This is a genomic window from Rhodococcus sp. DMF-1 (assembly GCF_021441945.1).
Taxonomy (GTDB): domain Bacteria; phylum Actinomycetota; class Actinomycetes; order Mycobacteriales; family Mycobacteriaceae; genus Rhodococcus; species Rhodococcus ruber.
This window is the reverse complement of the sequence record NZ_CP090442.1, coordinates 2,742,701-2,800,043: the sequence shown is the minus strand read 5'-3', so window position 1 is coordinate 2,800,043 and position 57,343 is coordinate 2,742,701. Positions and strand designations below refer to the sequence as shown.

At 68.3% G+C, this 57,343-nt stretch carries 49 protein-coding genes and 5 pseudogenes (2 of these 54 cut by a window edge); 28 read left to right on the top strand and 26 right to left on the bottom strand.

Annotated features, from left to right (window positions below; genetic code table 11):
* On the top strand, positions 1–97 hold the 3' end of the coding sequence (locus tag LZP97_RS12620) for a MadS family sensor histidine kinase (protein ID WP_010591961.1). It extends 1,343 nt beyond the left edge of the window; the window shows 97 of its 1,440 coding nt (coding positions 1,344–1,440); its start codon lies off the left edge, out of view; its stop codon occupies positions 95–97.
* The gene (locus LZP97_RS12615; protein ID WP_010591960.1) at positions 94–762 is read left to right on the top strand and encodes a MadR family response regulator transcription factor; all 669 of its coding nucleotides are present in this window, start codon (positions 94–96) and stop codon (positions 760–762) included. Before LZP97_RS12620 ends, LZP97_RS12615 begins: the two co-directional genes overlap by 4 nt.
* Before the next feature lie 25 nt (positions 763–787).
* Here the strand turns inward: LZP97_RS12615 and LZP97_RS12610 are convergent, their stop codons facing one another.
* Entirely contained in the window at positions 788–2,005 is a 1,218-nt protein-coding gene (locus LZP97_RS12610) for a lipase family protein (protein WP_412177619.1), read from the bottom strand.
* Positions 2,006–2,160: 155 nt separating this feature from the next.
* On the opposite strand from LZP97_RS12610, the gene LZP97_RS12605 reads away from it, so the two are divergent.
* Together LZP97_RS12605 and LZP97_RS12600 are read left to right on the top strand one after the other, a co-directional pair.
* The gene (locus LZP97_RS12605; RefSeq protein WP_010591957.1) at positions 2,161–3,123 is read left to right on the top strand and encodes an ABC transporter ATP-binding protein; all 963 of its coding nucleotides are present in this window, start codon (positions 2,161–2,163) and stop codon (positions 3,121–3,123) included.
* Complete coding sequence (locus LZP97_RS12600; protein ID WP_048773946.1) at positions 3,120–4,754, top strand: ABC transporter permease; 1,635 nt, start codon at positions 3,120–3,122, stop codon at positions 4,752–4,754. The genes LZP97_RS12605 and LZP97_RS12600 overlap by 4 nt, the downstream gene beginning before the upstream one ends.
* Before the next feature lie 127 nt (positions 4,755–4,881).
* Here LZP97_RS12600 and mftM read toward each other — a convergent pair whose 3' ends face one another.
* Both mftM and mftR read right to left on the bottom strand, forming a co-directional pair.
* A complete protein-coding gene (mftM, locus tag LZP97_RS12595) occupies positions 4,882–5,691 on the bottom strand; it encodes a mycofactocin oligosaccharide methyltransferase MftM (RefSeq protein WP_010591955.1) in 810 nt (269 codons plus the stop codon).
* Positions 5,688–6,347 carry a mycofactocin system transcriptional regulator gene (gene mftR / locus LZP97_RS12590; RefSeq protein ID WP_010591954.1) on the bottom strand — a complete coding sequence of 220 codons (660 nt, stop codon included), beginning with the start codon at positions 6,345–6,347 and terminating at the stop codon, positions 5,688–5,690. Before mftR ends, mftM begins: the two co-directional genes overlap by 4 nt.
* Positions 6,348–6,471: 124 nt before the next feature.
* On the opposite strand from mftR, the gene mftA reads away from it, so the two are divergent.
* Genes mftA through LZP97_RS12555 form a run of 7 tightly spaced genes read left to right on the top strand, consistent with a single transcriptional unit; the run spans position 6,472 to position 14,125 of the window.
* The gene (gene mftA, locus LZP97_RS12585) at positions 6,472–6,567 is read left to right on the top strand and encodes a mycofactocin precursor MftA (RefSeq protein WP_010591953.1); all 96 of its coding nucleotides are present in this window, start codon (positions 6,472–6,474) and stop codon (positions 6,565–6,567) included.
* Entirely contained in the window at positions 6,552–6,887 is a 336-nt protein-coding gene (gene mftB / locus LZP97_RS12580; RefSeq protein ID WP_010591952.1) for a mycofactocin biosynthesis chaperone MftB, read from the top strand. The genes mftA and mftB overlap by 16 nt, the downstream gene beginning before the upstream one ends.
* Positions 6,888–6,933: 46 nt before the next feature.
* Positions 6,934–8,181, top strand: a complete 1,248-nt coding sequence (gene mftC / locus LZP97_RS12575; RefSeq protein ID WP_010591951.1) for a mycofactocin radical SAM maturase — start codon at positions 6,934–6,936, stop codon at positions 8,179–8,181.
* Between the two features lie 37 nt (positions 8,182–8,218).
* Positions 8,219–9,394: a pre-mycofactocin synthase MftD gene (mftD, locus tag LZP97_RS12570; protein WP_010591950.1), complete on the top strand. Its 1,176-nt coding sequence runs from the start codon at positions 8,219–8,221 to the stop codon at positions 9,392–9,394.
* Positions 9,395–9,410: 16 nt separating this feature from the next.
* On the top strand, positions 9,411–11,309 hold the full coding sequence (locus LZP97_RS12565; protein WP_040272191.1) for a mycofactocin system FadH/OYE family oxidoreductase 1: 1,899 nt from the start codon (positions 9,411–9,413) through the stop codon (positions 11,307–11,309).
* A gap of 36 nt (positions 11,310–11,345) precedes the next feature.
* Positions 11,346–12,158: a mycofactocin-coupled SDR family oxidoreductase gene (locus LZP97_RS12560; protein WP_017679990.1), complete on the top strand. Its 813-nt coding sequence runs from the start codon at positions 11,346–11,348 to the stop codon at positions 12,156–12,158.
* A complete protein-coding gene (locus LZP97_RS12555; protein ID WP_048773944.1) occupies positions 12,155–14,125 on the top strand; it encodes a mycofactocin system FadH/OYE family oxidoreductase 2 in 1,971 nt (656 codons plus the stop codon). The genes LZP97_RS12560 and LZP97_RS12555 overlap by 4 nt, the downstream gene beginning before the upstream one ends.
* A gap of 57 nt (positions 14,126–14,182) precedes the next feature.
* On the opposite strand, the gene LZP97_RS12550 is transcribed toward LZP97_RS12555, so the two are convergent.
* The gene (locus LZP97_RS12550) at positions 14,183–14,590 is read right to left on the bottom strand and encodes a hypothetical protein (RefSeq protein WP_228287072.1); all 408 of its coding nucleotides are present in this window, start codon (positions 14,588–14,590) and stop codon (positions 14,183–14,185) included.
* Between the two features lie 75 nt (positions 14,591–14,665).
* The gene (locus tag LZP97_RS12545; protein ID WP_048773943.1) at positions 14,666–15,397 is read right to left on the bottom strand and encodes a hypothetical protein; all 732 of its coding nucleotides are present in this window, start codon (positions 15,395–15,397) and stop codon (positions 14,666–14,668) included.
* Positions 15,398–15,523: 126 nt separating this feature from the next.
* Between LZP97_RS12545 and LZP97_RS12540 the strand changes: the two genes are divergently transcribed.
* Complete coding sequence (locus tag LZP97_RS12540; protein ID WP_048773941.1) at positions 15,524–17,092, top strand: HD domain-containing phosphohydrolase; 1,569 nt, start codon at positions 15,524–15,526, stop codon at positions 17,090–17,092.
* A 67-nt stretch (positions 17,093–17,159) separates the two neighbouring features.
* On the opposite strand, the gene LZP97_RS12535 is transcribed toward LZP97_RS12540, so the two are convergent.
* From LZP97_RS12535 to LZP97_RS12510, 6 genes and pseudogenes are all read right to left on the bottom strand, one after another.
* Positions 17,160–18,173: a DUF1648 domain-containing protein gene (locus tag LZP97_RS12535; protein WP_017679987.1), complete on the bottom strand. Its 1,014-nt coding sequence runs from the start codon at positions 18,171–18,173 to the stop codon at positions 17,160–17,162.
* Positions 18,170–18,523 (bottom strand): GntR family transcriptional regulator, encoded by a 354-nt coding sequence (locus LZP97_RS12530; RefSeq protein WP_010591941.1) that lies wholly within the window; start codon positions 18,521–18,523, stop codon positions 18,170–18,172. The genes LZP97_RS12535 and LZP97_RS12530 overlap by 4 nt, the downstream gene beginning before the upstream one ends.
* A gap of 53 nt (positions 18,524–18,576) precedes the next feature.
* Positions 18,577–19,671 (bottom strand): annotated as a pseudogene (locus LZP97_RS12525) (IS1634 family transposase); the annotation flags it as partial.
* Positions 19,672–20,295: 624 nt separating this feature from the next.
* Positions 20,296–21,103 (bottom strand): annotated as a pseudogene (locus tag LZP97_RS12520) (IS5 family transposase).
* Between the two features lie 47 nt (positions 21,104–21,150).
* Positions 21,151–22,005, bottom strand: a pseudogene (locus tag LZP97_RS12515) (LLM class flavin-dependent oxidoreductase); the annotation flags it as partial.
* Positions 22,006–22,048: 43 nt separating this feature from the next.
* Positions 22,049–23,293 (bottom strand): SfnB family sulfur acquisition oxidoreductase, encoded by a 1,245-nt coding sequence (locus LZP97_RS12510; RefSeq protein ID WP_048773938.1) that lies wholly within the window; start codon positions 23,291–23,293, stop codon positions 22,049–22,051.
* Between the two features lie 412 nt (positions 23,294–23,705).
* Between LZP97_RS12510 and LZP97_RS12505 the strand changes: the two genes are divergently transcribed.
* From LZP97_RS12505 to LZP97_RS27275, 3 genes and pseudogenes are all read left to right on the top strand, one after another.
* On the top strand, positions 23,706–24,197 hold the full coding sequence (locus LZP97_RS12505) for a LysR family transcriptional regulator (RefSeq protein ID WP_234575046.1): 492 nt from the start codon (positions 23,706–23,708) through the stop codon (positions 24,195–24,197).
* A gap of 38 nt (positions 24,198–24,235) precedes the next feature.
* Positions 24,236–25,482, top strand: a pseudogene (locus LZP97_RS12500) (IS3 family transposase); the annotation flags it as partial.
* Between the two features lie 137 nt (positions 25,483–25,619).
* Entirely contained in the window at positions 25,620–25,754 is a 135-nt protein-coding gene (locus tag LZP97_RS27275) for a hypothetical protein (RefSeq protein WP_267966394.1), read from the top strand.
* 12 nt (positions 25,755–25,766) lie between these two features.
* On the opposite strand, the gene LZP97_RS12495 is transcribed toward LZP97_RS27275, so the two are convergent.
* The 5 genes from LZP97_RS12495 to LZP97_RS12475 form a co-directional block, all read right to left on the bottom strand.
* Positions 25,767–27,704: a hypothetical protein gene (locus tag LZP97_RS12495; RefSeq protein ID WP_234575044.1), complete on the bottom strand. Its 1,938-nt coding sequence runs from the start codon at positions 27,702–27,704 to the stop codon at positions 25,767–25,769.
* Between the two features lie 55 nt (positions 27,705–27,759).
* Positions 27,760–28,566, bottom strand: coding sequence for a hypothetical protein (locus LZP97_RS12490; protein ID WP_152693038.1), 807 nt, complete (start codon positions 28,564–28,566; stop codon positions 27,760–27,762).
* A gap of 415 nt (positions 28,567–28,981) precedes the next feature.
* Complete coding sequence (locus LZP97_RS12485; RefSeq protein ID WP_082170423.1) at positions 28,982–31,513, bottom strand: CHAT domain-containing protein; 2,532 nt, start codon at positions 31,511–31,513, stop codon at positions 28,982–28,984.
* A 430-nt stretch (positions 31,514–31,943) separates the two neighbouring features.
* Complete coding sequence (locus tag LZP97_RS12480; protein ID WP_162919259.1) at positions 31,944–32,207, bottom strand: hypothetical protein; 264 nt, start codon at positions 32,205–32,207, stop codon at positions 31,944–31,946.
* Positions 32,208–32,261: 54 nt separating this feature from the next.
* Positions 32,262–32,777: a GIY-YIG nuclease family protein gene (locus LZP97_RS12475; RefSeq protein WP_234575042.1), complete on the bottom strand. Its 516-nt coding sequence runs from the start codon at positions 32,775–32,777 to the stop codon at positions 32,262–32,264.
* Positions 32,778–33,278: 501 nt separating this feature from the next.
* Between LZP97_RS12475 and LZP97_RS12470 the strand changes: the two genes are divergently transcribed.
* Together LZP97_RS12470 and LZP97_RS12465 are read left to right on the top strand one after the other, a co-directional pair.
* Positions 33,279–33,824: a hypothetical protein gene (locus tag LZP97_RS12470; protein ID WP_234575040.1), complete on the top strand. Its 546-nt coding sequence runs from the start codon at positions 33,279–33,281 to the stop codon at positions 33,822–33,824.
* 9 nt (positions 33,825–33,833) lie between these two features.
* Complete coding sequence (locus LZP97_RS12465; protein ID WP_308072472.1) at positions 33,834–34,328, top strand: DUF4268 domain-containing protein; 495 nt, start codon at positions 33,834–33,836, stop codon at positions 34,326–34,328.
* A gap of 61 nt (positions 34,329–34,389) precedes the next feature.
* On the opposite strand, the gene LZP97_RS12460 is transcribed toward LZP97_RS12465, so the two are convergent.
* From LZP97_RS12460 to LZP97_RS12450, 4 genes are all read right to left on the bottom strand, one after another.
* Positions 34,390–38,220, bottom strand: coding sequence for a YobI family P-loop NTPase (locus LZP97_RS12460; protein ID WP_152693037.1), 3,831 nt, complete (start codon positions 38,218–38,220; stop codon positions 34,390–34,392).
* Entirely contained in the window at positions 38,190–38,312 is a 123-nt protein-coding gene (locus tag LZP97_RS27270; RefSeq protein ID WP_267966393.1) for a hypothetical protein, read from the bottom strand. Before LZP97_RS27270 ends, LZP97_RS12460 begins: the two co-directional genes overlap by 31 nt.
* A 238-nt stretch (positions 38,313–38,550) precedes the next feature.
* A complete protein-coding gene (locus LZP97_RS12455; protein WP_234575038.1) occupies positions 38,551–39,390 on the bottom strand; it encodes an ATP-dependent DNA ligase in 840 nt (279 codons plus the stop codon).
* 21 nt (positions 39,391–39,411) lie between these two features.
* Positions 39,412–40,380 carry a hypothetical protein gene (locus tag LZP97_RS12450; RefSeq protein ID WP_152693036.1) on the bottom strand — a complete coding sequence of 323 codons (969 nt, stop codon included), beginning with the start codon at positions 40,378–40,380 and terminating at the stop codon, positions 39,412–39,414.
* Between the two features lie 559 nt (positions 40,381–40,939).
* Here LZP97_RS12450 and LZP97_RS12445 point away from each other — a divergent pair.
* Positions 40,940–41,653, top strand: a complete 714-nt coding sequence (locus tag LZP97_RS12445) for a hypothetical protein (protein ID WP_048773922.1) — start codon at positions 40,940–40,942, stop codon at positions 41,651–41,653.
* A gap of 19 nt (positions 41,654–41,672) precedes the next feature.
* Here the strand turns inward: LZP97_RS12445 and LZP97_RS12440 are convergent.
* A pseudogene (locus LZP97_RS12440) lies at positions 41,673–42,188 on the bottom strand (IS1634 family transposase); the annotation flags it as partial.
* Between the two features lie 250 nt (positions 42,189–42,438).
* Positions 42,439–43,062: a TetR/AcrR family transcriptional regulator gene (locus LZP97_RS12435; RefSeq protein WP_234575036.1), complete on the bottom strand. Its 624-nt coding sequence runs from the start codon at positions 43,060–43,062 to the stop codon at positions 42,439–42,441.
* A 64-nt stretch (positions 43,063–43,126) separates the two neighbouring features.
* Here LZP97_RS12435 and LZP97_RS12430 point away from each other — a divergent pair, with 64 nt between their 5' ends.
* Positions 43,127–43,936, top strand: coding sequence for an alpha/beta fold hydrolase (locus tag LZP97_RS12430; RefSeq protein WP_234575035.1), 810 nt, complete (start codon positions 43,127–43,129; stop codon positions 43,934–43,936).
* A gap of 16 nt (positions 43,937–43,952) precedes the next feature.
* Here LZP97_RS12430 and LZP97_RS12425 read toward each other — a convergent pair whose 3' ends face one another.
* Positions 43,953–44,948 (bottom strand): GNAT family N-acetyltransferase, encoded by a 996-nt coding sequence (locus LZP97_RS12425; RefSeq protein WP_048773916.1) that lies wholly within the window; start codon positions 44,946–44,948, stop codon positions 43,953–43,955.
* Positions 44,949–44,980: 32 nt separating this feature from the next.
* On the opposite strand from LZP97_RS12425, the gene LZP97_RS12420 reads away from it, so the two are divergent.
* Complete coding sequence (locus tag LZP97_RS12420) at positions 44,981–45,769, top strand: hypothetical protein (protein WP_048773914.1); 789 nt, start codon at positions 44,981–44,983, stop codon at positions 45,767–45,769.
* 67 nt (positions 45,770–45,836) lie between these two features.
* Here LZP97_RS12420 and LZP97_RS12415 read toward each other — a convergent pair whose 3' ends face one another.
* Entirely contained in the window at positions 45,837–47,108 is a 1,272-nt protein-coding gene (locus LZP97_RS12415) for an RNA polymerase sigma factor (RefSeq protein WP_017679983.1), read from the bottom strand.
* Positions 47,105–47,449: a YciI family protein gene (locus tag LZP97_RS12410; RefSeq protein WP_010591935.1), complete on the bottom strand. Its 345-nt coding sequence runs from the start codon at positions 47,447–47,449 to the stop codon at positions 47,105–47,107. Before LZP97_RS12410 ends, LZP97_RS12415 begins: the two co-directional genes overlap by 4 nt.
* A 162-nt stretch (positions 47,450–47,611) precedes the next feature.
* On the opposite strand from LZP97_RS12410, the gene LZP97_RS12405 reads away from it, so the two are divergent.
* Positions 47,612–48,613, top strand: a complete 1,002-nt coding sequence (locus tag LZP97_RS12405; RefSeq protein ID WP_010591934.1) for an endonuclease/exonuclease/phosphatase family protein — start codon at positions 47,612–47,614, stop codon at positions 48,611–48,613.
* A gap of 5 nt (positions 48,614–48,618) precedes the next feature.
* Here the strand turns inward: LZP97_RS12405 and LZP97_RS12400 are convergent, their stop codons facing one another.
* On the bottom strand, positions 48,619–48,984 hold the full coding sequence (locus LZP97_RS12400; protein WP_010591933.1) for a dihydrofolate reductase family protein: 366 nt from the start codon (positions 48,982–48,984) through the stop codon (positions 48,619–48,621).
* A 220-nt stretch (positions 48,985–49,204) separates the two neighbouring features.
* Here LZP97_RS12400 and mftE point away from each other — a divergent pair, with 220 nt between their 5' ends.
* The 7 genes from mftE to eat form a co-directional block, all read left to right on the top strand.
* The gene (gene mftE / locus LZP97_RS12395; RefSeq protein WP_010591932.1) at positions 49,205–49,891 is read left to right on the top strand and encodes a mycofactocin biosynthesis peptidyl-dipeptidase MftE; all 687 of its coding nucleotides are present in this window, start codon (positions 49,205–49,207) and stop codon (positions 49,889–49,891) included.
* Positions 49,888–51,276 (top strand): mycofactocin biosynthesis glycosyltransferase MftF, encoded by a 1,389-nt coding sequence (gene mftF / locus LZP97_RS12390; protein WP_010591931.1) that lies wholly within the window; start codon positions 49,888–49,890, stop codon positions 51,274–51,276. Before mftE ends, mftF begins: the two co-directional genes overlap by 4 nt.
* Before the next feature lie 17 nt (positions 51,277–51,293).
* A complete protein-coding gene (gene mftG / locus LZP97_RS12385) occupies positions 51,294–52,769 on the top strand; it encodes a mycofactocin dehydrogenase MftG (protein WP_017679982.1) in 1,476 nt (491 codons plus the stop codon).
* Positions 52,770–52,818: 49 nt separating this feature from the next.
* Positions 52,819–54,120: a helix-turn-helix domain-containing protein gene (locus LZP97_RS12380; RefSeq protein WP_010591929.1), complete on the top strand. Its 1,302-nt coding sequence runs from the start codon at positions 52,819–52,821 to the stop codon at positions 54,118–54,120.
* A 100-nt stretch (positions 54,121–54,220) separates the two neighbouring features.
* A complete protein-coding gene (adh, locus tag LZP97_RS12375) occupies positions 54,221–55,744 on the top strand; it encodes an aldehyde dehydrogenase (RefSeq protein WP_010591928.1) in 1,524 nt (507 codons plus the stop codon).
* 92 nt (positions 55,745–55,836) lie between these two features.
* Complete coding sequence (locus LZP97_RS12370; protein ID WP_010591927.1) at positions 55,837–56,373, top strand: DUF779 domain-containing protein; 537 nt, start codon at positions 55,837–55,839, stop codon at positions 56,371–56,373.
* Positions 56,374–56,489: 116 nt separating this feature from the next.
* Positions 56,490–57,343: the 5' portion of an ethanolamine permease gene (eat, locus tag LZP97_RS12365; RefSeq protein ID WP_010591926.1), read on the top strand. The gene runs 601 nt beyond the window's last position; only the first 854 of its 1,455 coding nucleotides appear in the window; it begins with the start codon at positions 56,490–56,492; its stop codon lies off the right edge, out of view.

Below are 57,343 nucleotides of genomic sequence, written 5' to 3'. Positions count from 1 at the left end.
GGCGGTCGACGCGGAGCGGGACGCCGACGAGACGACCGGAACCAGCGGGAACAGTGCGGCGCCGGCACCCGCGGCGCGGACAGGAGATCAGCGATGAACGTGGCAACCCCGGCCGGGACGGTGAATCGCACGGTCCGCATCGTCCTCGTCGACGACCACGCGATCCTGCGCCAGGGGCTGCGCTCGATACTCGAGCGGGAGCCGGACCTCGAGGTGGTCGGCGAGGCCTCGCACGAGGCCGAGGCGCTCACCCTCGTGGGCCGGGTCCGGCCCGACATCGTCCTGATGGACCTGAAGCTCTCCGCCGGGTCGGACTACGAGGGGCTGACGTTGTGCGGGCAGCTGTCGGCGGCCCACCCGGGGCTGGGTCTGCTGGTGCTCACCACGTTCCTCGACGAGCAGCTGGTCGTGCGTGCCGTGCACGCCGGGGCACGCGGGTACGTCGTGAAGGACGTCGACACGACCGAGCTGGTGCGTGCGATCCGCGCGGTGTCGCGCGGCGAGAGTGCCTTCGACTCGCGCAGCGCCGCGGCGGTGGTGCGTTCCCTCAACGGGCAGACCACGCCGCAGGAACAACTCACCGAGCGCGAACTCGAGGTGCTGCGGCTGCTCGCTGCGGGCCTGTCCAATTCCAAGATCGGTGAGCGCCTTTTCATCTCGGGCACCACGGTGAAGTTCCACGTGAGCAACATCATGCGCAAACTGAGCGTGAGCCGCCGCGCCGAGGCCGTGTACGCCGCCAGCAAGCGCGGCCTGATCTGACGCGCAGTGCGGTGACAGGCCAGACTCAGCAGGTTCCGGTGACCGGTGCTCCGTCGAACCGCTCGCCCAGGAACTCGAACGCGTCCGGCAGACCGAGCACCGCCGCCGACATGTGGTCGGGACTGGGGGTCTCGACGCGGCGCACCGGCGCGCCCGCGGCGCAGTAGCGGTCGAGCGTCGCGTCGATGGAGTCCACCGGGACGAGTGCGTCGGTGGGGCTGTGCCATTCGAACACGGGCACCGTCGGCACGCCCGGGTACAGCTCGAGGCTGTTCTCCTCCGCGACGGCGACCGCGTCGGCATCGTCGGCCAGGTGGGCATTGGTGCTCACCTGCCGCAGGCTGCCACCGGCACCGCGCGCGAGGATGTCGTTGGTGCAGGCGTCGGCCAGGGCGTCGCGCATCGCCACACCCGCAGGGGTCAGGTCGGCGCTGATCCGCATCCGTTCGGGGTACTCGCGTTCGAGACCCAGCGCGGCCGCGAACGCCAGACCGAAGGCGGGGTGCGGGTTCTCGCCGAGCGCCTCGGCCATCTTGCGGATGTTCATCGGCACCCCGCCCATCGCCGCACCCACCAGGTTCAGGTCGGGGGCGTAGGTCGGAGCCAGTGCCGCGGCCCACCCGGTGGCCATCCCGCCGCCGGAGTACCCCGCCAGCGCGACCGGGCTGTGGGCGAGCTGCAGCTCGGGTACCTGCTGCACCGCGCGGATGCCGTCGAGGGTGATCTGCCCGCCGAGGCGAGCCGCGCCGTAGGCGCTGTTCGGTCCGAGATGGTCCGGGATCGCGACCGTCCAGCCCCGCCGGAGCACCACGTTGAGGGCCGGAGCCTCCCGGACGGCGAGATCCGGGTCGCTCGTCCACAGCGTCTGCGACGGCGCGCAGTGCGTGCCGAGGGCGTTGATGACGTGCTGGAACGACAGCAGCGGACCGTCCGGAGCCTTGCCGACGGGGGCGAGGACCGTCGTCACCGCAGGGATCGGGTGGCCGGTCGAATCCGTCGACCGGAACCGCACCTGCCACGCCTCGACGTCGAGGATGCCGGGTGGTGCGGGCACGCGCCGCACCTCGAGCGCATCGCCGGCCGGTGCGTGGGTGATGTCGGCGGCCGCGCGGTAGAACGGATCGGCCGGCGGCACCGGATAGACGGGTGCGGCACCCGCGGTTCCGGTTCCGGCGACGATGGCGCACACCGCCGCCGCGCCGACCGACGCATTGCGGATTCCCCGACCGAACCGTGCGGCCACGTCCCCCACCTCTCCAGCGCACCGACCGGTGCCGTTCCTCGAAAATCAGCGATCCCGGCGAAGCCTAAACGACCGATTTGCGAGGGTTCACCCGACCCCGTGCGCTGTGCGGATCGTCGCCACACGGACCCCCGAATGGGCGTAGCCTCGGCAGCATGTCGACGGCGATCTCCGTGGAACAGCTCGTCAAGTCGTTCGGAACCACTCGGGCTCTCGACGGTCTCGACCTCGAGCTCCGCCGAGGCGAGGTGCACGGATTCCTCGGCCCGAACGGATCCGGCAAGTCCACCACGATCCGCATTCTGCTCGGGCTGCTGCGTGCGGATTCCGGCCGGGTCGAACTGCTCGGGGGCGACCCGTGGCGCAACGCGGTGGACCTGCACCGGCGGCTCGCGTACGTACCCGGCGAGGTCAACCTGTGGCCCAACCTCACCGGCGGGGAGGCGATCGACCTGCTCGCCGGCCTGCGCGGCGGCATCGACGAACGCCGCCGTGCCGAACTGCTCGAACGCTTCGAGCTCGATCCCACCAAGAAGGCCCGCACGTACTCCAAGGGCAACCGGCAGAAGGTCGCGATCGTCGCCGCGCTCGCCTCGGATGTGGAGTTGTTCCTGTTCGACGAGCCCACCTCGGGTCTGGACCCGCTCAAGGACGAGGTGTTCCGGGACTGCGTCCGCGAGGCCGTCGCCGACGGGTGCTCGGTGCTGCTGTCGAGCCACGTCCTCGCCGAGGTCGAGGCGCTGTGCGACCGGGTGACCATCATCCGGCAGGGCCGCACCGTCGAATCCGGCACGCTGACCGAACTGCGACACCTGACCCGCACGTCGGTGGTCGCCGACACCGTGCGCCCGGTGGCCGGGCTCGAAGCGGTCCCCGGGGTGCACGACCTGCAGGTCGACGGCCTGCGGGTGCGCTGCGAGGTCGACACGGCCCGGATGGACGCGGTGCTGCGCGAGCTGCTCGACTTCGGCATCACGTCGCTCACCAGTACCCCACCCACCCTCGAGGAACTGTTCCTGCGGCACTACGGGGACGACCTGCCCGGCGAGCACATCCACGTCCCCGGCGAGCACCTCGCACACGGCCGCCCGGCCGTCGGCGACGGGGACGGCGCATGAGTGCCGCATTCGTCGGCACCGGCCGGCTGGTGCGTCTGGCGGCCCGCCGCGACCGCGTGCAGCTGCCGGTGTGGCTGGTGACGATCACGATCGTGTACGCGATCTCGGTGTCGAGCTTGAAGGGGCTCTATCCGACCGAGGAGGACCTGCACCTCATCGCCGTCAGCTCCGCCGTGTCGCCGGTGGTGCTGGCCACCAACGGCCTGGTCTCCGGGGACAGCCTCGGCGCGGTCGTCGCGGCGCAGACCCTGCTGTTCCTGGCCCTGGGGGCGGGTCTGATGAGCACGATGGCCGTGGTCCGGCACACCCGGCAGAACGAGGAGACCGGCCGCGCGGAGCTCGTCGGCGCCAATGTGGTCGGTCGGCGTGCCCTGCTCACGGCGGCCCTGATCGTGGCCACGGCGGCGAATGTCGCGCTCGCGCTGCTGCTCGCGATCGTCTCCCTGGGTTTCGGACTGCCGCTGTCCGGATCCGTCGCACTCGGGGCGGCGACGGCGGCGGCCGGGATCGCGTTCGCGGCCGTCGCGGCGGTGAGCGCGCAGGTCGTCGAGGGGGCCCGGGCCGCGAACGGACTGGCCGGTGCCGCGCTGGGGTTCGCGTTCCTGCTCCGCGCCGTCGGTGACAGCGCCGGCACCGTCGATCCCGACGGGGTCAGCGTCACGAGCATGTGGCTGTCGTGGCTCTCGCCGATCGGGTGGGCGCAGCAGATCCGGCCGTTCGACGAGGACGCCTGGTGGATCCTGGTGTTGTTCGCGATGTTCACCGTCGCGGCGACGTGGTCCGCGTACGAGCTGACCGGACGGCGCGACCACGGTGCCGGGCTGGTGCAACCGCGCCCGGGACCGGACCGCGCGGCGGCATGGCTGCCCACCGCGTGGGGCTTCGCGTGGCGGGTGCAGCGCACGACCTTGATGTGGTGGGCGTTCGGCATCGTCGTTCTCGCCGCGACGTACGGCAGCGTCGCGAACGAGATGGACAACTTCCTCGACGAGGGCGGCGCCGTCGCCGACATGATGAAGCAGCTCGGCGGCGGGGCGCAAGCCCTCACCGACGCGTACTTCGCGATGATCTTCCTGATGATGGCGTTGTTCACCAGCGGGTACGCGGTGCAGGCCGTGCTGCGGACGCACAGCGAGGAGACATCCGGGCGGGTCGAGCCGCTGCTGTCGACGGCCCTCGGCCGGGTGCCGTGGATGCTCGCCCACATCGGCATGGTGACGATCGGGGTGATCGTGCTGCAGGTCGTCACGGGCGTCACGCTGGCGGTCTCGTACGGTCTGACGGTCGGCGACGTCACCGGATCGCTCGGCAACCTGCTGCCGGCGTCGTTGGCGTTCGTCCCGGCCGTTCTCCTGGTGGGGGCGATGGCGGTGCTGTGCGTGGGCGTGGTGCCGCGGCGCGCCTCGAGCGTCGCATGGGGTGTCTTCGCCGTGTGGTTGCTCCTCGGGCAGCTCGGCGTCCTGCTGGACCTGCCGCAGGCGGTGCTGGACCTGTCGCCGTTCGTCCACGTACCCCCGGTGCCGGCCGCGGAGATGCGGATGCTGCCGTTGCTGGTCCTGCTGGGTCTCGCGGTGCTCACGGCGACGGCGGGGGTCGGCGCGCTGCGCCGTCGCGATCTCGTCGTCCAGTGACCCGCCCCGTGTGCGCGGCCGAATGTCACATCGCGTCGATGTGACCGACGCGATGTGACATTCGGTCACAAGGCGTTCGGTCACAAGGCGTTCGGTCACCGCGCCGTTCGGTCACAAGGCCCTTCGGTCACCGCGCGTCGAGCACGAGCCAGCCGCCGTGGTGTTCGAAGGCCTCGAAGGCGCGGCCGGTCGATTCGCCGAGGGTGTGCAGGGCCGGCAGGTCGAACGTGCGTACGTGGCCGTGGCAGGCCGTGGCCTCGTCCTCGAACGGCACGGCGATCACCACGCGTTCCCGGGCGATCCGCAGCGCCTCGGCGACGACCGCCGCGCCGGTGGCCGCGTCGACGTGCTCGAGCAGGTGGATCGCGGTGACGGTATCGGCGCTGTCGTCGGGCACGGGCACGTGGGCCGCGTCGCACACGAGGGTGTCCACCGCGAGGCCGAGGCGGGGCGCGACCGCGTCGAGCAGGGTCATGGTGCCGGGCAGGATGTCGGTGGCGGTCACGGCGACCCCGGCGCGGGCCAGGCGCAGGGGGAGGAACCCGAAGCACGAGCCGAGATCGAGGACGCGGCCACGGACGAGTTCGGCGGCCTTGTCGTGGATCGGGGCGAACTCGGCCGTGCCGTCGAGCAGTTCGGTCAGCGAGTTGCGGTAGTAGGTGACCCACGAATCGAGGGCGCCCGGCACGGTGGAGCGCACCAGCCCGACCATCGTCAGCTCGAACTCCTCCCGGCCGAGGTCGCTGCCGGCGATCGAGGCGGTGACGTCGGCGACCAGGCGTTCGCTGAGATCCTCCGGTCCGAGGGAATGCGTGACGTGCAGTCGTCCCGCGTCGCGCCGCAGCGAGATCGGGCCCGCAGGTACCCGTTCCACCGTGACGTGGGCGTGCGACCACCGGCCGGTCGGGCAGGGGGCGAGAGAGTCGAGCACAGTCATTGCAGCGCAGCCTTTTTCGATGAGGTGGGGACGTCGGGGCCGGTGATGGACGGCGCGGCCGCGTCGAGGCCACTGTAGAGGGCGCGCATGCCGGCCGACAAGAGATCGGGCAGGGCGAGGGAGTCGTCGGCGAGCCACTGCTCGTACGCCGCCATCGCGACGCCGAGGACGAGATAGCCCACGGTGCGCGGGTAGTGGTCCTCCGTGGCGCCTCCGATGCGGTGCGCGACGTACTCCGCGATCACGCGGCGCCAGCCCTCGTACATCACCACCGAGTACGCCTGCAGCGCCGGGACCCGCAGGATCAGGCCCATGCGGTCGCGGTGCAACGTCGCCTCCGAGGCGGGAAAGGTGTTGAAGTCCAGCAGTGCCGAGGTCAGTGCCTCGGCGAGGGGCACCTCGGGCGGCAGGGCGTCGAGATGGGCGCGCATCTGCTCGAGATGGGCGTCGAAGTCGCCCCAGGGCACGGCGTTCTTGGACGGGAAGTACCGGAAGAAGGTGCGCCGGGCGATTCCCGCGGTCTCCGCGATCTGGTCGACGCTGGTCTCGTCGAACCCCTGGGTGCGGAACAGTTCGATGCCGATCGCACTGAGGCCCTCCCTCGAGGTGGAGGGGCGACGACCTATCCGAGCGGACGGTTTCCGGCGGCTACGCATGGTGTGAGCCTTCCATGGGTGACATTCTGCACTCGATGCCATTACAGTGGTGAACCGAGTCACAGCGCAACAGGCCTGTGACGACCGACTCCGACCGTGGAGTCCCCATCCGAGGAGGAATGTCATGTCCGATCGTGACAACAGCGTCGTCGAGTCCGACCTGATCGAGGAGTCCCTCGTGGAAGAGGTCTCCATCGACGGCATGTGCGGCGTGTACTGATCGTGCCCGCCGACGCCGCCGCCACCGTGATCGACTCGACCGAGGACGACTCGGCAGGGTTCGATCCGGACACGACGTGGAGGCTGCACCCGCAGGTAGCGCTTCGCCCCGAGCCGTTCGGGGCGTTGCTCTACCACTTCGGGACCCGCAAGCTCTCGTTCCTGAAGAACACCACGATCGTCCGGGTCGTCGAAACCCTCGATCAGCATCCGTCCGTACGGGCTGCGCTCGCTGCCCACGGAATCGACGAGCCCGCGCAGCGTCCGTACCTGCGTGCGCTGGCCACGCTGGCCGACTCCCACATGATCGTGCCGGCCTAGACCCTGCCCGCACACCTCCCGCCCGCCACCGACGAGGACGCAGCCCATGACCTCAGTGCTCGAATCCGCCGCAGTACGAGACGCTTCCGCCCCACCGAAGGTCGGCCGCCTGGTCGACCAGTTCGAGAAGGGCCTCGACGCCCCCATCTGCCTGACGTGGGAGCTGACCTACGCCTGCAACCTGTCGTGCGTGCACTGCCTGTCCTCGTCCGGTCGGCGGGACCCGCGTGAGCTGACCACCGAACAGTGCAAGGCCATCATCGACGAGCTGCAGCGCATGCAGGTGTTCTACGTCAACATCGGCGGCGGCGAGCCGACCGTGCGCTCGGACTTCTGGGAGCTCGTCGACTACGCCACGGAACACCAGGTGGGCGTGAAGTTCTCCACCAACGGCGTCAAGATCGACAAGAAGGTCGCCGCGCGGCTGGCGGCCTCGGACTACGTCGACGTGCAGATCTCGCTCGACGGCGCCACCGCCGAGGTCAACGACGCCGTGCGCGGCCCCGGTTCGTTCGCGATGGCCGTACGGGCACTCGAGAATCTCGCCGAGGCGGGCTTCCGCGACGCGAAGATCTCCGTCGTCGTCACCCGCCACAACGTCGACCAGCTCGACGAGTTCAAGGCCCTGGCCGACAGGTACGGCGCCACCCTGCGCATCACCCGGCTGCGCCCGTCGGGCCGCGCCGTGGACGTGTGGGACGACCTGCACCCCACCCACGAGCAGCAACGCCAGCTCTACAACTGGCTCGTCGCCCACGGCGAGGGCGTGCTCACCGGCGACTCGTTCTTCCACCTGTCCGCGTTCGGCGGGGCCGACGGTGCCGGCGCGCTGCCGGGGCTGAACCTGTGCGGCGCGGGCCGGGTGGTGTGCCTGATCGACCCGGTCGGCGACGTCTATGCCTGCCCGTTCGCGATCCACGACAAGTTCCTCGCCGGAAACATCCTGTCCGACGGCGGATTCCAGCAGGTATGGCAGCATTCGGAACTGTTCACCGAGCTGCGCTCCCCGCAGACCGGCGGTGCGTGCAGCAAGTGCACGTTCTACGATTCGTGCCGCGGCGGCTGCATGGCCGCCAAGTTCTTCACCGGTCTGCCGATGGACGGGCCGGACCCCGAATGTGTCCAGGGCTACGGCGAATCCGCGCTCAGCGCCGACCGCACCGTGCCCAAGTCCAGTGTCGACCATTCCCGCACCGGCGAGCGCCGCACCCCGCGCGCCCCCGTCCCCCTGAAGCTGATGGTGCGCCCGCCGTCGCGGGCGTGCGACGAGAACCCGCTCGCCGGAATGCAGTAGCCGGCGCCTTCCCCGCAGTACGAGAGGCAGATCCCCCATGGGCAACGACTGGTTCGAAACCGTTGCGGTCGCGCAGCAACGCGCGAAGAAGAAGCTCCCCAAGTCCGTCTACGGGGCCCTCGTGGCCGGCTCCGAGAAGGGCATCACCGTCGAGGACAACACGGCCGCGTTCGCCGAGCTCGGCTTCGCCCCGCACGTCGCGGGCCTGTCCGACAAGCGCGAGATGGGCACCCACGTCATGGGGCAGGACGTCGGCATGCCCGTGCTGATCTCCCCGACCGGAGTGCAGGCGGTGCACCCCGACGGCGAGGTCGCCGTCGCCCGTGCCGCCGCGGCCCGCGGCGTCGCGATGGGTCTGAGCTCGTTCGCGAGCAAGTCCATCGAAGAGGTCTCCGCCGCCAACGACAAGACCTTCTTCCAGATGTACTGGGTGGGCAGCCGGGACGTGCTCGTCCAGCGGATGGAGCGCGCCCGGGCGGCCGGCGCCAAGGGCCTGATCATGACCCTGGACTGGTCGTTCTCCAACGGCCGGGACTGGGGCAGCCCCGCGATCCCGGAGAAGATGGACCTCAAGGCGATGTTCCGGTTCGCACCCGAGGGCATCCTGCGGCCGAGCTGGCTGCTCGACTGGGCCAAGACCGGCAAGGTGCCGGACCTGACCACGCCGAACCTGACGCCGCCCGGTGGCAGCGCGCCGACGTTCTTCGGCGCCTACGGTGAATGGATGGGCACCCCGTTGCCCACGTGGGAGGACGTCGCGTGGCTGCGCGAGCAGTGGGGCGACGCGCCGTTCATGCTCAAGGGCGTGATGCGGGTCGACGACGCCAAGCGCGCAGTCGACGCCGGCGTCACCGCGATCTCGGTGTCCAACCACGGCGGCAACAACCTCGACGGCACCCCGGCCCCGATCCGCGCGCTCCCGGCGATCGCCGACGCGGTCGGCAAGGACGTGGAGGTGCTGCTCGACGGCGGCATCCGGCGCGGTAGCGACGTCGTCAAGGCCCTCGCGCTCGGCGCCAAGGCCGTCCTGATCGGCCGCGCGTACCTGTGGGGCCTCGCCGCCAACGGGCAGGCGGGCGTGGAGAACGTCCTCGACATCCTCGCCGGGGGCATCGGCTCGGCGCTCATCGGACTCGGCAAGACGTCGATCCACGAGCTGACCCCCGACGACATCGTCGTCCCGCCGAACTTCCGGCGCGACCTCGGAATCTGAGCGGTCCCCTCTGCCGATGGGCACTCTCACCGAACCGATCACCCTGGCCGGCCGCGACGCGCCGGCCAGGGTGCTCTTCGGACCGCACGAAACCAACCTCGGTGTGGGGAGGGCCTTTTCGCCTGAACACGTGGCGTACTACGAGCGCCGCGCCCGCGGCGGAGCCGGGTTGCTCGTCACCGAGGTCGCCTCCGTGCACCCGCACGACCAGCCGTACGAGCGGGCACCCCTGGCCGCGGAGGGCGGCCCCGGATGGGCGTCGATCGTCGCCGCGTGCCGGCCCCACGGCACCCTCGTGCTGGCCGGGCTCGGCCATGCCGGCCTGCAGGGGTCGAGTGCGTGGACGCAGGCTCCGCTGTGGGCACCGTCGCGGGTGGCCGACCCGGCCGGGCGCGAACTGCCGATGGAGGTCGGCGACGACGAGATCGGGGAGCTGGTCGAGGGGTTCGCCGCCGCCGCCGCCGTCGCGGTCGCGGCAGACGTCGACGGAATCGAGCTGGACGCGGGGCCGAACTCGCTGCTGCGCCAGTTCCTCTCGGGACTGACCAACCGGCGCACCGACCGCTACGGTGCCGACCGGTCGTTGCTGCTGCGACAGGTGATCGCGGCCGTGCGCGCCGAACTCGGTCCCGGCCGGATCCTGGCGCTGCGCCTGAGCTGCGACGAGGAGGCGCCCTGGGCCGGCATCACACCGGAGCAGGCCGCCGGTCACGCGTCCGTGCTCGCCCCGCACCTGGATCTGCTCACCGTCGTGCGCGGCGGACTCTACGCCCCCGGCGTGTACCGGCCCGACGCCCACACCCCGGCCGGGTTCAACACCGGGCTGTGCCGCGCCGTCCGCGATGCCGTGGCCGGCGCCGTGCCCGTCGTCCTGCAGGGCAGCATCGTCGAGCCCGTCGCCGCGCAGCGCGCCCTCGACGACGAAGTGTGCGACCTGGTGGAGATGACCCGCGCGCAGATCGCCGATCCGGACCTCGTCGCCGCCGTGCGCGACGGGCACACCCCCCGGCCGTGCGTGCGATGCAATCAGGCCTGCCTGGTGCGCGACTTCCGCAATCCCCGGGTCGGCTGCATCGGCAACGCGGAGGCCGGGCACGAGACCCGCACTCCGCAGCCCCCGACGGCCGTGACGCGCGACGTACTCGTCGTCGGTGGGGGGCCTGCCGGGCTCGAGGCCGCCCGCGTGCTGGCCGAACGCGGTCACCGGGTCCGTCTCGTCGAACGCGCCGGGCGCGTGGGCGGGATGCTGCGCACCGCGGCGGTGGGCACGGGACGCGACACGCTCTCCGCACTCGTCGACTGGCTCGAGGTCCGCTGCCGCGCGCTCGGCGTGCGGATCGACACCCGCAGCGCCGTCGCCGCCGCGGACCTCGACGCGGCCGCCGCCCAGGGGACGGTCGTCGTGCTCGCGACCGGCAGCCGCGACCGGCCCCCCGAGTACCCGGCGGAGGACGGGCACGTCGTGACCGCCGCGGGGCTGCTCGCCGGCGGCCCGATCCCCGTGCGGCCGGTGGTGGTGTGGGATCCGGTCGGCGGGCCCGTCGCCGTGGGCATCGCGGAACAACTCGCCGCCCAGGGGTACGACGTCTCGTATGCGACGACGGACCCGATCGCCGGTGCCCGGCTCGCGCCGACGGGCGACCTGGTCGCGGCCAACGCCCGGCTCCAGCGAGCGGGAGTCACCCGGCATCTGGGGGTCACCGTGCGCCGGGTCGGCGCCGACGCCGTCGAACTCGAGCACCGGCTGACCGGGCAGCGCACCGACGTCGCGGGCGCGCTGCTCGTCGACTGCGCCCCGGGTCTGCCGGAGGACAGCCTCTACCGCACCGGGCTCGTGCGGATCGGGGACTGCCTCGCGCCGCGCAGTGTCCACCACGCGGTACGCGAGGGCCACGCACTCGGATCCGAACTGTAACCTGTTCCAAAACGCTGGGATCGGAAGGATCGGCACATGGGCGAGTTCGACGGCAGGGTCGTGTTCATCACGGGTATCGCGCGCGGCCAGGGCCGCAACCACGCGATCCGGTTCGCGCGGGAGGGCGCCTCGATCATCGGCGTCGACATCGCCGGACCCGTCTCGGCGTACAACACGTACGCGCCGGTCACCGAAGCCGACTTCCACGAAACCGTCCAGCTCGTCGAGGCCGAAGGCGCGAAGATCCACGCCCGCATCGCCGACGTCCGCGACAGCGCCACCCTGCAGGCCGTCGTCGACGAGGGCGTCGCCCAGTTCGGCCGTCTCGACGTCGTCGTCGCCAACGCGGGCATCTGCAACTGGAACCGCTTCTGGGAGATGCCCGACGAGCAGTTCGAGGAACTGATCGACATCAACCTCACCGGCGTCTTCAAGACCCTCAAGGCCGCCACGCCCGCCATGATCGAGGCCGGCAACGGCGGGTCGATCGTCGTCGTCAGCTCCGTCGCGGGTCTGAAGGCCATGCCCGGCCAGGCCAACTATGCCGCTGCGAAGTTCGGCCTCGTCGGCCTGACCCAGACCGCCGCCAAGGAGCTCGGTGAGTACCGCATCCGGGTCAACTCCATCCACCCCTACGGCGTGAACACGCCGATGGGCACCGACCAGGGTGCGCTGAAGATGTTCGAGAAGTACCCGCACTGGTTGCCGAGCTTCGCGCCGATCCTCACCGAGAAGCCGATCGCCGACGTCGACGACATCACCGAGGCCGTGCTGTTCCTCGCGAGCGACCGGGCCAGGACGATCACCGGCAGCCAGATGGCCCTCGACCAGGGGAACTCGAAGGTGTGAGCGAGCTCCGCTCCGCCCGACCGTACCCGCGGCTGGCCGCCCCGCTGCGGTTCGGCCCGGTCACGCTGCGCAACCGGGTGGTGTTCTCCGCGCACCTGACCAACTTCGCCGTCGACGGCCTGCCGACCGCACAGCACGCCGCCTACTACGCCGCGCGGGCGCGCGGCGGGGCCGGTCTGATCGTCTCCGAGGAACACACCGTGCATCCGACGGACCGGCCCTACGAGAAGCTCATCCGCGGCTACGACCCCGCCGTGGTGCCCGGCTACCGGCGCATCACCGAGGCCGTGCACGGCCACGGGGGGCGAATCCTCGCGCAGCTCAACCACAACGGCGCCCAGGGCTCCGGCATGTACACCGGTCTGCCGCTGTGGGCCCCGAGCGCCGTGCCCGACCCGCTGTTCCGGGAGGTGCCCAAGGCCGTCGAGGAGCACGAGATCCGCGAGCTCGTCGACGGGTATGCCCGCGTCGCCGCACACTGCCGTGCCGGCGGGTTCGACGGTGTCGAACTGCAGTGCTCGCAGGCGTCGATCGTGCGGCAGTTCCTGTCGCCCGGCACCAACCGCCGCACCGACCGGTACGGCGGCCCGCTCCGGAACCGGGCACGGTTCCTGCTCGAGGTCGTCGCGGCGCTGCGCGCGGCCGTCGGGCCCGGCCTGGTCGTGGGGGTCCGGCTCAGCGGGCACGACGGCACCGACGGCGGGATCACCCTCGACGACGCAGTCGCGCTCGCCGCCCTGGTCGAGGACAGCGGGCACGTCGACTACGTCAACACCTCGATCGGCGTGGCCACAGAGACGCTGCACCTGATCGAGGCGTCCATGGCGACGCCGCACGGCTACGCGCTGTTCGTGCCCGACGCGATCCGGCGGCGGGTGCGCCTGCCGGTGGTCGGCGTCGGTCGCTTCACGACCCCGGCGCAGGCCGAGGCGGCGCTCGCCGCCGGGCGCTGCGACCTCGTCGGCGTCGTGCGCGGCCAGATCGCCGATCCCGACTTCGCCGCCGAAGCCCTCGCCGGCGACGACGAGGCGGTGCGCCCGTGCCTGGCCTGCAACCAGGAGTGCATCGGGCGGGTCGGCCTCGGGCGGTGGATCGGCTGCGTGGCCAACCCTCGCGCCGGACGCGAGGCGCAGCCGCTGCCCGATCCTCGCCGGCCCGGCCGGCGGATCCTCGTCGTCGGTGGCGGCCCGGCCGGGCTGCGCGCCGCCGCGACCGCCGCGCAGCGCGGGCACCGGGTCACCCTCTGTGAGAGCGCGGATGTGCTGGGCGGGCAGATCCGCACGGCCGCAACCGCGCCGGGCCGCGGCGAGCTCGGCGGTCTGGTCCGCAGTCTCGAGATCGAGTGCCGGCGCGCGGGCGTGGAGATCCGCACCGGCGTGCACGTCGACGCCGCGGTCGTGCGCGACGCGCATCCCGACGCGGTCGTCGTCGCGACCGGTGCGCGACCGCGGCGCCCGGACTGGGCCGGCGACACCGACCTCGTCGTCGACGTCCGCGACGTCCTCGACGACCGGGTGTCACCGCACGGCGACGTCCTCGTCGTCGACGACCTGGGCTTCCACCACGCGACGTCCGTGGCGGAGTTGCTCGCCGGCCGCGGCGCCGCGGTCACCGTCTGCACGGCCGGGATGATCGTCGGCCAGGACCTCGGGCTGACCCTCGACATGGAGGGCTGGACCCGCCGGGCGTACACCCTCGGCATCGAACAGCTGACCGACACGCTCGTCACCGCCGTCGCCGAACGCGACGGCAGGCTCGACGTGGCGCTGCGGCACCACCCGACCGCCGTCGCGCACCAGCGCACGGTCGACCGGGTGGTGGTGGCCACCCATCAGGATCCGGTGGACGAACTCTGGACAGCCTTGCGCGACAGCGCCTTCCACGTCGTGCGGATCGGTGATGCGCTCACCCCGCGGCGCGCGGACGCCGCGATCGTCGAGGGCGAGCGCGCCGCGATCCACTTCTAGCCGTGCGCGTTTCCGGTAGCCACCGCTACCGGAAACGCGCACGGGCCGCGCAGCGGCCTATCGGCTCGCGCGCTTGGTGGCCTCGGCCCAGGACTCGACCGCCGCGTACCCGTCGCCCACGCCCTGGGTGAACGCGACCAGGGCCCCGTACATCCGGGTGCCTTCCACGGCGAGTTCCGTCTTCGCCACCCAGTCCGCGGCACGGGCCATCACGTGGGCGGAGATGTCGGCACCGTCCTGGGTGCCGCGGGAGGCGTGCAGGAACGACTCGTCGGCGATCTGGAAGGTCTGCACCACGGCGCGCCAGTAGTACTCCGCGTCCATCGCCGCGCGGACCTCGTAGTAGTCCGTGGCGTTCTGCCGCGCCACCGCCTCCTGCAGCGTCGTCGCCGCTCCGGAGATGCTGCGCAGCGGCACGTACACGGGATCGTCGGACGCCCCCCGTGTGGTTCGTCTACTCGTCACCGGCACGATGCTTTCAGACAATGGCACCCCCTCGATGGTCCACAAGATCATCGCACGCGCAAGTGCCGGCGCGGGTCAGCAGGTGAGCGCATCGCCCGGGCACGCCGGCGCGTGCCGCTGCGGATCGAACGGTTCGAACCACGCGTCGACGGTCGCGAACAGGGCGCGCTGGGGAATCCGGAAATCGCCGAGCCGCTCCTGTTCGGGCAGCGGCCCGTCGTCGCCGAGGTCGACGCCGCCCACCGTCGCGGCGACGGTGCGGACGGACCACAACCGGCGCGGTGCGGCACGGAACCACTGTCCGTTCGGTACGTCCCCGGTGAGGCGGATCCGGCCGGCGCCCAGGACCGGCCCGGCGAGGCGCGCCACCGCGGCCAGGACCGCGGGGTGGTGCCGTATGCGGTCGGGTAGGAGCCGACCGGTCAGGGTCGCCAGGGCGGTGGACGGCGACGAGGTCACCTCTACGTCCCAGGCGACGTCGTCGCCGGCCGTGATGTGCAGCCGGGACGGGCCGGTCCATGCGGCGGCGACGTCGGTGCGCACCGTCCGGTTGAGGGCGGCGCCGAGGTAGCGGGGGCATCCGTGCTCCGGCGCGGCATCGCTGTAGACGGTCCACCGGCCGTGCGGGTCGCGATGCCAGACCGAGGTGAAGGCCGGGCCCACCGATCCGGCGGTGAACCGGCGCAGTGCCAGACAGTGCCCACTGGCGAACGGTGCACCGATCACCGCGTATCCGGTGAACCGTTCCCCGGCGACCCCGGCCAGGACGCGGGGCTCCTCGGCGGCTGCTTGCGGCGTGGTCTTCATGTCGTCCTCCTGCGGTGTTTCGGTTGTTCCGATCGTGCGCCGTGTCGTGTCCGGAAGGCATGGGGCCGATGCCTCATCTTTTGCCCGGGCGGGCCCCCGATTCCCGCGGCGGAGGACAATGGAGCCGTGCAGCGCAGGAGCGGGTCGTCTCCGGCGCCGCGGGACGGGCCGCGGCGCGCCGAGTTGCTCGCAGCGCTGTCCCTGGCGATCGACCTGGGCCTGGGGCAGCCCATGGAGCACATGCTGCGCTCCGCCGTACTGGCCGGACGGATCGCCGAGCGCATGGGGCTGGACGCCCGGCAGCAGGCCGTCGTCTACTACGCGAACCTCGTCGCCTGGATCGGATGCCACGCCGACTCGCACGAACTGGCGCAGGTGTTCGGCGACGACATCGCACTCCGCGCCGACACCTACGGGGTCGACATGACGGGGTTGCCGTTCCTGCGGATGCTGACGGGTCACGTCGGGCGCGGGCTCGACGGCCCGCGTCGCGGACTCGAGGTCGCCGCGTTCCTGCTGACCGCCCGCCGTCGCATGGCCGAACTGATCGGTTCGCACTGCGCGTCGGCGGGAGCGCTGTCCGACCGGGTGGGCCTCGACCGGCAGGTGGGTGCGGCCCTGGCCTATGCGTTCGAACGATGGGACGGGGCCGGGCTACCCGCGGGGGTACGCGGCAACGACATCCCGCTCGAGATGCACATCGTGCACCTGGCGGAGGTCTGCGAGGTCCATCTGCGAACCGGCGGGCCGTGGCGGGCCGTCGAGGTCGCCCGAGCGCGCAGCGGGACCCAGTTCTGTCCGCGGGTGGCACGGGTGTTCCGGGAGGGTGCGGACGAGTTCACCCACGATCTGCTCGAACGGGACGCATGGGCGGCGGCACTGGATCGGGCACCCGACCGTGAGTGCGTCCTCGCCGACGGCGAACTCGACGCGCTGCTGCGCGCGACGGCGGACTTTGTCGACCTGAAAGTCCCTTTCCTGCTGAGCCATTCGCGGTCCGTCGCCGAACTCGCGGCGGCGGCGGGTCGCCTGCGCGGCCTGCCGGAGACGGACACCGCGGTGCTCTACCGGGCCGGTCTCGTCCACGGTCTCGGGCGAATGGGGGTGTCCAACCGGATCTGGGAGAAGCCCGGTCCGCTCACCGCCACCGAATGGGAGCGGGTCCGGCTGTATCCGTACCTGACCGGGCGGATCCTCAGCCGTGTCACCGGCATGGAGGACGTCGTCGCCGTCGCGACCACGAACCGCGAACGCCTCGACGGCTCCGGATATCCCAACGGCGTCCGCGGCCGCGACCTGAGTGTCGCCGATCGGCTGCTCGCCGCGGCGGAGACGTACCAGCGCTTCGGGGAACCCCGGCCGCATCGTGATGCGCTCACCCCCGATCACGCGGCGGAGCGCCTGCGGCGAGAGGCCCGCGGCGGCCGCCTCGACGCCGAGGCCGTCGAGGCGGTGCTGACGGCGGCCGGGCACCGGCAGGTGCGACGCGCGCCCTGGCCGGCCGGACTGACCGCCCGGGAGGTGGCGGTGTTGCGGCTCGTCGCCCGGGGCCGCTCCAACCGGCAGATCGCCGCAGAGTTGTGCATCGCGGAGAAGACGGCGCGCAACCACGTCGAGCGCGTCTACGTCAAGCTCGGGGTGGACAACCGCACGCGGGCCGGCCTGGCCGCCGTCGACCTCGGGCTGGCGTGGTGAACCACGGGCGGACGACGGCCACGAACGGTGCACGGCCGGGTGTCGCGGTGCTCCCGCCCGGCCGGGTTCAGCGGCTCGGGTCGGTCCTGGCGCCGCCCCTCCGCTCCACGAGACTGTTGACGAGTCCGGCGGCGGTCGCGGCGTCGTCGACCACGACCAGGGTGCGCGCGCCGTCGCGCCGGTTCAGCACCAGGGCAGGGCCACCGCGCAGGACGAACCCCCGTGCACCGCGCAGCGGGCCGAACACTGCCATGCGGTATCCGTAGCCACCGAAGTGCCGCAGCGGTGCCACGTCGGTGACGGAGGCGGAGGCGATGTCACCGAGCCGAGTGTGCAGGTGCGGCCACCCGAACATTCCCGCGACGGTGACCCCGCGGGCGTCGACGGTGACGCGGATCGAGCAGGTCGCAGCCACCAGCACCGCGAGCAGCACGGCCAGGCCCAGCAGGATCCACAGCCGGGTCAGCACGCCCATCGCGGCGACGAGGCCGATCGCCGCGACCAGCGCGCTCGTCGTGACGTTGCCGGTGGCCACCGAGCGGGTCCACACCACGAGTTCGTCTGTGCCGACCGGAATTCGTGGTGCCTCCGCGGCCGGGGGAGTGGCGGGTCCCCGCGACCACCGTGGTATCGCCGCGGCGGCGGCCCCGAGGGCGAGGCCGACGCCGAGTGCGGCGAGGAGCGACGTCCCCGGCGGTGCGGCTGCGGTGGCGTCGGCGAGACCCCGTTGCGAGCCGGTCGCCAGCACGATCAGGGTGGTCACGAACGCGACGGTGCCGGTGACGGTCGCGGCGACCGCGCGGGTGAGGGCGGGGTCGGCGGCGGCAGCCCGGGCGAGACCGAAACCGAGGGCGGCGAACAGCGCACCGAATCCCAGCACCAGCGCGATGGTTGCGGGGAGTCCGGCGAATCCGTCCGCGGTGCCGTCGAGGTTCCAGTGCGTCGCGATCGGATCCGGCAGTTGCGCACGCCAGTTCCGGAGCACGAGCGCGCCGGCGGCGGCGACCCCCAGCGGGGCGACCGTGGAACCGAGGAGGATACGGCCGGCGGGGCGCCCGCCGGTGCCGGGATCGTCTGTCATCTGTACTCCGCTCTGATCAGGTCGACGAGGCCGTCGGCGCTCAGCCCGACGCGCTTGGCGTGCGCGACGACCTCAGCGACGGCGGAATGAACGGCGGCATAGCCGGTTTCGGCGCGATCGGTGACGACCGCACCGCGTCCGCGACGCAGCTCCACCAGGCCTTCGTCGCGCAGCTGCTGATAGCCCCGCAGCACGGTGTGCACGTTGAGGCCGAGCGAGGCGGCCAGGTCGCGTGCACCGGGAAGGCGCTCGCCGGCTCGGACCTCGCCGCGGGCCACCGCGCCGCGCACGGCCGCAGCCAGCTGCACGAACAGCGGGTCCGGCGAGTTCGGGTCCAGTCGAATTAGCACGGGACCCAGCATATTGTTCTATTTGAATTAGAACAAGCCCGAGTTGCACCAGATTAGTGTGCCAACCCTGACCGGGGATTCGCGATGCCGAGGGAATCGAGGATGTGCACGGCGTCGTCGGTGAGCGGATCGAAGGCGGTGTGCTCGTGGCCGGCGATCGTGATGGTGACTTCCTGCAAGGGACGCAGGGTCCGCACGATCTTCCGGATCGACATCCCGGTCGCGTCCTGCAGATAGCGTGAGATCGCCAACGCGGCGAACACGATGGTCAGGTGCGCCTCGATGGAATCGCGGGTGTGACTGAAGATCGGGCGGGCCCGCAGGTCGGTCTTCGACATCCGAAACGACTGCTCGACCTGCCACAGATCGTGATACTTCGCCATGACTTCCTGTGGATTCATCAGCGAGACAGGCAGGTTCGTCACGTAGCCTTTCAGACCGATCAGGGAACGCGCCCGGGCCAGAGCATCGGTATCGAGGGATTTGCCCTTCGCGGTGCTCTTGACGAACCGCGGTGCTCTAGCAGCACGGGTGCCGTCGACGACCCCCCGGGCCCGGGCTTCCTGCGCGTTCAGCGTCTGGTTGTCCCGCATGGCACGCTTGGTCGAGTACGCCCAGATCGTCCGCCACGCCGACGTGTCGGCCGGCGCCCACACCGGCTCGCCGCGACGGGTGAGGTCGTTGACCGTGCTCTTGGCGTGCCGTGAGGTGACGGTGTCGATGATTTGCCCGTCGGTGAACACGTCCCCGTTCCAGTGGAAATGACTGGCCAGATCCGCCGGCGCCTTCGTCACCCGCGAACCGACGATGAACTTCAGCCCGGCGGCATCGAGATCCTTGAGATTCGTCGCCGACAACATCCCGGCGTCGGCGGCGATGACCATCTCCACCCCCTCGATATTGTGGCGGACCTGGAACTGGCGCACGATGGGCACGATGGTGCGGGTCTCGGCGTGGTTTCCTTCGAAACATCCGATCTCCAAGGGGAATCCGGTGCGATCGACGAGCAGCCCGACGACGATCTGCGGGTCCACCCGCCGCTCCTTGGAGTAGCCGACCTTACGGAGCTCGTCTTCCTTCTCCGCTTCGAAATACAAGGTCGTGACGTCGTAGAGCAGCAGGTTCAGATCCCCCGCGGTGGCGGCATGCTCCCGAGTTAGGACATTACTGGCGGGTAGGAAATCGTTCATGCCTGCTACCTGCGCATTCGCGACGTCGCGGAGGCGGTTTGGGACACTAACGCCGTCGGTTCGGGCGGTGGAATTCGCTTCCGACCCCTGGCCTCGATGCTGGTCGTGACGACCTGGACGGCGGGGAGTCAGCAGTTGTCGACATGCCCTGGGCCTCGGATCTCACCACTGTCGAAGATTCGGGACTGAGTTCAGCGTCGACACTCTGGCCGCCGAGATCCTTAGCGATTCGACCTCTTATTTCCGTTGGGGTGGTGACTTTTTCACCGATAGACATGTCGTTGGTGCGGCTACAGGCAGTCGTTCCGCACACCGGAGCGCCGGCCGGCGGGCATCGACAACGGTCCACCCGGCTCGCCGAGCCAGGCCTGCCCACCATGCTCATAGGGTGGCGGTCGCCCGCTGCGTTCAGGACCACACCGCCCTCGTCATCTCGGAGTTGGCCATGCAGCTGCGGCCACCACCGCGAACCTCGATCATTGCGTTCAATCGTGCTGACCACGACTTCCACTGCAGATCTGGTCCGCTGAACAGGGCATTCTCGGCCGGGTCAGGTTCGAAGCGGGACACTTAGAGCATGTCTCATGTGGAGAGCTTCTTGAAGCAGGTGAGCGCCGCGGCGAGTTGCAGGAAGCCGGTGAAGTGCTCGGCGTGGCGTTCGTAGCGGATTGTGAGCCTGCGGTAGCCGGTGAGCCAGGCGAGGGTGCGTTCGATCTTCCATCGGTGCCGGCCGAGGCGGTCGTTGCGTTCGATGCCGCGACGAGCGATCCGCGGGACGATCCGGCGCTCCCGCAACCAGCAACGGTGAGCGGCGGAGTCGTAACCTTTGTCGGCGCGCAGGCGACCCGGTTTGCGTCGTCGCGGCCCACGACGGGACCTGACCGCGGGAATGGCCTCGACCAGCGGCCGCAGCATGGTGCTGTCGTGGGTGTTCGCTGCAGAGACGCCGACAACCAGCGGAATTCCCTCGGCCTCGGACAGGACGTGGATCTTCGATCCTTTCTTGCCGCGATCGACCGGGCTGGGCCCGGTCAAAGATCCCCCCTTTTCGCCCGGACACTCGCGGCGTCCAGGATCGCTGCCGACCAGTCCAGCTCACCCGAGCCGCCGAGTCGATCGAGCACCTCGCGGTGCAGTTTCTCGAACACCCCGCGCGTACCCAGGCCGTGAAGCGGCGATGCGCGGTCGGGACGCTGACCCCGAACGACGGCGGCAGGTGCCGCCAGGCGCAGCCGCTGGTCAATACGAACACGATTGCGGTGAACACCGCCCGGTCGTCGACCGGCGCACTGCCACCACCCTGCGGTCGGGGGGCGAAGGCCGGAATCAGCGGTTCGGCGATCTCCCACAACGCATCCGGCACCAACCGGATAGACAACTCGTCAACCACGAACTACATCATGCATCACAACCCACTTCATCCACGTGAGACACGCTCTTATTGCCGTTGTTGAGTGCCAGCATGTTCTGTTGGCCAACCGACTCGGACCTCTTGAGGCCCTCCTGAACCTGCTCGATGGTGTCATCGTCGATGCCCTCGAGCAGACGATCGGCCTCGCGCCACGCCTCCTCGGAGGTATCACGGGTGATGGTGTGCATCCGGATGCCGAATTTCATCTGGCGGCCCTGCTTCTCGGCGAGCTCGCGGATCCAGGCGATCTTCTTTGCCACGGCATTCGGGGGCTCGCCCCACGTGAGGTAGACGTCGGCGTGCTTGGCTGCCACGTCACCGGCCGCAGACGAGGAGCCGCCGAAGTAGATCTCCGGAATCGGGTTGGGGATCTGCTGCAGTGCTGCACCCTCGACCTTGAGGAACTCACCGTCGAAGGTCACGGTCTCTCCGGCCCACAGCCGGGTGACGATCTCGAGGAATTCGTCGCAGCGGCGGTAGCGCCCCTCCTTGTCGGCGAAGTCGCCATAGGCCCGTTGTTCGTGGCTCTCACCGCCGGTCACCACGTTGAGAAGCAGCCGGCCGCCTGACAAGTTCTGGAACGTCGCAGACATCTGCGCGGCCAGCGTTGGCGATGTCATGCCCGGTCGGAAGGCGACCAGGAACTTGAGCCGCTCCGAGAGCGGCGCGAGCATCGCTGTGGCCAGCCAGGCATCCTCACACCAGGCGCCAGTGGGTGTCAGCGCGGCCTCGAAGCCGAGCTGCTCCGCACTGCGGGCGACTTGACCGAGGTAGGCAACCGATGCCGGCCGGCCGGCCGTGCCGTGCTCGACTCCGTGGCCGCCACTGACAACGTGTCGACCGTCGCCGCCGTTGGTGGGTAGAAACCAGTGGAACTTCATGTCAATGTCCTAATCAGTTCGGGGAGTGACGCCTCGAAACCACTCATAGTTGTCCATGATTGGGCGGTAGCGTGCGGTCCACGACCCAGCGGCCGAGGTGCTGCACCTTCCACGCCGCAGGATCATGGAGCGTGTGCGTACGCGCATTACGCCAGTGCCGATTGAGGTTGAGAGAGTCGAGGGCCGAGCGGGTGCCACACACCTCGAAGAGGCGACTGGCGACCTCGACCGAGACGGCAGTCGACGACGCGCGGCTCGCGGCGACCGCAAGGCTCGCGGCACCGGCCGTATCAGCGGTGAGATCGGCATTTGCGGCGTCGACGGCTGCCCCGGCTTCGCGGAGCAATGCCTCCGCCCCGCGTACGGCGACCTCCATCTGCCCCAACGCCTGCACAATGAGCGGGTCGTCCGCTGCGCGATCGACACCGGCGTCGGGAAACGGCCTGCTCTTGGTTCGCACGAACTGCGCCGCTTCATCGACCGCCGCCCGGGCGATCCCGACATCGAGCGCCGAGTGCAGCAACTGCGCGAACGCACCGTAGGTCTGGGGGCGGTCGAAGGTCAGATGGTAGGGCGTGATCCGATCGGCGGTCACCTGGACGTCGATCAGCTCAACCGTGCCGGCCGCGGTGGTGCGTTGGCCCATGCCGTTCCAGTCGTCGATCACCGTGACGCCAGGCGCTGTGCGCTCGACCCAGGCGACGTGGAGCGGTCCGTCGACGTCGAGGTGGGTGAGGACCGGGATCCAGTCGGCGAAGAGAGCGCCGGTGGCATAGCCCTTGATTCCGTTGAGGCGCCAAATTTGTGGACTTGAGGCTTGCTCCGCCGACGTCTCCACCGCTGCAGGATCAGGGGTGAGTGTCGTCCGGATGTCTCGAACATGCTTGGTGCCGATCTCCGATTGGGCGTTGCCAAAGCGCTTCCCGTCGAGCACTTCGCGGAAGAAGAACTCCTGTTGGGCCGGGGTTCCCTGCTCACGCATCGCGTTGACGTAGACGAAATGGCTGTGGGGGATCTGCGCGATGCTCGGGTCTCCGCTTGCCAGGATCCGGAAAACCTCAGCCACCATAGCCGCGGGCAGCTCCGAGCCGCCGTACTCTCGGGGAACGGTGATCGCGAGCAGCCCGGACTCGGCGAGCTGGTCGAGCTCGGGCCCAGGCAGTAGTCGCTCGGCATCGCGCCGGGCGGAGGTCTCCGCAAAGCCCGCCGCCAGGGTGTGGGCGACCGCGACGGCTTGCGCACCGCTGAGCCTCGGGCTGGTGATTGCCAAGTCAGCGACGGCGGCCATGCGTCCTCCGCCTTGGCGCGCCGTGAGTGAACTGTGGGCGCGCTGGCAGTGAGTGCCCTCCGACGGCGGGGCTCATCGAAACTCCTTGATTGAAAACTTGCGTCTGTTAACCAATGGAGAAAGCTACTTGAAGCCCCGGGATGCCACCACCATTTGTGCGCCAGGAATTACGGAGGGGGTGACAGGTCATGGCTATCGCCATCCGTCAGTCTTTCCGGACACTCGAATCGAGAACCCACGGGGCATCCGCACAGACTGGGACGTATGTTGCGGCGCGAGAAACGCACTGCCACTGTATTTCATACTTCTTCAGTAGACTTTAAGCACAAAAGTAGATGTCGCACCGAAGGATCCCGACGGCAGGTCTTGCCGATCAGGGCGCACGGACTCGGCACAACCGCAGGAGACCCCGATGCGCATCGAACAACTTGAGTACATCGCGGCCGTCACCGCCCACGGGTCGCTGCGTCGCGCGAGCGAGGCTATGAACATCTCCCAGCCGGCACTGAGCGAGGCGATCACGAGGCTCGAGAAGGAACTCGGCACCACACTGCTCGATCGGCGACGAACCGGCTCACGTATCAGCAGGGAGGGTCTCGAACTGCTCCAGAATATGACCGATGTCATCGAGGCCGTCGGCAGGCTCCGGCAGGCGGCCGGCGACCAGGGGGTGCGGATGCGAGAGATCCGCATCGGCACGGTCAATACAGCCTCGTCGACCCTGCTCGTCCCAGCGTTGCTCGACTTGCGCGTCCGGCACGGCTCCGGCGGGGTCGAGGTCATCAACGCCCAACAGAGCGAGATCCACCAGGGCCTGGCCGACCCTGCGTGTCAGCATGAGTTGAGTCCACTGGTTCACAGCAACCCCGCCTGCAGGGCGAGATACGGATCAACCCAACGATGACGATGTCCACCCCTACAGCGGTCGAGGACAATGACCGCATGGTCTCCACTCACCCCCGAGCCGACGGACCCCGCCGGCGCGTGTTCAGCCCCGCCGACAAGCTCTCCCACCTGGACGCGTACGAACAGGCCTGCGAGACGAACGAAGGCGGGGCATACCTGCGCCGTGAAGGCCTGTACTCGTCGCTGATCAGCGAGTGGCGCAAACAACGCGACGCCGGCGTGCTCGACGGCAAGCAACCCGGCACGAAGATCGGCAAACTCACCGCCGAGCAGGCCGAGATCGCCCGACTCAAGCAGGAGCTCGCCCGCGCAAACAAGAGACTGACCACCACCGAGGCCGCACTGGACATCATGGGAAAAGCTCACGCTCTCTTGGAATCTCTCTCCGAGAGAGCGGATTTCGACGACAAGCCGAACAAGCGCTGACCGTAGCGTGGACCGAGCTGGCCGAAGCTGGGGTGTCGACGAGGACGGCCAGCACGCTGACCGGTGTGGTGCGTTCGACCGCAGTCCGGCGGCGCACCGCAGCCTCCGCGCCGACACTCGACGTCGCCCACGGGCCCGCGACCGAGCCGGCGAACAAACTCACCGCCCTCGAGCGGCAGCAGATCCTCGATGTGCTCAATAGTGATCGGTTCGTCGATCAGGCTCCGCTCGAGGTGTATGCGCAACTGCTCGACGAGGGCATCTACCTGTGTTCGGTGTCCACGATGTACCGCGTGTTGCGCGAGAATGCGCAGGTCAGCGAGCGTCGCCGGCTCGCGAGGCATCCGGCGAGGACCTGCCCGGAGTTGGTCGCGACCGCGCCGCGGCAGGTGTACTCGTGGGACATCACGAAGCTTGCCGGGCCGGAGAAGGGCCGCTACTTCGATGCGTACGTGATGATCGACATCTACTCGCGGTACATCGTCGGAGTCCATGTTCACGCTCACGAATCGGGTCTGCTGGCGCGGGAGTTGATGGAGCAGATCTTCGCCGTACACGGGATTCCGCAGGTCGTGCACGCTGACCGTGGTACGTCGATGACCAGCAAGTCCGTCGCCACGTTGCTGGCTGATCTCGAGGTCACCCGTTCGCATTCGCGGCCGCGGGTCTCGAACGACAACCCGTACTCCGAATCGATGTTCAAAACCCTCAAGTACGGGCATCGTTTCCCCGAACGGTTCGGATCCCTCAGTCAAGCAAGGGAATTCATGATCGAGTTCACCGACTGGTACAACCACGAGCACCGCCACACCGGAATCGGGTTGCACACGCCCGCCGACGTCCACTTCGGCCTGGCCGCTTGACAAGCTTCCCTACATATCAACTGTGTGAGGCCATGCCGGTGTCACCAACGTCATGCCCTCATACAGCTAGTGGAGGCGGTCAACGATGGATATGTAAGGAACCCAATGTCCGCCCGCGCCCGAGCATCAGAGTGGGCCTCGGACAGCAGACGCAGTTCGGCACCGCGGCGGCGCCGAAGATCCTCGACCTACCCGACACCGTCTACATCAACCGGCCAGCCGACCATCCCGAGACCACAGTGGAGGACGAAACGGCAGCCGCCTGACACCCACTGGACTCAAACTGCTTGACACATTCCGGAGTCGGAGATGAGTCGCCGGGCACTGGTTGCGACCGTGCGAGGCTCGCATATTGGAACTCCGCGCGTGGCCTCTTCGCGGCTGGTCGCATCCATTGGACGCCGGGCATCGGCAGAACTACAGACCACCATGAGCATGCATCTGTCGAGCACCAGTTCGTACCGGCCGTTTACATAGAAATCGTTTCTCAGTGGCACCATGTGCCACGGGACCAACTGTGCCGCCTCCCCACACGGAACGGTGCGGACGGTCAGCACCTCACCGGAGGCGATTCGGCGGTGGCCGTCGGTGATCATGGACTTTGCGACGAAGTTCGACAGATCCAGCATGTGCCAGCCGGACTGGCGCCGCGGGCCGAACAGTCTCAGTGTCAGATCGAAATCCGACATTCGCCAGCGCGAGGCGCGAAGATCGGCGCGCATCGCGGACAACCTGCGAATGGTCTCATGATCATCCTCGATCTGCACCTCCCATCGTCCGGCCAAGCCGTGATAAGCCGATACCCAGAAGCCATCGAATCCCGCGATAAACCACATGGCCTCGCCGGCCTCACAGCAGGCTTCCACGCTCCGGTAGTCCCAGATGTCGAACTCATGGAGGGGATCCTGCGGTTTGATCCCCTTGAGTCGACTCTTGATGTGGGCGTACACCGCTCGTGGTTGGTTCAGGCTCAGAAGGCAGTTGACGAACCGGAGGGAGAGGCCTGTTGCTTGGAATGATCGATACAACTCGGCGAGCATGCGCGCGCCAAGTTCGTGCGTCCTGCCTTCGCTGAAGGTCTGCAGTTCAAACGACCACCCTATCAGGGTCATCCAGGCCGAAACCCGCCATTGGAACGCCTTTTCCGGATGTGATTTGTCATAGGTGTCGGCGATCAACCGGTCGCACCAGAGCAATTCGTACAGGTTACCTACCTCGAGCCTCAGTTTGCGGGCTTGGAAGAGCAGACCGAGACGCCTGACGTTGGAGCGTTGATGAATGGCTAGCGACTCATAGCAGTGTGCAAGGCCGATTTGGTAGCGCGTGATCTCACCATCGTCACTGTGTATACCGATTGCTTCGGCGAAGTCCGCTTCCCCACCCTCCAGATCGCCTTTCAAGAACTTCATCGTGCCTCGCAGGGCAATGGCACTGGCAAACCTGTGTTGTTGGCCGGCTTCGAGTTCCGGGATCATGCGCCAGTGTTGAATCGCTTGTTGCAGTTGTGCTGTTGCTGATCGGCGGTCACCTGCCTCGACTGCGCTCATCGCATAGCACTGGCGTGCCCGGGCAGCTTGCTCGGCGATACCGGGCAGATACTCGGCAGGAAACCATGCCGGGGGGTTAACCAAAATCTCGATCGCTGATAGGTGCAGGTCCAGCGACAACTTTCTCCTCGACTTGTCATCCATCGATGCAAAGTCGGCCGCTTTCTCCAACTGTCTGCTGACCTTGCGCGCTGCGTTTATGAGAGGACGGTCCGTGGGGGCTGGCACGAGCGTGCATCCGTCCATTGCCGTTGATCGTCTGATCGGCTGGGCGAAGTAGAAACCATCGCCCAGCGCGACCTCGACGACACTGGCGCCGGTTGCCCCAGGCTCGTCGGTGAAATAGAACCAATCGGAGGACACCGCGTGAGCGACACCGTGTACCGCGCGAGCGAAGTGCTCGTAGCCGATGGGATGCTCAAGGGACGTGGCGGCCTCGATGGCCTGCATGTACCAGGCGTAGGAGTCGGCGGGTGCGTCGAACTTGAGAGCCTCCCCAATGTTGTAGGCGGCCCGCATGACCGCGACGGGATCGTCGCGACGCTTGGCGTTCAGCCACAGTTTTTGCCACACGCACGCGGCATCGAAGTCCCTGCCAGCTTCGATGTAGGCATGCCCAAGATGTTCGAGAACGATGATGTGGTCAGCACCGCTTGTCTTGGGCAGCATGACTCGAAGCTCAGCAATTCGTTTCGCTGATCGGTTCCGGACGGACATTTCTCGGTCAGGACATCTCGAAGAGTACTGATTCGGCCGAGTAGGACTGCGTCCGCGCCGACTCGGAGCGGATCTCCGTCCGCTTGCGCCCTGACGGTGACCCAGAGATCCAAAATCCGGACGGGTGGCAGAACAGTTTCACCAAGTGAACAGCAATGCAAAAGGGCGTCTTCGACATGATGGAAACCCGTCGCCCTGTCTTAGTGTGATTTTCGACGCGCACCTCGCCGAGGTCTGCCGGCGTCACTTCGATGTCGATTCCGCTGGAATTTTCGACTGTCAAGCACAGCTCGCGGGCATAGTAAGCACCCAGGGCAATGTGGATTCTTTCGTTCACTGCGAGGTCAGCTGAGAGAGGGTAACTATAGTTGAGATCCGCATTGCGAATCCAACGGTCGACGTCAAGCGTGTTGGCGCTCTTTAAGGTCACGCCTTGGTATGAGAGGGTGGCGGCGGCGTCCTTTCGCGTGGTGCCCTTAAGGGTCACCTCGTAACCGAGCGCTTGAACTACCTGGTTGAGTGCGGACACCGCGAGTCCGATGCGTTTTGTTGATTGACCGTTACCAGCGATGTCGCTGACGCGATCAGTCGAGATCCTGACTTCCTCGGCGAGAGGAGTCGTCCCGTCCAGGACCTGGGTGAGGTCGCCAATCTTCATCATGGACTGCTGGTGCTGCGAAAACACGTCGAGCGGATTCAAGCCAGTTCTGGGTATTGCCGTGGGGACGAAACCGGCAGGGAGACGTAAGCCCGTTGCATGTGCGAAGTAGCCCAATTCAGCCTCTTTCCAAAAGGGCATGATGTCGGTTGACATCGAGCCCGCTTACAAGTCTTAGGTCCCTTGGAACCGAATTCGAAAACTCTCGTCGAGACTTACTCACCTGATTTAGGGGCTAACCGTGTTGCGATAACAGGAAAGTGACCCGAAATGCGGGTTGTCAAGACTCACAATGTCCACTGGGCGAGGGCACGTTCCTAGTGCGTCACCCTACCCACTTCTACCCCCACCTGTCCGTCGACACAGCCACATCATCAGGTGGCAAGACTAGATCAAAGTAAATACCAACGGCATTCGTTTGCCCACAACTCTCAGGGCAATTTCGGTCAGACGCCAGCCCGCTCACCTGCACGGATCCGGCACCGACCTACCCCGCACGCCCACCAACTGTCGAACTCGGGCTCAATTCGATAACGGATTCCCGGCACGGGGCTCTGGCGACCAAGGTTCGTTAGAATACTTTGCCCGCACCCATGAGAGGCTGTGAACCGTCCCGGGGTGGTTCAGTTGCTGTGCGGTCCACCTTCAGTGATGGCATACAGAAAAGGGCATAGGCCCGCCAACTGGGATCTACTCTATCGGTTTGAGCTCGAGCCGCGAGCCGTGCGGTTCGGACTGCCTGTGCCGGACTGCATCCCACAGCCAGGGATGCGAAGAACTCCGCGGCGAAGATGCGTGCACAGTCGTCGGTTACCGGCCATCGGGTGCCCAAATAACCCGCGGCGCCTTGACCCAGCATGGTCTCGAACCATGATAAGCGTCGAAAGAGCCCGGGTTCGGCGACCGCTGTATTGCACCCGTTGGCGAACACAAAGACATCGGCGAAGTTATTGGCGCAAGCAATGAGGGTTGGCAGGGTGATCTGCTCACCCTCGAGGGTCAGATCACCCTTCATGACGAGCTCGCCGGTGCCATCATCGATCTCGCCATGCGCCGCTATGTAGGCCACCCCGTACTTCGAATTGAAGTTGGTCTTCTGCAGGTTGGCGGGAGTGAGGCTGATCGCGTCAACACCGGTGCCGGTACCCGACAGGGCCTCAGTGATTACACCCTGATCATGCGCAAACTGTGAGTCCGGGCGGCTGGCCGTCAGCACGGCGACCTTGGTCAGGGCGATACTTTCAGGTGGATCGAAGTCCGCTGGTATGACGGTCATCTCGAATACCGAGCCGAGCGTGTCGGTGCAATCGGGAGCGAGGCCGATCGGCAACGCCTCCCACGGGATCGACATCTCGTTGGTGAGCACTGCAAGCCTTGGAGTACCCGAGTGAGCGAGAGCTCCCGACTTGAGGCGATCAGCTTCCAGCGACTTCGCGATCGAAACCATGATCCTGTTGACAGAATCGCCAAGTGAGGCGAGAGTTTCGCCCACGTCGTATCCCGGTGCCACGAGTTCCGCTGCCCTCGCCCTGATGTCCGCCATGCGGACATCTATGTATGCGCTGGGTTCGCTCTCGATCTCCACATCTAGAAGCGTCATTGGCGGTCCCGGCGAGTCGGCCAACCAAAGATCGACCACGAAGCGCTTTTCGCGCCGCAACGCAGAGAGGACGACATCCGCATCCAAACGACCGATCCTCTCGCTGATCGTGGCGACGTCGAATGGGGACGGCCGGCGATCAGTCGACGCGGGGTCCAGAAACGCGAGACGATAGCTGACCGTGACGCAGGGTTGATTCTGCCGAAGCACTCGGACGTAGACGCGGCCGGTATATGGCGATGCGTCGGCTCTGAAGTCAACGAGATAGGTGGACTGGGTCGCGGAAACCTCGCCCGGGATCTTGACGGTCGACGGATCCGCGAAAATATCGACATCGATGTCTTCGGGGTTATTGTCCTTCACTTCAACGCTGACCATGAACTTCTGACCGCAGAAGACTTCGTCAGGCATTGTGATCGTCACCGACGGCGCATCTTGGAGGTCAACCGTCGCGGCGCCTCTGACCGCCCTGATGCGCCGTGTCCGACGGGAGGGAAACGGAATCTCCGCCAACTCCTTATCACTCAGTGCAATGAGTTCCGCGCAGCTGGGTATCTGATTCTCACGAGCCAGCGCCAAACCACCGATGATGTAGCTGTGAAGGTCGGGATCGGGGTTCACCTTTGCGAGCGCTATAGCCGACTTCACCAGCTGCGAAATCACGTAGTTTTTGCCGTCCTTAGTCAGATCACCGAGCTCATCAACCGCCTTCAGCAGGTGCTCGATGCAAACGCTCCCGTGCGATGACTCGCGTTCCTCCTCGCTGTCAAGGGTTGCCAGCATCTCGTGGATGTGGCCGAGCCACATGTTGTGGTGCGCATTTGGGTGAGACGATCCGCTGCTGTCGATGGCAAGTTGATGCAAGGCGGCATACAGGCGGTAGTAGTCGCGTCGACGGTTGTGCGGAAAGTACCCTGTCAGCTTGTAAGATTCGGCCAGAATCTTGTCCAATACGTTCGAAGAGATACCGCTTAGCAGCTGCCCCTGATCGGTGTCGGAATCCCTCCCGCGCACGGCCAGCTCATAAAACGTGTAAATACACACCAGTCGCTGCTCGTCGTTCTGGAAGTTCGCCACTCCGAATGATTCAGCGCATGCAAGCGGACCTGTCGTTTCGATTTCGATGTTCACGGACTTGACGTAGTCGACCACGATTTCGAACGTGCTCGGGACGTCGCCGGTTTGCTTGATCAGTTCCAATATCGGCCTAGGGTTGATAAGGCGCGACGGAAACCTCAGGTTGGCGGATGCGATCGACGTGCAGAGCGCACCCAGCTGTTCGCCAGAGAACTGTGCCAAGATGCCGTCACGGTAGACTAGTTTCGCGAGAGCTTGAACATTCGAATCTATTTCCGCTGGGTGCTCTCGGGCGGAGGCGGCGTCCGCCAGGTGTTGGGCTGCATCGACGATGTTGGCTGGCATGCCCATCTCGGACGCTGTCGCCATAGCAGCCGACAGCGGTGACTTATCGCCATTTGAGGCACCCGGCGCGGATTCGTTCATGTATCGTCCTTCGCTCGGCGGTCACGAAAGCATCGTGTTGTCGTCGATCATGCCAATGTCCGAAGTCGGCTGCGGTCAAGTCCCGTGAGGTGGTGTACGGCGTGTCGCGTGATTCCTCGGGGGTGATGGCTATGCCGTCAAAGCAGGTGTCACCTCCTCAGTGGAGTTGGTGATGGTTTCGGTGTCGTCGTTGCAGGGAACCCGTCTCCGCCAGGGGAAACGCCGTAGTCCCGGTTACCGGCCACGGCTGCCGGGGAAACGCCGTGGCAGGTCTCCGACAGTCGGTCCACCCGTGACAGCGGCGTGCTCCTGGCCGCGGTTGAGCCCAGGTCCGCGTCGGCGGATAGGCGTACGAACCCGATCACGGATCCGGGGTTTCGTTGCCGGGAACCGGCCCGCCGCCGCCGGTCCCGATTCGACCGGGCCGACGTCAGCGCCGCTTCTTCAGCTTTCCGTGCTCGTTGACGCAGACGGACAGGTCGGTTCCGAAGTCTTTGATGGTCGAACCGTTCTCGTCCTCGACCCACCACCGCACCAGGGTTTCTCCGTCTCGGATGATGTTCCCCACCCAGTATTCGAGGTGTTCCTTTGCCGAGTGGATCGACTCCGGCAGAGCGTTCGGGGAATCGATGGTCGCGAGGACCCCCTTCGTGTAGAGGTTGTTCTCGTCTGGCCTATGAAGATGACTCGACACTGGATTCGGGAGTCGGGCGGGGGCTTCGCTTGGCGCGCCGCCAGTCGCGCGACATCACGGAACGCAACTGCGGCGCGGGCCGCTGTGATGACGTCGAGGACCGGGCCAGCGGTGGTGTGCGCGACGTTCATCGGCGGCGCCCACTGCGTGATCGGCCGCCTCGACATCGGCCGGGGCCGGGTGCAGGCACCATGAGAGCCGCAGCTGGGTGTGCATCCACGCGGTCAGGCGGATCTCGTCCTCGTCGACGAGGACGACGCGGTCGGTGCGCCGGGTCTGGTAGTCCTCGGTGTCGAGGAGCAGCCCGGCGAGGGTGCGGCGCAGGTGATTGCTGTTGATCCGCCGGCGCAGGTTGGTGGCGAGACCGACGTAGAGCAGTCGCACCCCGGGCTCGGTGGGGTGCGCGGGCCCGGGGAGCTGTGGGAACACCTCGGGAGCCGCCCACCAGGCGTACAGGCCGGACGCGGCAGGCAAGGTGTCCAGGTCGTCGAGTGCGTGTGGGGGGGTGGCGCTGAGCGCGGCGATGGTGCCGGTCGGATCGGGCGCGTCCGGTGTGGGTGAGGTCTGCATGGGCGCCAGTGTGCCCCGTGCGGGCGACACACTGACTTCCGAAACCGAGCGCGACCGGCACCGTCGCCGATGACACGGCCCGGCAGCATGTTCGGGGCTGGTGGCGGCTACATTTCCGGTGGAGCAGGCGACCGCGAGGAGGGGCGAACGATGGGCATGAGGTTCGGCAGCACAAGCGATGAACCAGACGAGATCTCGGAGAAGCACCGCGCGATGATCGCCGAGTACCGTGCACACACGCTCACAGACGAGGACATCAGGCGCCAGGACATGGAGGACCGAGGCCCCGCGTTGGAGGACATTGACTGGCACGAAATCCCTGTCGGGACTACTACATAGCTCCCGGTGAGGACATCTACCACTAAGCCGTGGTATCTCCCTGAATGGGGGGCAGCCCGGCGGGTGTCTTGCCTGGAGCCTGGTGTACGGATTGGGGGCGTCTGCGCTGATTTGTGCAGGTGGTGGGACGCAACTGCCAGGTCAAATGAGAGCCTGTGACGCATGAGTTCTCCGAGCCTTGGGCGGTTGCAGATTGTCCCGCCGCGTGTGATCTGGCCTCACGAGGCGATCGACTTCACTCCGTGGCTGTTGCAGAACGTGGATGTGCTCAGTGACCTGTTGGGCATGGACCTGGTACTCGCCGCGGCGGAGCACCCGGTTGGTGACTTCAGCCTGGATCTGAAGGGATACGACGAGGCGACCGGCGAGGTCGTGATCGTCGAGAACCAGCTGGAACAGTCCGATCACACTCACCTCGGGCAGATCATCACCTACGCCGCGGGAACCGACCCCACGACGATCGTGTGGGTGACCACCGGGTTCCGGCCCGAGCACCGTGCCGCGATCGACTGGCTCAACCAGCGCACCGACGAGAACACCCGCGTGTTCGGTGTGGTCATCCAGGTCGTGCAGATCGGGGATTCGCAGCCGGCGCCCAACTTTGATCTTGTTGTGCAGCCGAATGACTGGGAGAAGCAGGTCCGTCAGGCGGCATCGCCGCGCGCTGGTGAGGCATCGGCGCGGGTGCGTCGCTACCGGGAGTTCTGAGAGGCCACACTGGCCCGCATCCGCGCTGAGCATCCCGCGTGGACGAGGTCCCGAACCACCAGCCAGTCCTGGTGCAACACAATCGTCGGACTCGGCGGAGTCGTGCTGTCGATGGCATGGGTGAACAGATCGCTGGTGGCGCAGTTCTACTTCGAATCCCCCGATGCCGACCTGAACCAGGCCCGGTTCGACTGGCTCCACGACCGACGCAACGCCTTCGAGGCTGCGCTCGGTACGACCGCGGTGTGGGATGCGATGGCCGGGCGGAAGGGGGCCCGCATCATGGTGATGTCACCGTTCGACGACATCGAGGACGTGGATCGGTGGCCAGCGATGACGACCTGGTTGATCGAGCAGCAGATCCGACTACGCGAAGCGCTCGCGAAGGTCGGCGGGGCCCCGCTCTGCGGAATGTCATCCCGCACTGAGTCAGTCAAACGACGCGATGGTGAGCCCATCCAGGGGAACGCCTTTCGTCGTCCACGGGACTGCTTTCGTTCCTGACGACCCGCACCGGGTCAGCCCAGTACGCGGTCGGTCGATGACAGAATCGAGGCTGAATCGCCTACGGTCGTTTGACGACGAGGATGTCCTCGCGCAGCTTCTTGTTGGTCCTGCACAGGTTCGCTTCCTTTACGATCTTGAACACCCCCTTGTGGGCGTCGTCGTACAGGACCTCGAACTCGCCGCGCTCCCAGGTTGTGAGGTAGCTGTACTGGCCGCCCAGATCGTTCAGGGTTTCCACGATCTCGGGCGCGGTGGGAGCTGCGATGTGGAGCAGTTGAACAGTGAGATCCGCGTCCTTGCTGGTCGTGGCTATCCGGCGAATTTGCTCCACAGGAAGGCGAGTGTTGCTCTGGATTGCAAACCGGGCCGCGGCAGCCAGGGCCTTGCCGTCGTCGGTCGGGAGGAAGTTCGCCAGGTCCTGGAGTATCTGCTGGCCGATCTTGCTGCTGGTCGCGGGATCCTCGAAGAGGTCGGTGACCATCCCGTCCACCAGGTCGGGGGTAATGAACTTTTCGACCTCGTTCGAGGCGACGATGGCGGGCCCGAGGGCAGCCCATCCGCCCTGGCGAAGGTGTGTGAAGGTGGCTGCGTCGTCGGGAACCAGGTCGTCCTTGAGGAGGAGCGCGAATAGGTTGCTCTTCTCCGGTGTGATCTGCGTGGCCGGGAGCCACTCTTTGAGCTCGAGGCTTTGTACGAGCTCGACTCGGTCCTCGGGGAGTGGGATGCCACGCGTGGCTTTGAGCACGGCGACGGCGGTCTTGGCCGCAGCCTCTTCGTCGTGGGGCTCCTTCGCCCCGTCGTCGGTGTAGATCACGCCGCCGTCGAGCAGGAGCTCACCGAGCTTCTCGTCGATGTCTCCGATCTTGGCCCGGTACGCGTCGATATTGGCCAGCGACGCACGGAACAGCTTGGCTGAGGCCAGCGCCGGCCAGGTCGAGGGCGGTGCGTCGCTCAGGTGCCGCAGCGAGCTGTCGGGTGACGCGGTCGAGGTGAGCCGCTCGAGTGTCTCGTCGTCCTCTTCTGTTGCCTTGAGTGCGTCGAGGAGTGTCTCAGCGGTCAGTGTCGAGTGGTCGGTGTCGTCGTCGGATTCGACGGCGTCGAGGTAGATGCTGAGGTTGGACAAGCAGTACTGATAGATCGTGTCGTTGTCGTGAATGCTGTCCAGCGTCACCTGGCCGGTGATGTTGAGTGCCGTGCGCAGGTTGTCGGCGGTCAGCTCGTACAAGTTGTTGTCCACGATGAGTGTCCGCAGCACGTCGTGTACGCCATCGAGGCTGGGCAGAAGCACCTGAGCGCGTCGCAGCACGGTCACCACCGGGTCCAGATCAGACCTGGTTCGGGGCTCGGTGAAGACTGGCATCTTCTTGTACTGCGAGACCAGGAAGTCGCCGACAGCAGACCCGAGGTCGTAGGCGCCCGCAGGGTCGGCGGCCACGAGTGCGGCATCTACGAGTGCCGGACGCACATCGGCAGGCACGCCGTCGTCGGAGACGAGGTAGGCGAACACATCCCGCCACCGTCGGTGGCTTAGCCGTGCTGCCAGTCTGGTCCGCTCCACGTTCGAGGTGAAGAAGGCTGCCAGGAACTGTTCCGCTTCGCTCCCGAAGTTCGAGGTCAGGTGCTCAACCACCTCGTCCGCCCGCTCGACGTCCTCGACGAGAAGGTAGTCGACGAGCTGAACGTTGTAGGCGCTGATCGTGCGAGTGAAGTCCTCGTCAGCTTCGGCCAGCAGGTTCTTGAACGCACCCGGGCTGGTGAATTGGTAGTTGATGTCCATGCTGTTGGTCTGGACGGTCTGCACGATGAACGTCGCCACGTCGATGCCAGTGAAGTCGCCATAGAACTGCGCGGCGTAGAGGGTGAAATTCCGGTCGATGTAGCCCTGCTTGATGAGGTCGCGTGCCAGACCCGAATTCAGGGTCCTGTCCACGAGTGCAGCGAACGTCAGCACCTCGTCCTCGTCCTCGTCCTCGTTCGGGACGGTGATCGTGAACTTGCCGGCGTTGACCAGGTCCCGGAAGTCGGCGCCGCGGAGTTCTTCGATGTCGTGGTCGAGCTGCTGAAGTCCCTCGTGTAGCGCCTCGGTGTTCCTGTCCTCCCACCGACCGAGTAGGGCTTCCGGGAAGAGGTCCTCGAGATGGTTTTGGGACAACGTGATGAGGTGGTTGTGGCTGCCGTATTGCGGGTTCTGCGTCGCTTGGAGGGTGATCGTGGGTGAGGTGACGACGGCGTCCCAGAACGCGGGGGTGGTCACTTGGGCAGAGTCGTACGTGTCCGATCCGACGGAGAAGCACAATTGCCAGTCCACCCCAGCACGCTGGTCACGTTCGGCCTTCCCGATCCCTATCAGCCGTCCGCCTAGCTGCTTCGCGAACGGGTCGACTGCCGGCGGTGGCGTAGCCCCTGCTAGCAGGTCTCGCTTGGTTTGCTCGCGGTCCGCGACCGAGGTTGCGACGAGCTTGCGGTGATGGTCGTACAGGCGGTCGAGATTGCTGGAGCGCCGCGAGATGTTCTCGAAGTCCTTCAGGTGGAAGTTCTTGTAGGCGACCAGTGCGAAGAGGTGGCTGGGAGAGAGCTCGGGTGCGACCTTGCCCGACTGCAGCAGGCGTTCGGCGAATACGAGGTACTCGTTGCGCATGTTCAGAAGGAGGCGCTTGTCGGTGGCGTGTTTGGCGACGAGTTCGACCAACGAACGGTCGATGCCGGTGACGTCCGCCTCCTGCAGGAGCTGATGGAGGTGTTCGCGGGCGGTGCGGTGCGAGATGAATGGCACGATCGGGATGACAATTTCGAAGAACTTGGTCCTGTTCGCGCGGACGGTCTCGGCCCGCGCGGCGTCATCACCCTCCTTCGCTGTGTCCTCGCCGATCTTCTCGAACAGGCTGTCGCGCATTGCGTAGATGAACCGAAGCGGCTGCTTGTCATCCTTGATCTTCTTGAGCCGCTTCGGGGTGTTGTTGAGGAGGGTGTTGAGCTCACGAAGCGCCTCGAAAATCTGGGCGTTGTCGTAGCGGTCCAAGTCCTCGAAGACGACGATGTCCGTGGCTTCCTGGTCGAAGAAGCGGACGATCTCGTCGAGGTGCTCGTCGAAGTAGGTGTGGCCCGGCTCCGACAGTGTCAGGGCCGCACCTGCCGCGGATATGTTGGAGACCGTGAACCGGTTATAGGTGACTATTCGCAGAACCGAAACCACCACGACGAGTAGGACGGCCACCGCTGTCCACACCAACGCCTGCTTGAGACCGGAGTGATCAGGTCCGGTTGCGATCTGTGAGGGCAGGCGCCCGAGCAACGCCAGCAACGCCCCGATCACGCCGACGAACAGGATGGACTCAAAGACCGCCCGCCACCGCGGCAGGGGGCCACGCAGGCTGAACCGCGAGTGGCGGAGTGTGCGTGGCTGGGCGCTGTAGATCAGTTGCTTGAGTATCTCCTTCTGGAGGCGGTTGGTCAGCGACACGTCCTCTGTGTCGGGTGCCAGGGTGGATACGGCCAGCCGCAGCGTTGAATCTGCATGCTTCTCCTGGAACTCATCGAGCACGCTGGACTTACCGGTCCCGTACGGCCCGCTGAGGGCAATGTTGCGGTTCTTGGGATCCTGAATCGCCTTCTCCAGACGATCCAGATAGGTCTTGTGCTGGGCCTCCTCGTAATGCGGCGCCAAGGATTTCAGCACCACCTGGGCCGCGGTCTTGCTCGGCGCCGTGTGCTGCACAGTCGTGGCTGCAGCGGACGCACCTGCAAGGGCACTTGACGATTCTCCAGGAACGTCCGCGCGGCGCTCGACGTCGCTCGCTGACTTCCTTCCGTACTGGGGTCGACATGCGATGACGGCCTGCTCATACCACCGGGCGAGCATCAACGCGTCTCGCTGATTGAACTGCTCCACGCGTGCTCGGGGTTCGCCACGGTCTCGTGCTCGATCCCCGTGGGGATGTGGCCTCTCGGGAGATCCGGCGAGTCGGTGTCTGGCTCGGTCATGCCGAGAATTATCGGTGGTGGCCCGGACACGGACCGGAGGTAGCCGACTTCGACCACCTCGCGTCGCTCGTCATCAGACGACTCGCCCTCCAGTGCTCTTGGGGGCAAAAGTGGCCGCCAAGCAGGGCAAGGATGAGCGGACACGACAGGGCTCACTCGACGAGGGGACGTGTAATTTACGCATTTCATGAGCTATCTCGCGGACTGTCAGCTGTATGGGCTGAGCGTTGGACCGCTCTCAATGCGGCTCAGTGCTGGCCCGGCATGTCGACCTCGTCGGGTGTCTGGTGGGGCGCTCGATCCGGGCGAGCTGCTGCCGGAGTGCTCGGCGGCCAGCGGTGGTGAATCCGGTTCCGACGTGGCCGATGTAGACCAGACGGTGGTCATCGTCGTAGGTGCCGAGGAGCAGTGACCCGACCCCGTCGCGGGCGGTGCCGGTGCCGTCGACCCAGCCGATGACGATGGCTTCGGTGTTGTTCCGGAGCGGTGTCTTGACCCAGGCGGGGGAGCGGCGGCCGGGCCGGTAGGTCGAGTCGACGCGTTTGGCCACCACACCTTCGAGTCCGTGTTCGCGCGCGAGGTCGAGCATCTTCCGGCCGTCGACGTCGGTCTGGTGCGGGGGAACCTGCACCCGCGGCCCCGGGGTCACGAGATCGGTGAGCATCGCCCGGCGCTCGAGGCAGGGCAGGCCGGTCGTCGACTGGCCGTCGACCTCGAGGACGTCGAACGCGAAGAACGACACCGGCGCTGCGGCGCGGAGCTGCGCGGTGGGCCGCTGTACGTGCATGCCGCGTTGCGGCCGGCTGAATGACGGCCGGCCCTTCTCGTCGAGGGCGACGACCTCACCGTCCACGATGCCTTCCCGGCCCCTGAGCGCGCCGGAGAGCACTTCGGCGAGTTCGGGGAAGGAGTTGGTGGCCTCGTTGCCGTTGCGGCTGAACAGGCGGCACTCACCGCTCCGGACGACGGCGATCGCACGTTGTCCGTCCCACTTCCACTCGAACGCCCACCCAGAGCCCGTGGGCACATCGCCGAGCGTGGCCAGCATCGGTGGGGGCGCAGTCTGCGCGGAGGGCATGCACCGAGTGTGCGCGGCTGCCTACGGATTCGCTGGTTTCTTACCCTTTTTTCGGCGCCGTCTGCGGGTGCTGGCTTCCTTGACCGCTGGCTCGCTCTGCGCTCTGTCAGTCAGGCGGTAGACGTTTCGACGCCGCTGGGTATCAAAGGCAGTCGGCCGGGCCCCGGACGACAGACTCTCCCGCTCCACTCTGAGCAGCTCCAGCTTCTGGAGTTCCTTCGTTCCGTTCGAGCGAGTCTGAGCCGAGATGTTGTAGCGCGTGGGGAACTCTGAGGTGCTGAACCACACCCTTTCTCCCTCGCCACCCTTCTCTGCGAGCAGGATCAACAACATGGCGAGCCCCGGTCCGCTGAGCGCCTGCATGTAGCCCTGAGTCCAGAGCTTTCCCGGGACCTTGAAGTACATCTGCGCAGCACGCTGGTCTGGGTTCGCATTGTTCGCCATCGCGAAGCTGTATCCGGTCGAGGGAAGCCCGTACGAGGCGCCCGATCCCGACTCATCTCGAAGTGTGACGATGTTCGGGTAGCCGGGTTGGGCGGTCAGCGAGATCAGCTGGGCAGACTCCAGGGTGCGCATTGCATCTTTCACCCGTCGCGCTCCCTTTCCCTCCGGGTCCTCGAGGTCGAGCAGAGTGGCCCACGCTCGTGCAGGTTTGTCGGTGGAGAAGGGAGCCGTCGAGCATCGCCACAGCAGCGCGAGGTACAGCTTCACTGCTACGACCCCGCTGCGGCCCCCGCTGTAGATCTGCGCGAGTGGTGCGATCGGCCCGGCGCCCTCGGTCATGGGTCGAACGAAGGACTTGCGCACGGGAGTGTCGATCCGCCGGGTAGATGCGGCAAGTTGCCGCGCCATGTCGAGGGACACCGTCGACACCGTCACCGCAGGGCGAGGCGAAGGGAGAACTATCGTCCCGAAGAAGTCCTCCAGGTTCTCCACGAAGGCACGGCCCGCCGCCACTGTCGCTGCGGTTTCCCTCTCCCTGTTATCCACCGTTATCCTGTGACCTCTCTACTTATGGCTATAAAGGATCCTTTTGTCTCTATAGAAAGGTACCCCCTATCTCTAGGTAAGCAACCTGTCTCCCCTTGTGGAAGGTATTGAATCGGGGCATAATAGTCGGAAATAATTTAAGTGTCAAACCCGAAAGTTGACGATCTTGGTCACGGCCTGCTACTGTCTCCATGTCCAGGAGAGACCCGGTTGGGACCTCCGCTCACCGGCGGAGGGCGTGCCCCGACCCAGAATCTTCGCTTCGGGGGTCTTCCCGGTTGGAACCCTTCGGGGATGTGTCCCAACCCAGAGGAGTTAACCGGAAGTGCCCGCGGTGACGGGTGGGCAGCTGCTGTACGGAGACGTCGAGCCGAACCACCGACGCTCGTCCTCCGAGGCTGGGATCGGAGCTGCGTGTGACCGCGGTAGCCCGATCAGCTTGCACCAGCCTCAACAGCACACGAAGGGCGCGCCGCTAGAGGTAGTGGCGCGCCCTTCGTGCTGTCCGGCGCGACCGAGCTGACGCCGACGGCCGACATGATCACGGCAGAATACCCGGATGCGCATCTTCCGCGAGCTGCACCAGGACGACGATCCATTCCGCAGGACCCAGAGACAGGACCCATCGCCCACCAAGGACGAGGGTGACCTGTTCAGCCACCGCCCCAGCCCGCGGAAGATCCGAATTCTCTTGGACACCGAGAGTTTCCCCGCCGACACGGGCAGCGCAATCGAGCTTTTCGACTCGCTGATCACGCACCCGCGGGTGTTCGCGCTCTCGGTCGAGACCAGCACGATCACCTCGACCGACACGTCGGCTCCGACCTCCGCCGGAATGCTGAAGGTCCACGACACCACTGCAGACGCGGGACGGTTCAAATACCCAGGCCCGCAGTACAGCTGGTCGATCGACGACGAGGACGTACACCCGGACGGATCTGCGACCCAGGCCAAGCACGGTTCAACCAGCCCGGAGAGACACACCTGTGAAACGGTGCAGGTCTACCGAGACCTCGAGCGACAGCACCGAACCGACTTCCGCCTGACCGATGCCGTGAACTACGCGATCGTGGCAGAGGTAACCCGTGATGCAGGGTTCGACATCCTGGTCTCGGAAGCCCCGGTCGCCGCGTGCCGGCTGCTTCCGATGCACGACCGGGTGGTGGTGGTCTCGCGAGCCGAGGCGGTTCCGATCCTCGCCCACTACCTGCGCCGACAGCACATTTTCCAGGCTGGCCCGGCGTGCAGAGTCACGCTGAGTCGCCACACTTAAGCGAAATGTCCTAACTCGGGTCGTAGAGCAGCAGGTTCAGATCCCCCGCGGTGGCGGCATGCTCGAAGCAGCGTCGTGCGATGTCGTCGCGGTACCCGTGGGCGATGCATCGCTGCAGGGTCCGCACGAAGGTGTTGCGGTGGGCCGGGGCGATCCCGATCTCCCGCAGCACTCTGCCCGCATCCGCAACCGACGTCGGTTCGACGAGGTGGGCTGCCACGAGCTGGAAGAACGCGTCGTTGTCGATGACATCGAAGCCGAGACGCCGCCAGGCAGCAGCGATGACCTCGATCAACCAGCGGGACCGTTTCCCGGTGATCGTCGGTGCAGAGCTGGTGGTGCCGAGGTCGAGGTCGAGCTCTTGTTGGCCGGCGAGCAGTTTGGTTCGAGCGGTTTCGAGCAGGGCGGCGAGTTCGCTGTCGGTGTGGGCCGATCCGAGGTGCTCGAGGACCTTGTCGCGGCGGCCCTGCTTGGCCGCGATCTGCACCGCGGTCGCTCCCGAGGCGGTGCGGACTTTGCGGATGTAGGCGGCCACGAGGCGGAGTCTACTGAGCCGTTAGTGTGCCACTTTCCGGCAACGCACCGCCGCTACCTGCACAAATGTCCGCGACTACCCCGGAAACCGACTTACCTGGTGCAACTCAGGCTGCACGAACAGCGGGTCCGGCGAGTTCGGGTCCAGTCGAATGAGCACGGGACCCAGCATATTGTTCTATTTGAATTAGAACAAGCCGGTCACCTGCGACGGTCGGGTACCCCGGTCGCTGCCGAGCTGCGGCAGGGGGTCAGTCGAGGGCCTGCCATCCGCGATGGAGCATGTCGAGAGCCTCGTGCAGCAGCGCGTCCCTGTCGGCGGGGACCGAGGCCGGAATCTGATGCAATGCGGTCAACCGCGCGATGCCGTAGGCGGTGCCCCATGCGGCCGCGCACCGGCGCAGAACGTCGGCTTCGTCGATGCTTGCGGGTTGGCAGGCCGCGACGGTGTCGTGCAGCAAGTCCCAGTAGTCGGCCGCGGCCTGCTGCAGGCGTGGGTGGTCGGCCTTGTCGACCGTGGGTCCGTAGGCCAGGTCGTGCACGTGGGGGTTGTCCCGCACGAAGCGCACATAGGCGCCGGCGAGGGCGTGGAGCCGGTGCAGGGGGTCGGGGCCTGCGGCCTCGACGGCGGCGGCGGCCGTCGCCGCGGCTCGCTGCAGTCCGGTCCCGGCCACCGCCGCGAGGAACCGGCGCTTGGTGCCGAAGTGCACGTAGGGCGCCTGGTGGCTCACATCCACCTGTTGTGCCACCCGGCGCAGGCTGAGTCGTTCCGCGGGCTCCTCGCGCAACTGCTCGAGCGCCGTCCGGAGCAGGCGTTCGTCGAGGCCCTCGCTCGTCCGTCCCGCACCCTGGGGCGCATTGACACTGTCAACCATATGGAGGACCATAGCACTTGACAGTGTCAACAAAGCGTCGGAGGCGGTGACGACGATGACCCGGATGATCTCGACCGGAGTGGGCTCGCTGGCCGTGCGGGTGCGGGGACAGGGCCCGCCCGCCGTGCTGTGGCACAGCCTGTTTGTCGACGAAAGATCTTGGGGCCGAGTGGAAGACGAGTGGTCGACCGAACGGCGGGTCGTGTCGATCACCGGTCCGGGGCACGGCGCGAGCGAGGATCCCGGCCGGCGTTACACCAGCACCGAGTGTGCCGCGGCGGCCGGAGCGGTACTCGACGAACTCGGCATCGACGAACCCGTCGACTGGGTCGGCAACGCCTGGGGCGGCCACGTCGGCATCGTCTTTGCGACCGACGTGGCGTCGCGATGCCGGACCCTGGTGACGCTGGGGACGCCCGTCCAGGCGCTGAACAGGGCGGAGCGCGCACGCACGGTATTCCTCCTCGCCGCCCACCGGATGCTCGGCCCCGTCGGCTTCATCCGCTCGGGGGTGACGAACGTATTGCTCTCCGCCGCAACGAGGGAACGCGATCCGGAGGCGGTTGCCCTCGTCGAGGACTGCCTCGTCCGCGCCGACCGGGCGGCACTGCGCAACGCGGTCGTCTCCATCTCGCTGCACCGCGCCGATCTGACCGGGCGCCTGCCCCGGCTGCCCGTGCCGACCCTCTTCGTCACCGGAAGTGACCACAAGGGGTGGACGCCGGAGCAGGCGCGCGCGGCGAGCCGCCTGGTGCCGCACGGCTCGTGCGCCGTCGTGGACGGCGCCGCGTACCTCGTTCCGCTCGAGGCACCCGCCGAGACGACGGATCTGGTTCGGCGATTCTGGGCGGCGTCGGTGCCGGGATACACGTGACCTCGGCCGGCGCCGTTCACAGTTCGCGTCGCATCACCGCCCGCGGCCACCGGTCCAGACCGTGGGCGGTCTCCTCGCGACGGATCCGGCGCAGACCAGGACCGAGGTCGTCGTCGCGCACGAACTCGAAGCCGAGCCGCCGGTAGTACGGCCCGTTCCACGGTACGTCGGCGAACGTGGTCAGCGTCAGCGCGGGCAGCGCCCGAACGCGTGCCCAGCTCGCGAGGTGATCGATCAGGGCCCGCCCGAGGCCACGGCGCGCGTGCTCGGGATGCACCGACACCTGCGCGACGTGGGCGGTGCCGTCGACGATCTCGGCGAGTAGGTAGGCCACCGGGCGGTCGTCACCGTCGGTACCCACCCACACGCGCCCGGCGGTCACGTACTCGCGCAGCTCCGCGAGCGTGGGCGGCGCGTCGTCGGCGACGGCGTCCATGCCGAGCTCGGTGAACGCCCGTCCGGCCGCACGTTCGATGTCCTGCAGCAGCGGCAGGTCCGCCGCGGTGGCCGGGCGGATGCGGTGCGCGGCGTCCTGCGGCGGCAGGTCCTTGGCGAAGTACAGCGACGAGTCCGAACAGGCGTACTCACCGAACCGCTCGGCCAGCGGAACGTACCCGGCCGCCGCGTACATCGCGAGCGCCTCGGGCTGCTCGGTGCCGGTCTCGAGCACCATGCGGCGCCGGCCCGCCTCGGCGGCGGTGCGCTCGAGCTCGGCCAGGATCCGCCGCGCCACGCCTCGTCGGCGCAGACCCGCGCGCACGTACATGCGCTTGATCTCGGCGTCGCCGTCGCGCAGTCCGGGGTGCGCCGAGTTCCGCGCCCGCCATCCGCCGATGCCGGCCGGGACGTCGTCCAGCGACGCGAGCAGGAAGATGCCGTGGGGTGGATCGAACTCCTGCGGGTGCAGCAGCGTGTGGTCGGGACCGCCGTACCGGCGGACGTATTCGAGTTGCACCTCGTCGACGAGCGAGTGCACCGCGGCGTCGTCGAGGGAACGCGGTTCGATGTGCACGCCCGCAGGCTAGCGCGCGGAATACTGGGAGCATGAGTACCGTCGCCGACGGAGTGGACTTCGTGGCCGCTCCGTGGCTCTACCCCGGACCCGCCGCGCCGGGGACGGGCCTGCTCACCCGCGACGGCTACCACCGCGCACGTGCTCGCGCCGACTTCGGTGCGAGCACCCTGCGGCTCGCCGGTACCAGCCGGACCGTCGACGGCGCGCTCCGGGCGGCCGGCGTCGACGGCGTCCGGGACCGGCGTCTCGTCGTCGCCGTGGGGTCCAACGCCTGTCCCGCGGTGGTGGCGCGCAAGTTGACGGCCGGGCACGTCGACCCCACCGTGCCGTTCCTGCGCGCGACGGTGACGGGCATGGCGGTCGGGCACAGCGCCCACGTCAGCGTGGCCGGTTACGTCGCGGCGACCGCGTTCCGCCGGCCGGGGGCCCGCACCGCGGTGTTCGCGTCGCTGCTGGACCGGGACCAGCTCGCGTGCCTCGACGCGACGGAGCCGAACTACACGCGCCGCGCCGTGACCGCGGACGAGTGCATTCTCGCGATCGACGGGGGAGCGCGGCCGGTGGGCTTCGACGTGTACGTCTCGAAGTGGGGCACCCTCGCGCCGCCCGGTGGGTCGCCGATACCGCTGCAGACCCAGGAGGCGCTGTTCGGCACACTGCTGCGCGAGTGCGCCGGCTTCGCGGCACTCGTGGGCCGCCGACCGCACGAATATCGGTCCGTGATGACGGAACTCTCCGGAGCGGCAGACCTGCGCGCCGCCCTGCGACGGTCGTTCGCCGCGTCGGGCTGGGCCTCCCGCAGCGGCTTCGGCGACTGATCCGGGTGCCGAAAGACGGGTGCGGCCGCTCGGCCGATGCGGCGACGACACCCCGAATCGATCCCGGTCACGACCGGCCCGTCTCCTCCAGACGACGGCGCAGGTGCGCGCGTTCGGGTTCGGTTCCGGCCAGCTCGAGTGCCCGCCGGTAGGCGACGGCGGCCTCGTCGTCGCGGCCGAGCCGGCGCAGCAGCTCCCCGCGGGCCGTGAGATACGGGTGGTAGCCGCGCAGCCGGGGCTCGTCCGCGAGGGCGTCGAGCAGCACCAGACCGGCCTCCGGACCGTCCCGCATCGCCACCGCCGCGGCGCGGTTGACCGCGACGACCGGCGAGGGCGCCAGGGTGGTCAGGACGTCGTAGAGCGCGACGATCTGCGGCCAGTCGGTGGAGGCGACGTCGGCGGCCTCGTCGTGCAGCGCGGCGATCGCGGCCTGCACGCCGTACGGGCCCGGCGGGCCACCGGTCAGCGCCACGGGCACGAGAGCGGTGCCCTCGGCGACGAGAGCGCCGTCCCAGCGTGCACGGTCCTGGTCCGCGAGCAGAACCACCTCGCCCTCCGGCCCGGTCCGGGCGTCGCGGCGCGCGTGGGTCAGCAGCATCAGGGCGAGCAGCCCGGTCACCTCCCGCTCACCGGGCAGCAGCCGGTGCAGGATCCGGGCCAGCCGGATCGCCTCGTCGGCGAGGTCCGGACGCTGCAGGTCCGGCCCGGAACTCGCGGCGTATCCCTCGGTGAAGATCGAGTACAGCACCTGCAGTACGCCTGGCAACCGCTCCGGCAGTTCGTCCCGCTCGGGCATCCGGAACGGAATGCGGGCCTGCCGGATCTTCTTCTTCGCCCGCACGATCCGCTGCGCCATCGTCGCGGTGGGGACCAGGAAGGCCCGCGCCACCTCGGGCGTCCCGAGCCCGGCCAGGCACCGCAGGGTCAGCGCCACCCGGTCCTCGGTCGCCAGCGCCGGGTGAGCGCAGGTGAAGTACAGCTGCAGGCGCTCGTCGGGCACGTCGCTGCCGGCCACGGGGGTGGGAGAGTGGTCCGCCCGATCCGAATCCACCTGCAGGACGGCCAGCCGGGCGGCGTAGGCCTGATCCCGCCGGAGCCGGTCGACGGCCTTGCGCCGCGCCGTCGTCAGCAACCAGGCCCCCGGCTTGACCGGCACGCCCCGGACGGGCCAGTGCACCAGCGCCGCTTCGATCGCCTCGCCGGCCACGTCCTCGGCCAGGTCGAGGTCGCCGAAGCGGTGCACGAGGGCGGCGAGCAACCGCCCCCGCTCCTCCCGGAACACCGCTTCGACGGCTGCGTCGACCCGCGCGCCGGCGCCCGGCCCGTCCGTCGCGGTCACTGCCCGAAGTCGGCGATCGGCCGCACCACCACGGATCCACCGCCGCGCGCTCCGGGGCAGCGGGCCGCCCAGTCCAGCGCGACGTCGAGGTCGGGCACGTCGACGACGTAGAAGCCGCCGAGAACCTCGCGCGTCTCGGCGAACGGCCCGTCCGTGGTGACGGATCGCGCCCCGTCGGGACCGACCCGCACGGTCGTGGCGGTGGTCAGGTCGGCGAGCGATTCCGAGGCGACGACGACTCCCGCCTCCTGGATCTCCTTGTCGAAGACCATCCACTCCTCGACGGTGCACTGGTCGCCGGCCTCGGCCGATGCGGCGTTGATCAGCATCATGTACTTCATATCGAGCCCTTCTCGTAGGGTGGGTGTCCTGCACGGCAGGGTTGCCGTACGACATGACGACGAACGGAACCGGGTCGGATCGACAGGAGCCGCCGGTTCGTTCCGGACTACGGCCGCGCCGGGTGTCGCGCGGAGGCATGCAGCCGGGGTGAGGAGGCATTCATGAGCGTGCCGCGACGGCTCGCCGCCCTCGTCTCGATCGCCGCGACGGTGCTCGGGCTCACCGCGCTGGTGGCCTCCGCGACGGACGTGGCGAGCAACGCCGTGATCGCCTGGGCGTCGCTCGGCCCGTACCTGCTGCTCGGGACGGTGGCGGGTGCGGTCGTCGCCGCCCTCGCCCGGCGCCCGGTTCTGCTGGCCTCGGCGCTCGCGGTCGTCGCCGCCGGAGCCTGGACCCTGGGACCGTTGTACGTACCGGGTGTCCGGGACGACCGGCCGGCCTCGACTTCCGGTCCCACGATCCACGTGATGCAGGCCAATCTGATGGTCGGGCAGGCCGACCCGGATGCGCTGGTCCGGACGGTGCGCGAGCGGCGGGTCGACGTCCTGACCGTGCAGGAACTGACCGAGGACGCGGTGGCCGCGCTGCGGGTCGCGGGACTCGACGACCTGCTTCCGCACCGCTTCCTGGCCCCGACGCCGACCGGCGGTGCGGGCGCCGGGATCTACAGCCGGTTCCCCGTCTCGGCCGGCCGCACGCTCGACGGGTTCGGGCCGACGAACCTGGCCGCGACCCTGGACACCGGCCCCGGGCGGCCGCTGATCCTGTACGCCGTGCATCCCGCGCCCCCGTACCTGACACCGGCTCCGGCGTGGGCGGCCGAGCTCGAACGCCTGGACGAGGAACTCGAGTCGGTGACCGGCCCGGCCCCGGTCGTGGTCAGCGGGGACTTCAACGCGACGTACTCGCACACCCGCTTCCGCGACCTCCTCGACTCCGGGTACGTGCACGCCGCGGACCGGGTCGGCGGCGGGCTCGTGCCGACGTATCCGGCGGACCGCCGCTATCCGGCCGTCGTCGGGATCGATCACATCCTCACCCGGGGCGCCACGGCGATCTCCCTCGACCGGATCGAGCTCCCCGGCTCCGATCATCACGGCCTCGTCGCCGTCGTCCGGCTCCCGCCGCCGGCCGGGGACGAGAGTTCCGGCGACGGCGAATAGCAATCTCACCGCACGACCCGCAGCCGGATGTCCGTCGCCACGGGGCCCTGGGTGGTGCCGAGACGTTCCAGCGCGAGCGGGTCGCCGACGAACGTCACCCCCGGAACCGGCTCGGCCGGCGGGCGGTGGGTGAGCACGAACTGCGGTCCGCTCCAGCCGCCACCGAACGCCTCGCCCTCGGTGGGTGTGCCCTTGTGCGGGTCGTCGCCGCGGAAGGTGCGGTTGCCGACGAGGAGCGCACCGATCTCGCCGACGAGTTCGTCGATCGCCGGATCCGGCCCCAGGTACGGCACCAGCCACGACATGTCGTCGCCGGGGCCGGCGATGAATCCGTCGATCGACATCGTGGCCGAGTACAGCAGCTTGCTCATGGCTCACCTTCCGCTCGCGGCGTCTCGATTCTGTCCGTACCGACCGCCGAACGGGCGAGAACTCGTCGCGGCACCGTGCTCCGCGTCCACGGGGACCGTCGCGCCGGCCGGACGAACGCGCTGCTCAGCGCGTCCACCGGCAGCGGGTGCCGGCTCGGGTCGAGCATGCACTCGCCACTGCCGACGGCGACCCGAAGGGCACACCCCTACCATCGGACCGGTGACCCGCGACCTCGCCACCGCCTACTGGCCCGACATCGAACCGGGCCGCGCGACGGTCGCGGTTCCCGTCGGCGCGCTCGAACAGCACGGGCCGCATCTTCCGCTCGACACCGACACCCGGATCGCCCGGGCGCTGACGGCAGCCCTGCCGGGTGTGCTCGTCGCGCCGGCCCTCGAGTACGGGGCCAGCGGCGAGCACGAGGGCTTCCCCGGCACCGTCTCGCTCGGCGCCGACGCGATGGAGACCGTCTTCGTCGAATACGGACGTTCGGTGTGCCGGTGGGCCGCGCGCCTGCTGTTCGTCAACTGGCACGGCGGCAACGTGCCCGCACTGACCAGAGCGGTGTCCCGGCTCCGGTACGAGGGCCGCGACGCGGCGTGGCTGCCGTTCGCCGTGCCCGGCGGCGACGCCCATGCCGGCGTCACCGAAACCAGCCTGCTGCTGCATCTGGATCCGCACGTGGTGGACACCGCCCGCGCCGAGAAGGGAAACACCGGCACCCTCGCCGACCTGATGCCACGAATGCGCACGGGCGGTATCGTCGCCGTGTCCGCGAACGGCGTGCTGGGGGATCCGACGCCCGCGAGCGCAGCGCAGGGGGCACGATGGTTCGCCGACATCGTCGATCGAGCGGCGGCACAGACGACCCGGTGGGAGCCGGATGCGAAAGGAAGACTCCGTTGACGAGCACGGCCCGACTGCCCGACGGATTCGGCGTCCGTATCGATCCGCGGGTGCGCGCCTACTCCGACGGTCGCGTGCTCATCGGCGGTTCACCCACGCGCATGCTCAAGCTCGCCCCCGCGGCCGCGGCGATGATCGGTGACGGCTACGTGAAGGTCGTCGACTCGCAGACCGCCGTCGTGGCGCGACGCCTGCTCGACTCCGGCGTCGGAAACCCCCGTCCCACCGCGTTGCCCGCCACCTCCGACGTCACCGTCGTGATTCCCGTGAAGAACAACCCGGCCGGGCTCGAGCGCCTGCTGGCCGCCGTCGAGGGCCTGACGGTGATCGTCGTCGACGACGGCTCGGACGTTCCGTTGTCCGCCCCGGCCAGGGACTCGCTCCGGGTGCTGCGGCACGAGCGGTCCCGCGGCCCGGCCGCGGCCCGCAACACCGGCCTGCGCGCCGCCACGACGCCGTTCGTCGCCTTCCTCGACTCGGACGTGGTGCCGCGCAAGGGCTGGCTCGAGGTGATGCTCGGGCACTTCTCCGACCCGGCGGTGGCGCTCGTCGCGCCGCGCGTCGTCGCGCTCGAACCCGACAGGGGCGCCCTGGGACGCTACGAACACGCGCGCTCGTCGCTCGATCTCGGCCGCCGCGAGGCCGCCGTCAAGTCCGGCAGCCCGGTCGCGTACGTGCCGAGCGCCGCGATCATCGTCCGTCGCGACGTGCTCACCGCGACCGGCGGATTCGACGAGACCATGCACGTCGCCGAGGACGTCGACCTGTGCTGGCGGCTGCAGGAGGCCGGCTGGCGGCTGCGCTACGAACCCGTCGCGCACGTGGCGCACGATCACCGCGTGGGGTTCCGGAAGTGGTTCACCCGCAAGGCCTTCTACGGCACCGGTGCGGCACCGCTCGCGAGCCGCCACCGCGGTTCGGTACCGACGATGTCGATGTCCGGGTCGATGCTGTTCGCGTGCGTGGCCGCCGCGAGCCGCACCCGCCTCGGGGCGGTCGGCGCGGTCGCGTCGCTGTCGGTGACGATGCTCCGGCTGCGCCGGATGTTCGCCGAACTCGACCAGCCGACCCGGATCGCGGCGGTGCTCACCGCGCAGAGCTTCGCCGGCGGACTGTGGCAGGTCGCCTCCGCGCTGTGCCGGCACTACTGGCCGATCACGTTCGTCGCCGCCGTGGTCTCGCCGAGAGTGCGTCGCGCGGTCCTCGGCTTCGCCGTCGCCGAGGGGCTGTGGGACTGGTACGGCCACCGCGAGGACGGCGGCCTCGACCCCCTGCGCTACGTGTTCTACAAGCGTCTCGACGACATCGCCTACGGCGCCGGACTGTGGTGGGGTGCGGTCGTCGCCCGGGATGCGGCGGCGCTCGCGCCCCGCATCCAGGGTTGAGCGGGGTAGTCGCGCCCGTGGCCGCGCCGGCGCACGCCGACGTCGTCGTCGTGGGGGGTGGCAGTTGCGGCTGCGTGCTGGCCGCCCGGCTCAGCGAGGATCCCGACCGGACGGTCCTGCTGCTCGAGGCCGGCCCCGGCTACCGCTCCATCGCGGACACCCCGTCCGCGGTGCTCGACGCGACCGTCCTGCCGGTCGGTCCGGACAGCCCGTGGACCTGCGCCTACCCGGTCCGGCTGACCCGACGTCGCCCGTCCGTCGTCGCCCGCGGCCGGCTGCTGGGCGGCTCCGGCGCGGTCAACGGGGCGTACTTCGTGCGGGCCCGCCCGGACGACTTCGAGGCCTGGCCGCCGTCCTGGTCGTTCGATCGGGTGCTGCCGCATTTCCGCGCCACCGAGACCGATGCCGACGCCGGGACGGGTGTGCACCGTCGCTGGCACGGGACGTCCGGTCCCGTGCCCGTCGCCCGTACGCCGTGGGAGCGGCTGCACCCGGTCGGTGCCGCATTCCACGACGCGGCCCTCGCCGCCGGACATCGCCGGATCGCCGACCTCAACGCGCCCGGACCGGACGGGGTGGGCCCCGTCCCGCTCAACATCCGCGACGGGATGCGCGTCGGTCCGGCCCACGCGTACCTGCTGCCCGCACTGACCCGGCCGAACCTGACCGTGCGCACGGGAACCCGCGTGCGCCGGGTCGTGCTCTCGGGGTCGCGCGCGGTCGGCGTCGAGACCGAGGACGGCGAGACCGTCGGCGCCGGCCACGTCGTGCTCGCCGCCGGTGCGATCGGCTCCCCGCAGCTGCTCATGCTCTCCGGCATCGGCGCCGGCGCCGAGCTGACCCGCCTGGGCGTCACCCCGCGGATCGAGCTCCCCGGGGTCGGGACGGGCTTCACCGACCACCCGGAGATCGCCGTCCCCTACCGGTACCGCGCCCCGCAACCCGGACCGGCCCCGGTCCTGCAGGTCGTCCTGCACACCGGCAATCTCGAGATGCGCCCCTACACCGCACCGTTCGCCGCGTCCGTCCCCGGAAGCGGCGTCGCGGACCCCGTTCTGGGTGTGGTGCTCACCCGTCCCCGCAGCCGCGGCACGATCCGCCTCGACCCGGCCGATCCGACGCGGCCGCCGCTGCTGGACTACCGCTACCTCGAGGACCCGGGCGACCGTGCCGACCTGCGCGACGGGGTCGCGCACGCCGCGCATCTGCTCGCGGCGATGCCGGACGTCGTGGACCGGACCGGGGTCGATCCCGACGCGTTCGACCCCGGCGACGCCTGGCTCGAACAACACCTCGGGACGTCGCTGCACCTGTCCGGGAGCTGCCGGATGGGCACCGACGAGGCGGCGGTCGTCGACGACCGGTGCCGGGTGCACGCCACCGAGGGACTGAGCGTCGTGGACACGTCCGTGTTCCCGCAGGTGCCCGGCCGCGGCCCGCACGCGACGGCGGTGATGCTGGCGGAGCGGGTGGGCACGGGGGCGGGCTTGTGACTCGGGTTACAGTTGTCTGGAGGAGGAACCGGCAGATGAGCAGCACCGCATGACCGACGAACGATCCGGCTCGGCCAACCCGTGGGTGGCGCTGCGGCCCGGTGACGATCCGTCGCAGCTGGCGCAACGGGTGTCGTCGGCGCACAGTTCGTTCCTCGACGCGGCCGACACGTCGGTCGTGCCGGCCTCCGTGCGGTCGGTGGTCCGCGAATCCTGGCTGCGCAGCCGCCGCAACGGGATCAGTCCCGACGCCGTCGAACAGCCGAGCCTGCTCACCGGCCTGGACCTCGAGCGGTACCGGGCCGGGCATCCGATGGCGCTGATCCGTCCCGTCGTGCGCAAGCTGCTGGTGGAGGACGCCGCCGACAGCGGGCTGCTCGTCGCGATCAGCGACGAACAGGGCCGGTTGCTGTGGGTCGAAGGCGACCATGCGGCCCGGGACCGGGCGCTGTCGATGAGCTTCGTCGAGGGCGCCGACTGGAGTGAGGAGCGGGTGGGCACCAACGCGCCCGGCACCGCTCTCGCCGTCGACCACTCGGTCCAGATCGTCGCCGCCGAGCACTTCAACCGCACCGTGCACGAGTGGAGTTGCTCGGCCGCGCCGGTGCACGACCCGAGCACCGGCCGGATCCTCGGCGCCATCGACATCACCGGCGGTCTGCGCGTCGCCGCGCCGGAGGTGTTGCAACTCGTGCGGGCCACGGTCGCCGCCGCCGAGTCGGAACTGCGGCTGCACCTGCTCAGCTCGCCGCGGCTGTTGTCGTCCGCTCGCACGAGCCTCGACACGTTCGGTTCCGGACGGCCCACGTTGCACCGCGACGGCGAGCGGATCCCGCTGTCGCAGCGGCACGCCGAGATCCTGCTGCTGCTCGCCGAGCATCCCGAGGGTCTGAGCTCGGACCGGCTTGCGGTGCTGCTCGACGAGTCCGAGCTCGACTCCGTCACCATTCGTGCCGAGATGTCGCGGCTGCGAAAGGTTTTCGGATCCGAGGGACTCGGTTCTCGCCCGTACCGGCTCCTCGGCGAACTCGTCACCGACGTCGCGGAGGTCCGCGGTGCGCTCGACCGCGGTGACGTGGCGACGGCGGTGCGCCTGTACGCCGGGCCGGTGCTGCCCGGATCGGTCGCGCCCGGCGTCGAGGAGATCCGGGACGAACTGCGCGCCCGGGTGCAGGCGGCGCTCCTCCGCGCCGGCGACGCCCAGTTGCTCGCGCGGTGGACGGCATCGGTGCACGGGCGCGACGACATCGCCGCCTGGGAGGCGTACCTGACCACCCTCGATCCGCACTCGACGCTGTTCGCCCAGGTCAGGGCCCGGATCGAGCTGTTGGACCGCCAGCTCGGCATCTGAGGTTGCAGCTACGCAACGTAGTTGCAACCCACCGGTTCGTAGTGTTCCGGATCACACGCCCCGCATGGGGTGTGTCAGACCATCCGAGGAGTGAACACCGATGACCGTGTACGCCCGTCCCGGCTCGCCCGACGCCCTGATGTCCTTCCAGTCCCGCTACGACAACTGGATCGGCGGCCAGTGGGTACCGCCTGTGAAGGGTCAGTACTTCGAGAACGTCACCCCGGTCACGGGACAGCCGTTCACCGAGGTGGCCCGGTCCACCGAGGAGGACATCGAGCTGGCCCTCGACGCCGCCCACGCCGCGGCGCCGGCCTGGGGCAAGACCTCCGTCGCCGAGCGGTCCATCCTGCTCAACAAGATCGCCGACCGTATCGAGGAGAACCTCGAGTCGATCGCCCTCGCCGAGACCTGGGACAACGGCAAGCCGATCCGCGAGACCCTCAACGCCGACATTCCGCTCGCGATCGACCACTTCCGCTACTTCGCGGGCGCGATCCGTGCGCAGGAGGGCTCGATCTCCGAGATCGACTCCGAGACCGTCGCCTACCACTTCCACGAGCCGCTCGGCGTCGTCGGCCAGATCATTCCGTGGAACTTCCCGATCCTGATGGCGGTGTGGAAGCTTGCCCCCGCCCTGGCCGCCGGCAACGCCGTCGTCCTCAAGCCGGCCGAGCAGACGCCCGCCTCGATCCTGCACCTCATCTCCGTGATCGGCGACCTGCTGCCTCCGGGCGTGGTCAACATCGTCAACGGCTTCGGCGTCGAGGCCGGCAAGCCGCTGGCGTCGAGCCCGCGGATCCGCAAGATCGCGTTCACCGGCGAGACCACCACCGGCCGCCTGATCATGCAGTACGCCTCGCAGAACCTGATCCCGGTCACCCTCGAGCTCGGCGGCAAGAGCCCGAACATCTTCTTCTCCGACGTGCTCTCGGCCAACGACGACTACCAGGACAAGGCACTCGAGGGCTTCACGATGTTCGCTCTCAACCAGGGCGAGGTGTGCACCTGCCCCTCGCGCTCGCTGATCCAGCAGGACATCTTCGACGACTTCCTGTCGCTGGCCGCGGTGCGCACGAAGGCCGTGCGCCAGGGTGATCCGCTCGACACCGACACGATGATCGGTGCGCAGGCGTCGAACGACCAGCTCGAGAAGATCCTGTCCTACATCGAGATCGGCAAGAGCGAAGGCGCCCATGTGATCACCGGTGGCGAGCGCGCCGACCTCGGCGGCGACCTGTCCGGCGGCTTCTACGTCCAGCCGACGGTGTTCAGCGGCCACAACAAGATGCGCATCTTCCAGGAGGAGATCTTCGGACCGGTGGTCTCGGTGACCTCCTTCCGGGACTTCGACGACGCCATCTCCATCGCCAACGACACCCTCTACGGCCTCGGCGCCGGCGTCTGGTCCCGCGACGGCGGGGTCGCCTACCGGGCCGGTCGCGCGATCCAGGCCGGCCGGGTGTGGACCAACACCTACCACCAGTACCCGGCGCACGCGGCGTTCGGCGGCTACAAGCAGTCCGGCATCGGGCGCGAGAACCACCACATGATGCTCGATCACTACCAGCAGACGAAGAACCTCCTGGTGTCCTACGCCCCGAAGGCCCAGGGCTTCTTCTGATCAGACCCGGCGCCTGTCACGTCACCCCCGTGCGACGTGGCAGGCGCCGTTCCCATTCCGCCCTACCCCCGCCGACAATCGGAAGGCACCGTATGTCCGTCCCGCTCCGCCTCGTCGCCACCGCCGACGCGGTCACGCTCCTGCGCCGCCTCGCCGAGCGCCACGGGCCGCTGATGATGCACCAGTCCGGCGGCTGCTGCGACGGGTCGGCGCCGATGTGCTATCCGGACGGCGACTTCGTCGTCGGCGACCTGGACGTGCTGCTGGGGGTGCTGGACCTGCGTCTCGAGGTGGGGCGGACGGCAGACGACCTGCCCGGCGGCGCCGACGCCGTCCCGGTGTGGATCTCGGGATCCCAGTTCGAGGCGTGGAAGCACACCCGGCTCGTCCTCGACGTGGTGCCGGGCCGCGGCTCCGGGTTCAGCCTCGAATCCCCCGAGGGGCTCCGGTTCCTCAGTCGCGGCCGTGCCTTCACCGCTCAGGAGAACGACGCTCTCGCCCGCGACACCCCCGTGCTCGGCAAGCAGTGGGCCGCCGGCGCCCGCCCGGATCCGGCCACGGAGCCGACCGTCGTGGCCGAGGCCGCCGATGCGTGCCCGGTGCCGACGACCCCGGGTCGCTCCTCGTAACACTTCCGTGACCGCGTACTGACGCGGTGTGTACATACCGCTCGTACCGTGAGTACGCGCGGTGTCCTCGGCGTGCCTGCTCGACACGTCGCCATCCTCCGTCGAGAAGAGGAATCATGTCGTTGACCGACCCGCCCAGGACCGGAACCGCGGCCCACCACGACGGCGCGGACTTCCACGCCGAGAGTCGTGCCTATCTCGAAAAGCGAAGTCTGAGAAAGGGTTCGGCAGGCTGGATTCTGCTCGCGGGGCTGGGGGTCAGCTACGTCATCTCGGGTGACTACGCCGGCTGGAACAACGGCCTGGCCGAAGGCGGGTTCGGTGGACTGCTCGTCGCCTCGGTGATCATCGCGGCCATGTACTTCGCGATGGTGCTCGGCATGGCGGAGTTGTCCTCCGCGCTGCCGGCCGCCGGCGGCGGCTACACCTTCGCCCGTCGCGCACTCGGACCCTGGGGTGGATTCGCCACCGGCACAGCAATTCTCATCGAGTACTCGATCGCCCCGGCGGCGATCGCCACGTTCATCGGCGGGTACGTCGAGTCGCTGAACCTGTTCGGCATCACCGACGGGTGGTGGATCTACCTCGCCGTGTACGCGGTGTTCATCGGCATCCACCTCACCGGCGCGGGCGAAGCCCTCAAGGCGATGTTCGTGATCACCGCGATCGCACTCGTCGGGCTCGTGGTGTTCGCGGTCTCGGCCGTCGGGCTGTTCGACACCGCCAATCTGACCGACATCGCCGTCGACGAGACCGCCGCCGGTGCGTCGTCGTTCCTGCCCTTCGGTCTGTTCGGCATCTGGGCGGCCGTGCCGTTCGCGATCTGGTTCTTCCTCGCCGTCGAGGGGGTGCCGCTCGCCGCGGAGGAGGCGACCGAACCGGAGAAGAACGTGCCCAAGGGCATCATCGTGTCCATGCTGGTACTGCTCGTCACCGGTGCGACCGTGCTGTTCCTGGCCACCGGCGCGCT

Excerpts from the sequence above, each read along its gene's own strand:
- LZP97_RS12370 (WP_010591927.1), top strand. The coding sequence starts at position 55,837 with ATGTCCGTCCCGCTCCGCCTCGTCGCCACCGCCGACGCGGTCACGCTC.
- LZP97_RS12475 (WP_234575042.1), bottom strand. The coding sequence starts at position 32,777 with ATGCAGACCTCACCCACACCGGACGCGCCCGATCCGACCGGCACCATC.
- mftA (WP_010591953.1), top strand. The coding sequence starts at position 6,472 with ATGTCCGATCGTGACAACAGCGTCGTCGAGTCCGACCTGATCGAGGAG.
- LZP97_RS12455 (WP_234575038.1), bottom strand. The coding sequence starts at position 39,390 with ATGCCCTCCGCGCAGACTGCGCCCCCACCGATGCTGGCCACGCTCGGC.
- LZP97_RS12535 (WP_017679987.1), bottom strand. The coding sequence starts at position 18,173 with ATGACAGACGATCCCGGCACCGGCGGGCGCCCCGCCGGCCGTATCCTC.
- LZP97_RS12445 (WP_048773922.1), top strand. The coding sequence starts at position 40,940 with ATGCGCATCTTCCGCGAGCTGCACCAGGACGACGATCCATTCCGCAGG.
- LZP97_RS12435 (WP_234575036.1), bottom strand. The coding sequence starts at position 43,062 with ATGGTTGACAGTGTCAATGCGCCCCAGGGTGCGGGACGGACGAGCGAG.
- LZP97_RS12410 (WP_010591935.1), bottom strand. The coding sequence starts at position 47,449 with ATGAAGTACATGATGCTGATCAACGCCGCATCGGCCGAGGCCGGCGAC.
- LZP97_RS12605 (WP_010591957.1), top strand. The coding sequence starts at position 2,161 with ATGTCGACGGCGATCTCCGTGGAACAGCTCGTCAAGTCGTTCGGAACC.
- LZP97_RS12505 (WP_234575046.1), top strand. The coding sequence starts at position 23,706 with ATGCGCATCGAACAACTTGAGTACATCGCGGCCGTCACCGCCCACGGG.
- LZP97_RS12430 (WP_234575035.1), top strand. The coding sequence starts at position 43,127 with ATGATCTCGACCGGAGTGGGCTCGCTGGCCGTGCGGGTGCGGGGACAG.
- LZP97_RS12545 (WP_048773943.1), bottom strand. The coding sequence starts at position 15,397 with ATGAAGACCACGCCGCAAGCAGCCGCCGAGGAGCCCCGCGTCCTGGCC.
- mftR (WP_010591954.1), bottom strand. The coding sequence starts at position 6,347 with ATGCGTAGCCGCCGGAAACCGTCCGCTCGGATAGGTCGTCGCCCCTCC.
- adh (WP_010591928.1), top strand. The coding sequence starts at position 54,221 with ATGACCGTGTACGCCCGTCCCGGCTCGCCCGACGCCCTGATGTCCTTC.
- LZP97_RS12495 (WP_234575044.1), bottom strand. The coding sequence starts at position 27,704 with ATGCTGCCCAAGACAAGCGGTGCTGACCACATCATCGTTCTCGAACAT.
- mftM (WP_010591955.1), bottom strand. The coding sequence starts at position 5,691 with ATGACTGTGCTCGACTCTCTCGCCCCCTGCCCGACCGGCCGGTGGTCG.
- LZP97_RS12600 (WP_048773946.1), top strand. The coding sequence starts at position 3,120 with ATGAGTGCCGCATTCGTCGGCACCGGCCGGCTGGTGCGTCTGGCGGCC.
- LZP97_RS12615 (WP_010591960.1), top strand. The coding sequence starts at position 94 with ATGAACGTGGCAACCCCGGCCGGGACGGTGAATCGCACGGTCCGCATC.
- LZP97_RS12490 (WP_152693038.1), bottom strand. The coding sequence starts at position 28,566 with ATGTCAACCGACATCATGCCCTTTTGGAAAGAGGCTGAATTGGGCTAC.
- LZP97_RS12400 (WP_010591933.1), bottom strand. The coding sequence starts at position 48,984 with ATGAGCAAGCTGCTGTACTCGGCCACGATGTCGATCGACGGATTCATC.
- LZP97_RS12485 (WP_082170423.1), bottom strand. The coding sequence starts at position 31,513 with ATGAACGAATCCGCGCCGGGTGCCTCAAATGGCGATAAGTCACCGCTG.
- mftC (WP_010591951.1), top strand. The coding sequence starts at position 6,934 with ATGACCTCAGTGCTCGAATCCGCCGCAGTACGAGACGCTTCCGCCCCA.
- LZP97_RS12405 (WP_010591934.1), top strand. The coding sequence starts at position 47,612 with ATGAGCGTGCCGCGACGGCTCGCCGCCCTCGTCTCGATCGCCGCGACG.
- LZP97_RS12380 (WP_010591929.1), top strand. The coding sequence starts at position 52,819 with ATGACCGACGAACGATCCGGCTCGGCCAACCCGTGGGTGGCGCTGCGG.
- LZP97_RS27270 (WP_267966393.1), bottom strand. The coding sequence starts at position 38,312 with ATGACCGAGCCAGACACCGACTCGCCGGATCTCCCGAGAGGCCACATC.
- LZP97_RS12560 (WP_017679990.1), top strand. The coding sequence starts at position 11,346 with ATGGGCGAGTTCGACGGCAGGGTCGTGTTCATCACGGGTATCGCGCGC.
- LZP97_RS12470 (WP_234575040.1), top strand. The coding sequence starts at position 33,279 with ATGAGTTCTCCGAGCCTTGGGCGGTTGCAGATTGTCCCGCCGCGTGTG.
- mftD (WP_010591950.1), top strand. The coding sequence starts at position 8,219 with ATGGGCAACGACTGGTTCGAAACCGTTGCGGTCGCGCAGCAACGCGCG.
- LZP97_RS12510 (WP_048773938.1), bottom strand. The coding sequence starts at position 23,293 with ATGGCCGCCGTCGCTGACTTGGCAATCACCAGCCCGAGGCTCAGCGGT.
- LZP97_RS12420 (WP_048773914.1), top strand. The coding sequence starts at position 44,981 with ATGAGTACCGTCGCCGACGGAGTGGACTTCGTGGCCGCTCCGTGGCTC.
- LZP97_RS12565 (WP_040272191.1), top strand. The coding sequence starts at position 9,411 with ATGGGCACTCTCACCGAACCGATCACCCTGGCCGGCCGCGACGCGCCG.